Origin of the sequence: Roseateles flavus, assembly GCF_039872765.1 — a bacterium.
GTDB lineage: Bacteria > Pseudomonadota > Gammaproteobacteria > Burkholderiales > Burkholderiaceae_C > Roseateles_B > Roseateles_B flavus.
The window spans coordinates 56,170-111,023 of the sequence record NZ_JBDPZC010000006.1 but is presented as its reverse complement, the minus strand read 5'-3'; the positions used below and the strand labels follow the sequence as shown (position 1 = coordinate 111,023).

Genomic DNA, 54,854 nt, shown 5'->3' with positions numbered 1-54,854 from the left:
GCCCACGAAGCTGATGGACAGGGCCCAGGCGCTGTACTTGAAGAGGTTGACCGGCCACTTGTTGCGGTGCGTGGCGCGGCGCGTGAGGCGTTCGCGCAGGGCATAGACCACGGTCACGGCCAGCAGCAGCACGATGAAGGCGGCGATGCCAGGGGCACGCGCCTTCCAGACGCGGCGCCAGGGCGCCTCGTCCTCCTCGACCTCGGGCCGGCCGCCCTGCATCAGCTCGGCGGGCAGCCAGTACCTGGCTTCGAAGTTGGCGAAGCTGCGCTGGCCCGTGGCACGGTCCACGCGGTTGCCCAGGAAGGCCAGCTTCCAGGGATAGGCCGCCGAGAAGCTCGGCGCGCGGATGATGAAGATGGCCGACTCGGTGTAGCCCGGCGCTCCCGCAGCTTCGAGGCCGTAGAGGTTGAGGTAGTCCAGGTCGCGGAAGGTGAAGGACTCGGCGCCCTGGCGCACCTGCACGCGGTCGTAGATGCCGCCTCGCACGAAGCCCGAGCCTTTGAAGGACTCGGCACCGGCGGTGCGGATGATGAAGAAGGCCTGCTCATGGGCCTTCAGGCGGCTGCGCAGGTTCTCGTAGCCGGTCGTGCCCAGCAGGCTGCGGCCGAGATCGGGATGGTTCAGGTCACCGAACCACAGCTCGATGAAGGGTTCGGAAGCGCGATCCAGGCCGACCTGCTCCGGCCGCACCTGCAGGCGCTGCACGGCGCCCAGCTTGATCAGCTGCTCCCAGCTGTACCTGGTGCCGGCCTCGATGGCCTTCAGCGGCTCGCGGTGCACCGGCGAGATCAGCCCCACCTGGCGCGCCACGGCACTGCTGGAGAGCTGCATCACCTGGTTCTGTGCGATCACGGTCACGGTGGCGCCGGAGATGGCGTCCACGCCCAGCACCTGCTCATCGGGGCGCGAGGGGCCGACCTCGATCTTGTCCCGCACCGACTTGCCCACGTACTGGTGGTTGAAGTTGACCAGGGCGGCTTCGGGGATGCCCAGCAGCAGGATGGGCTCGGAATGCTTGAGCACCTTGACGCCCACATAGCGGCCTTCGCGGTCCATGCCGATCAGCGTGACCACGGGCTTGCCGGAGTAGGCGGGGGTGTCGGTGATGTCGGTGGACAGCATCACATAGCCCAGCAGCGGACCATGCGCTTCGCCGTTGTGAGCCGGGCCATAGGCCTCGACATAGGGCGGCTGCCCCTTGCGCGGCGAGAAGCTCACCGCGCCCGGGAACACCGCGGCACAGTCCAGCTTTGCGCACAACTCCGGCGCCGTGGCCAGGTCATCCGGCAAGTGGGCCTCATAGGCCTGATGCGTGCCGCGCTCCTGCGCCCTGGCCGCAGACGCTTGATCTGCCGCAAGCGCCAGACGCGCGAATCCGCCAAGAAAAAGCGCGGCCCACAAGGCCGCGATGAAACGAAGAACTACCGACATCTTCTCTTTCCCAACCTGTCGAATGGTCTCGAGTCACCCGACAAGCACTCCCATCGAAAACGTGTCCGGACCAGCCAGCCCATCCCAACCGAGCCCGAGCGCCAAAGCGCGCCCGGCGCAGCCGTGGCGCCCCCAACGGAACCCGAGGATCCGGCTCTGCCGGTCCTACGGGTTCGCCCCTTGAGGGGCCGGCGAAGCCGGTAGGGGTGGTCGTTATTCCACAATCATGCGAGTCCGCATTTCCAAGTGCAGCGCATGGCAGAAGTGCGTGCAGTAGCACCAGAACACGCCCGGCTTGTCCGCCACAAAGGTCACCGACGCGGTCTCCAGCGGGTTCACGATGAAGTTCACGTTGTACTTGGGGATCGCGAAGCCGTGCGTCAGATCCTCCACCTTGTCCAGGTTGGTCAGGATCAGCGTGACCTCGTCACCCTTCTTCAGCTTGAACTCGCGCATGCTGAAGGCCGGAGCCTGCGAGGTCAGGCGCACGGTGACCTTCTTGCCATTGCGCTCGACGCCCGACTCCTTCGGGTCCTTCACCGCCAGCGGGAAGTCTTCGAGCGCGTAGACCTGCTTGGGCTTGACCAGCTCGCGCTTGAAGATGATGAAGTCATGGGGCTCGCCACGCACCGGGTGGTCGGCCATCAGGACCATCTTGTCGCCCGAGATGTCGATCATCTGCTCGTTCTCGGGGTGCAGCGGGCCCACCGGCAGGAAGCGGTCCTTGGAGAACTTGCAGCCCACGGCCAGGTACTTGCCGTCAGCAGCGCGGGTCTCGGACTGGCTGGCGTTCAGGTGGCCCGGCTGATACTGCACGTCCAGGCGGTCGACCACGTACTTGGCGCTCTTGTCACCACCGTGGAACTTGATGGCGGCGTCCACGTTCCACTTCACGACCTGGCTGTCCAGGAAGAGGGTGGTGTAGGCGTTGCCGCGGCCGTCGAAGGCAGTGTGCAAGGGGCCCAGGCCCAGCTCGACCTCGGCCACGATGGCCTTGTCCGCGCTTTCCAGCTTGCCGTCGAAGTAGTCCAGCACCTTGGCCAGCTCGATCACGGTGGCGGTGGGCGAGAGCTTGCCAGCGCAGATGAAGTACTTCGCGTCGGGGCTGGCGTTCACGCCGTGCGGGTTCTTGGGCACGCTCACGTAGGCGGTCAGTGCGGTCTTGGGGTCCTTGTTGGACTCGCGGGTGCCGTCGACGACCGGCACCTTGGAGTCGCCATAGGTCTTGAACTTGCCGGCCTTGACCGCGGCCTCGATGCGGGCCACGTTGAAGAAGAGGCAGGCGTCGCGCTCGGCGGACATCATGTCCTCGTACTTCGCCCCCATCTCGGTGTTGTACTGGTTGGTGGCGGCCAGCTTGCCGTCATAGGACGTGGCCACCAGGTCGCAGTTGCCGTCGATCAGCACCTGCCAGCGGACCTCCATGGTCTCGGCGTCCACGCAGCTGAAGAGCGAGCGGTACTTGCTGCTGTCCTCGGTGCCGGTATTGGGCAGGGGGATGGCGAACTCGCCGCCGCAGAAGACGCGGGTGGTGTAGTTGATCTTCGGATCGACCGGGTCGGCCTTGTCCGGGAAGATGCCGTGGAAGCCCTGCACATTGGGCAGCTCGGTGATCTTGTCGCAGACGAAGTAGTCCAGGCGGATGCGGGCGATGCGGCTGTTGATCTTGTCGTTGACCCAGGCGTAGCGGCCGTCGTAGTTGCCGTCCTTGTAGGAGGCGTGGACGTGATGGGTGTCGGCCACCGTGTAGCGCAGGCTGCCGTCGGCCTTGGTGCCCATCACCTTCTTGGATTCATTGGTGATGCCCCAGCCCACCAGGGCGTCAGGGTTGAAGCAGGGGATGCGCAGGATCTCGCGGCCCGAAGGCAGGCCCAGCACGCGGACGTCACCGGTGTGGCCGCCGCTCCAGAGGCCGTAGTAGCTGTCCAGCTCACCGGGCTTCAGGTGCGAGGCATTGCCACCGCCGTGAGCGGTCGCCGCGGGGGCACTGCCTGCGGCTGCGGGGGCGCCTTCGCTCTTCTTCTCGGCGCATGCGGCGACGCCCAGCGTCAGGCCGGCCAGCGCCGCGGAGTTCATGAATCGGCGACGTCCCAGGCCGCTGGATTCCTCGTTCGTCAACTTCTTTTCGTCCTTCATGGGGTGACCTCTGGTGAATGAAACGCAGGCTTCGGGACGCGGCGCCGCAGCGCTGGGGGAGGACGTCCTCGATTGGCCTGCATCGTCTGGAAAGCCAGGGTTCCCCTCCTTGATCCAGTTCAAGGTTTGAAACTTTTCTGAAAAATATAGCTTTAACGGAAACGGCGCTCTTGTGCGGCCGCTCCGAGATGCACAGAATCCGCCCTGTCCGGCCCCTGCATCGCAGCAGCGGCCATTGCGGAGAGCACACATGACTCAGATTTCCAGCGGCCGTCAGGCCACCCGTACGCTGATCAGCACCCTGATCGTCCTGGCCGCGGCCAGCCTCGCCGCCTGCGGCAAGCAGGACGCCCCGTCCACCTCCTCCAGCACCGCGGCCCCTGCGGCCAGCACGGCGGCTCCGGCCCCTGCGGCCGCGCCTGCCGCGGAGAACACCGTTGGCAAGTCAGTCTTCGGCAAGACCTGCTCCATGTGCCATGCCGCTGGCGTGGCCGGCGCGCCCAAGCCCGGAGACAAGGCCGACTGGGGCCCGCGCATCGCCCAGGGCAAGGACGTGCTCTACAAGCACGCCCTCGAGGGCTTCACCGGCGCCAAGGGCATGATGCCCGCCCGCGGCGGTGGCGCTTCGCTGACCGACGACGAGGTCAAAGCCGCCGTCGACTTCATGGCCGACCAGTCGCGCTGAGTGAGCCCGAGCCGGAGGGACACATGATGCAAAGGCGTCAATGCCTGCGCCGCCTGGGGCAGCTGGCGGGCGGCCTTCAGTTGATGGCCTGGAGCGCCGTCGCGCTGCCGTCTCATGCGCGCGGCGCGGCCACGGCGTGGCAGGAGAGCCGGGTGCTGATGGGCACCCGGGTCGATCTCACAGTGAGCGCCGTGCCCGAGGCTCTGGCCCGCGTGGCCATGGCCAGGGCCTGGGACCGCATGAGCGCGCTCGCAGCGATGATGAGCCGCTTCGAGGCGGGCAATCCCCTGGACCGGCTCGCCAACGCGGCGGGGCAGGGTCAGGTCTTGCCTCTTCCCGGCGAGCTGATGGCCGTGCTGCATGCCGCGCTTCAGCGCGCCCAGGACAGCGGCGGCCGCTATGACCCGACCGTGGGCAGCTACCAGGGCTGGGACTTCCGCCCCGGCATGGAGCACCGCCCCGGCGAAGGCGAGCTGCAGGCCCAGCGCCCGCTGAGCGGCTGGCGTCACCTGACGCTGGACCTGCGCCGGCAGCGGGCCTCGCTGGACCGCGCCGGCGTGCGCCTGGACCTCGGCGGCGCGGCCAAGCTGCCCATCCTCGAGGCCGGCCTTGCCGTGCTGCGCGAGAAGGGCGTCGCCAACGCCTTGCTCAACGGCGGAGGGGACATCCTCACCCTGGGCCAGGCCGAGGCCGGTCGCCCCTGGCACGTGGCCCTGCGCGACCCACGCGAGCCCACGCGCTGGCTGGGCGTGCTCGACATGCCCGCCAGCGGCGCCGTGCTGGCCGCCTCGGGGGACTACGAGCGCTGCTTCGAGCGCCAGGGGCGACGCTTCCACCACATCCTGGATCCGCGCAGCGGCGAACCCAGCCAGGGCCTGCATGGCCTCGCGCTGCTGGGCCGCAGCGTGGCCGAGCTCAACGCCTGGGGGCCAGCCATGATGGTGGCCGGACCGGCCCAGGCGCGCCGCTGGGCGCAGGGCCTGCAGGGCGTCGAGCTGATGCTGGCCGGGCCCGGCGAGGGGCAGGGCTCGCAGCAGCTCTGGACCAGTGCCGGACTTGCCCGGCAGCTGCAGCGCGCCTGAAGGCCGGGGAGCCCCCCGGCCTCAGTGCACCCAGGGCTCCCAGGGCCAGGGCATCGGCCCCGAGGCCTGCGCCGTCCACTGGCGGCGGTAGGCCGAGGGCGCCATGCCCACCACGCGCCGGAACTGGCGGCTGAACTGGGCCTGGTCGTAGAAGCCGCAGCCCAAGGCCACGTCCATCAGAGACTCCTCGTCCTGGCGCAGCAAGGCGCAGGCGGCCCGCACGCGGTGGCGCACGATGAACTCCTGCGGGCTCATGCCGAACACCCGCCGCACCAGGGCCGAAAAGCGCGCCTGGCTCAGGCCCGCCATGTCGGCCAGCTGGGCCACGCTGTGGCGGCGCTCGCAGGTCTTGGTCATGGCGTCGACGGCCTCGACCAGGGTCGCGTCGCTCGCATCGCGGCGCAGGCCGGGCACGTCCTTGGAGAGGCACAGGATGCCATGCAGCTGCCCGCTGGCCGAGCACAGCGGGTACTTGTGCGTCACGCACCAGCCTGAGCCGCCGCCCGGCAGCAGGATGGGATCCAGCTGGTAGAGCAGGGGACTGCGCCGGCTCAGTACCCATTCGTCCTGGGCCAGGTAGCGGCGGGACAGGGCATCCGGCCACAGTTCCGTGACGGTACGACCGCGCAGGCTTGCATCCTGCGGCAGGCCCAGGCGCTGCAGCAGGGAGGCATTGAACGAGACATAGCGTCCCGCCCGGTCCTTGACCACGAAAAGAAAGCCGGCCAGGCCTTCGAACAGCATCGCGGTCTGCGCAGCGCCGAACAGCAGGGCCTGCTCTGTGGCGGCGTCGACGCGCGCCTCTTCGCCCCGGGGCAGGCCGGGTCCTTCGCACCAGGGCCGCCCTGGCGCGGGATGATCCACGCCCGGCGGCTCGACTTCGGGCCGGTCGACTTCGGCTCGCGTGGGCGGCCGGCACGGGGCACGCATGCTTTCCTGCATGTTGGGCTCCTTCCTTGCACTCTCTCCGTGCCGGATGTTGACGCAGCGCCCCGCCTCGCGGGGGCGCCTGGCGCCTGGTCTCAGGGCATGTCCGCATGCGGGTATCCCTGATTGCCGGGCGCCAGGGGGCGTCACTTGGGGAAGGTGTAACTCAGCGTGAACGCACCGCTGCCTGCATAGGACTTCACCTGGGCGTAGTAGTAGCCCGCCGTGCCGTTGTAACTGATGGATTCAACGGAGGTGCTGCCCTCGCTCTTGGCCGCCACGGCCCAGGCGCTGCCATTCCATTTGTAGAGATAGAGGTCGAAGTCCGTGCCCGCGGGGCCGCTCAGCTTGAGCGTGAAGGTGCCGCCTGCCGTACTCTGGTAGTAGCCGTTGCCGCCGCTGGGGTAGCTTGCGGAGGCACTGGTGCCGCTGAGCGTGCCGTTGACGGTCACCGAGCCGTTGCCATTGCCCGAGCCGCCCGTGTAGTTGTTGAAGACCTGCCCGGCGCGCGCCTCGTTGACGGCATGCCAAGGCTGGCCCAGGGCCCGCATGCGCGAGTTTTCCGTGGGGCGGTACAGGCCGCTGGTGCAGTACTTGGCGCCTGCGAACAGGCCCACCGTGCCATTGGCATAGCTGCCCGGCTGGGTGGGCACCGGCGTGCCGCTGCTGATGAAGGAGGCCCACTTGGCCGCGCTGCGCGTGCTGGCCCGCGTGGCATTGGCTTCGCTGGGTTCGGTGCTGGCATCGCAGGTGCCGTAGTCGTATTCGTCCGCCAGCTTGAAGGCGGTGTGGCCGATCTCGTGCAGGGCAATCTCGATGGACTGCGGGTGCATGGTCATGGTGCCGATATTGCCGCCGGCGCCGCCATAGGTCGTGCTGTTGGCTACCACGATGATGACGTCGCGCGCGTCCGCCGTCGTGACGGTGCCGACGGCGGTGAAGACCTTGCTCTCGTCGGCACAGACCAGGCGGTCGATGCCGTAGCAGCCGATCACCGTGCCCAGGGCCGTGTTGCGGGTGACCCCGCCCTCGCTCACGCCGGACTGCGGGCTGACGATGTCCACACGGCGGATGTTGATCGAGTTCTTGTAGCTCGCGAACAGCGGATCAGCCAGGATGCCGGAGCTGATCTTCTGGGCGTCGGACACCCACTTGCTCTGGTCCGCGCTGGCATAGCCGTCGCCGATCAGCACGATGTCCATGCGCTGGCCGCTGGCGCCGCTGTTCCACAGCACGGTGCTGCCGGTGGGCGTGGCCAGGCTGCTGACGAGGCCGCGCTGGCTGGCGTCCAGGGCGCTTCGCGCGGCCAGCTGGTCCAGCTCGGTCCGCGCCAGGCGCTTGAGGGGCGTCGCGCCGGCCAGCGCATTGCGCGCGGCCAACTGGCTGCTGTGCTCGACGATGTCCACGCTCTGGACCTGGGCCGACCAGGGCAGGCGCAGCTCCACGCTGCCGTCGCGCTGCAGGGCGCGGGCCTGCTGGATCTGGCCGGTGGCCGGGTTGAACACCTCGGCCCACTGGCGGCTGGGGTGCGCGATGCTGCGGCGGAAGAGCTCCTGGCCCCTGGCATCGCGGGCGATGAGAAGCAGGTCGCCGTCGCGCGCCTCGCCGGGCTGGGCCTGGCTGGCGAAGCTGCCTTTCTCGGCATGACTGATCTGCAGGCCCGCCGCAGGGTTCAGCGGGTCGTGGCGCAGGCGCAGCAGCAGGTCCTCGGCCTGCGCGGTCGATGCCAGCGCGAAGGGAAGGGCCAGGAACAGGGGAAGCGGCGACCGCAGGCGTCGACGCAGCGCAGGGGATGTCTTCATGGGACTGTCTCGCAGGTGTGTTGTGAAGTGGTCCGGCCTCCCTCTCGAGGCAGGCGGCGCGGCATCGTGGCCGCCGTGCGATCTTGTCGGGGCCCCGGCGCCTCGCCTTGTACGGATTCAGGCCGGTGCCCCCAATCGCGACAAAGCGTTGTGCGCGGGCGGCAGGGGATTGCCCGGGGATGCCACCGGCCACTTTGGCTCCCTGTTGCGCCCCGTTGCGCCCTACATGTGCCAGGCGTATGACAGCCGTCACCATCTCGCCGGCTTCTGCTTGCATCTATTGCCAGTTTCTCAGGGGCTGCAAATGAGGCTCAATCGCATCCACTCGCTGCCCTGGGGCGGCGGATCAGAAGGAGATGAGACATGACCGTTGATGTGGCGCCTGCCGCGCCCGGCTTTGTGAGTGAGCTGCTGACGCCTGGGCAGCTCAAGCGCCTGATTCCTCGCAGTGCGGCCTCCGCCACCACGGTGCAGCAGGCCCGCAGGAACGTCCGCAGCATCCTGCAGGGCCGCAGCGACCGCCTGCTGGTGGTGATCGGCCCCTGCTCCATCCATGACTGCATGGCCGCCCGCCACTACGCGCGCCGCCTGCTGCAGATGCGTGAGCAATGGGGCCAGGAGCTGGAGATCGTCATGCGGGCCTACCTGGAGAAGCCCCGCACCACCCTGGGCTGGACCGGCCTGCTCAATGATCCCTTCCTGGATGGCAGCGGCCTGATCTCCCATGGCCTGGAAATCGGCCGAAGCCTGCTGGAGGAGCTCAATGCCATGGGCGTGCCCGTGGCCCACGAGATCGTGGCGCCGGCCACCATGAGCTACCTGGACGACCTGCTGTCCTGGGTGGCCGTCGGCGCGCGCACCTCGGCGTCGCCGGTGCACCGCCAGCTGGCCTCGGGGCTGGACATGCCGGTGGGCTTCAAGAACGGGGTCGAAGGCCAGGTGCAGGTGGCCGTGGATGCCATCCAGTCGGCGCGCCACCCGCACAGCTACGTGGCGGTGCGGCCGCAGGGCACCCTGGGGGTCTACAGCAGCCTGGGCAATCAGGACGCCCATCTCGTCATGCGCGGCGGCCGGCAGCCCAACTACGACGAGGACAGCCTGGCCGCCGCGGCCGCACTGCTGCGCAAGGCGGGACTGCACGAGGCCCTGGTGGTCGACGCCAGCCATGGCAACAGCCAGAAGGACCATCACCGTCAGTCCATGGTGTGCGCGGACCTGGCCGGGCAGATCAGCGGAGGCAATCGCAGCATTGTCGGTGTGATGGTGGAGAGCAACCTGCGCTCGGGGCGCCAGGATCTGCTGGCCGGCCGGACGCCCGATCCGGAGCTGAGCATCACGGACGCCTGCATCGGCTGGGACGAGAGCGCCGAGGTCCTGCGCCTGCTCGCCGAAGCCGTGCGTGCGCGGCGCAGCCGGAGCCTCCAGCCGGCGCCTGAAGTGGCCTGCTGATCCGCTGCGCAGCGCTGCACCGTCCCGTCGCGCTCCCATCACGTTTTCCGCGCTCGCCGCGCCGCCTCGCGGTGCGCTGGCCGCCGCCGCATTCCAGGAGAAGCACCTCATGAACGCCCAGACAGACCACCTGCTGCCGCACGTCGCCACCGGCCCGCGCGCCAGGCAAGACCTGACCCCATCGAACGCCGATACGCGGCGGGATCCCGACCCCGCCACCCAGCTGACCCACAAGCTCGCCAGCCTGCGTCAGGCCGCGTCCGCGCTGCATGCGCAGGGCGGCTTCCCGGACCGCGCGCGCCAGCTGCTGCTGCTGTGCGAACAGCTGCAGCAGCACAGGGAGTCCCTGATGCAGGCGGGCTGGCTCGCCGGCTACGCGCCCTGGGACCAGCACCTGGACTTTGATGCCGGCCTGGCCGCGGTCCGGCAGCTGGCGCAGGAGGTCGCCAAGGAATGGTGCGACGCGCCCCTGGCCGCTGATGGCGAGCCGCTGGCGCTCGACAAGGACGGCCGCCGCTGGGCCGCCCAGGTCCTGACGCGCGCCGAGGGCGTGGAGGTGCTCGTGCTGGGCCTGCATCGCCCCTGCGCGCACCTGCTGCTGGGCTTTGCCCGCGCCTGGCTGGCCGGCCGGGCCTGCCTGGTGCTGTGCCCCGAGGAGCACCCGCTGCTGGAGGCCCTGATGCTGGCCCTGCGCCGCGGCCTGCCCCATGGCGGCGCGGTGCTTCGAAGCATGGTGGGGGTGGACCTCGGCCTGGCCCTGGGGCAGCTGCAGCCCGCGGACCAGCTGCAGGTCTGGAGCACGCCCGGCAGCGCCGAGATGCGCTGGGAGCACCTGCCCGGCTGCGCCGCGGAACGGCTGTTGCAGCTGGCGGCGCCGGGACTGGCGGTGGTGGATGCGTCCGTCGAGCCCGGCAGCCCGCCGTGGGATCGCCTGGTGGACCTCGTTGCGCTGGGCATCCAGGCTCTGCAGGGCCTGCACGAGCATGCCGTGCGCACGGTGTGGCTGCCGCGCGAACGGCTGGCGGTCTTCCAGGAGGCCGTGCAGCAGCGCTGGCGTGCCTGGCAGGGCAGCCGCCCGGCCCGGCACTGGCAGAGCGGGGCGGACGCCGTGCAGCGCCTGCGGGCCCAGGCCTGGCTGCAGGACGCCCTGGCGCAGGGCGCACGGGACCTCGCCAGCGATCCACAGGGCCCCGCCATCGTGCAGCTGCCGCAGCCGGCGGGCGGGGAGGGGCCCGGCATTGCCCCACCGCCGCTGGGCCCGGTGCTGGCCCTGTGGGCCTATGACGATGTCGACGCGCTGGACGCCGCCCTGCAGGCGCCGCGCTGTGACGGCCGCGGCGGGCTGGCCGTGCTGGCCAGCGCTGATGCCGCCCACCGCCGCGCCTGGAGCGAGCCCCTGGCCCGCCACCATCGCTTCCTGCACCTGCTCGACGGCCCGTCCGCCCCGCCCGCACAAGCCCCCCAGGCCGCGGACCCCGAGCAGACGTTGCGTGGCGCCTGGGAGCTGCTGGCTGCGCTGGACCGCGCCACCGTGCGCACCACGCTGAAGACGCTGCTGCGGTCCTGCACCGTGCTGGCCGAGCCTGCGCCCCTGGGCGAATGCCTGCAGCAATACCTGCCCGGCGCGGCGCGTCAGGACGTCGAGGTCCATCCCTTTCGGCGCTGCTTCGAGGACCTGGCCGTGGGGGACTCCCTGCTGACGCACCGGCGCACCGTGACCGAGGCCGACATCGCGGCCTTCGGGGGCGTCTCGGGCGACTACTTCTACATGCACTTCGACGCCGAGGCCGCCGCCGCCTCGCCCTTCGGCCGGCGCATCGCCCATGGCTATTTCGTGCTGTCAGCGGCGGCGGGCCTCTTCGTCTGGCCCGGGGAGGGGCCGGTGCTGGCCAACTACGGTCTGGACCGGCTGCGCTTCATCCAGCCCGTGGGCATCGGCGACACCATCCAGGCGCGCCTCACCTGCAAGCGCAAGCAGGACAAGCCGCAGGGCGGCACCCGGTGCGGCCAGGGCGTGGTGGTGTGGGACGTGCAGGTCACCAATCAGCACGGCGCCACGGTGCTGAGCTACGACATCCTCACCCTGGTGGCCAGGCGGCCGCGCGAGGCGCAGGCCTGATCCGGGTGCCGCCCCTCAGCGGCTCGGCGAACGCTGGGCGAAGTAATGGGCGGGCGAGTCACCAAAGCAGCGGCGGAACATGGCGATGAAGTTGCTGGGCGTGGCGTAGCCCAGCGCGTCGGCCACGTTGGCGACGCTGTCGCCGCGCGCCAGGCGCTCCAGCGCGTGGGTGAGCCGCGCCTGCTGCCGCCACTGTGCGAAGCTGACCTGCGTCTCGGCCATGAAGAGCCGGCCCAGGGTGCTGGGCGATAGGCCCGCCCACTGCGCCCAGTCGTCCATGGTGCGCTTGTCCTCGGGCTGCTCCAGGATGGCATTGGCAATGCGCAGCAGCCGCCGGTCCTCGGGCATGGGCAGATGCAGGGGCTCGTGCGGGGCCTGGCGCATCTCGTCCAGCAGCACGGCCAGCATGCGCTCCTGTTCGGGGTTCAGCCGCTCCTGCTGCGTCCAGGACACCGCGCGGCGCACCAGGGCCCGCATCAGCTCGCTGATGCCGAACACGCAGGGCGTGGTCGGCAGGGACTGACAGGCCGAGGGCGCGATCACCACGCTCCAGCCGCTCATGGCGCCGCTGATGCTGACCTTGTGCGCCATGCCCGGCGGAATCCAGCCGGCCCGGTGCGGCGGCAGCAGCCAGGAGCCATGCGGCGTGCGCACATGCACCAGGCCGTTCTCCACGCAGAAGGCCTGGCCGCGCAGATGGCTGTGCCAGTCGATCTCGCGGGTGCCCAGGCGGTATTCGGTCCCGGCATCGTCCTCGCCCCAGATGGCAATCAGCGGCGGGCCGTCCGCCCGTTCGCTGAGGTCGGGGGAAGGCTCGGGGCTGATCGGCGGGGCGGTGTTGGGCATGACTGGAAATCATTATTTTTAGATCGAACAACGCTATCACGCTTTTGACACCCCGCCCAAGAATTCAGGTCAGGGAGAGGCAACACCATGAATCGCCACACGCAAACATTCGCATCCGCCGGCCGCCTGGCCGGGGCCACGGCCCAGGGCGCCATGCCCCGCCAAGGCCGGCCGACCGATCGCCTGACCGGCCTGGTCCTGCTCGCCACGGCCCTGGGCGGCTGTGCCACCCCACCTCCGCCGGGCCAGGCCGCCAGCCTTCTGGAGGCCCAGGCGCTCCAGGTGCCTGCCGCCGGCGCTGCGGCCCCGGCCGCCACCCACCCCTGGCCGCGCCAGGACTGGTGGCTGGCGCTGGCCGATCCCCAGCTCAATGCGCTGATCGACGACGCGCTGGCCCATGGCCTGGATCCAGCCGTGGCTGATGCTCGGCTGCGCCAGGCCCATGCCCTGGCCGGCGTGGAGCAGTCAAGCCTGGCGCCTCAGGTCTCGGCCAGCCTGGGCTGGCAGGGAGAACGCCAGTCCTCTCGAGCCGTGGCCCCCGAGCAGGGCGGCGGGCGCTTCAGCCGCCAGTGGCAGGCTGGCCTGCAGCTGGAATGGACGCCCGACCTCTGGGGCGGCCGCCGCGCCGCCTGGACCGCCGCGCTGGGGACGCTTCGCGCGGCCGAGGTCTCGGCGCAGGACGCCCGCATGCAGCTGAGCGTGGCCGTCGCCCAGGCCTACATGCAGCTGGCCTATGCCCATGTGCAGGGCGACATCGCCCAGGCCGAGCAGGAGCGCGTGGCCGAGGTCCAGCGCCTCACCCGCCAGCGTGTCGGCAGCGGCCTGGGCACCCAGGCCCAGCTGCGCCAGACCGACAGCGACATGGCCAGCGCCGCACGGCAGCGTCTGATGGCCGAGCGCCTGGTGAGCATGGCTCAGAGCACGCTGTCGGTCCTGCTCGGGCAGGGGCCTGCGCGAGGGGCGGCGATCACACGCCCGGCCTGGCCCTCCGACGCCCCCTTGCTGGCGCCGGCCTGGCTGCCCCTGGACCTGCTGAGCCGTCGCCCCGACATCGTGGCCGCGCGCTGGCAGGTGGAGTCGGCCCGGCTGCATGTCGAGTCCGCCCGCACGGCCTTCATGCCCAACCTGAACCTGGCCGCGCTGGTGGGGGTGGCCGCCACGCCCTGGAATGAGCTGCTGCGCAGCGGCGCCGGCATGGCCCAGCTCTCGCCGGCCCTGAACCTGCCCCTCTTCGATGGCGGTCGCCGCCGGGCCAGCCTGGCGCTGCAGGAGGCGCAGTACGAGGAGGCCGTCGCTCTCTACAACCAGACCCTGGTGCGCGCCGTCAACGAGGTCGCGGACCAGGTGCAGGCCCAGCGCTCGCTGGCCGAGCAGCTGGAGCAGCAGCAGCGCGCCCGCGACGCCGCCAGCGAGGCCTGGCAGCTGGCCGAGCAGCGCTACCGGGCGGGCGTGGGCAGCTATCTGGATGTCCTGTCGGTGCGCCAGCAGCTGCTGCTCGCCGAGCAAGGCCTGGCGGCCCTGCAGGCCCAGCGCATCCAGGACGGCCTGCAGCTGGTGAAGGCCCTGGGCGGCGGCTTCCAGGCGGAAGTCGAGCCCCGGCTCTAGCAGCCCGACGGCCCGAGGGCCATGAATCACGACGCAGAGGAAGCAATCATGAGTACAGACAAGAACGTGCAGGGCGCCGCCCCTGCTGGCGCGGCATCCGTCCCTCCGGCGGAACCGGGCGGCCCGGCCTCCAGGCAACGCAGGACGCTGCTGCTGCGGGCCCTGCTGCTGGGCGCCGGTGTCGGCGCGGCGGTCTGGGGCTTCTGGTACCAGCAGGAAGGGCGCTGGCAGGAGGAAACCGACAACGCCTACGTGCAGGGCAATCTGGTCCAGATCACGCCGCAGACCGCGGGCACGGTCGTGGCCATTGCCGCGGACGTGGGCGAGCCGGTGCGCCTGGGCCAGACCTTGGTCTCGCTGGACCGGACGAACAGCGACGTGGCCCTGTCCTCCGCCATGGCGGACCTGTCCAGCGTCATGCGCAAGGTGAAGGGGCTCTACACCCAGGAGCGCGGCCTGCGCAGCACCATCCAGGCCGCCGAGGCCGATGTGCAGTCCCGCCGCGTCACGCTGGACAAGGCCCGTGCCGACTACCAGCGCCGCAAGGAGCTGGCCCGCTCCGGCGCCATTTCCGACGAGGAGCTGGCCCATGCCCGCGACACCCTGTCGGCCGCACAGAGCGCGCTGGCGGCCTCGCAGAGCACCGTGGCCTCGCTGGAGCAGCAGTACCAGGGGAGCAAGGCCCTGGTGGACGGCACGGTGGTGGTGTCCCATCCGGAGGTCCAGAAGGCCGCCGCGACGCTGCGCTCCGCCTACCTGGACCAGATGCGCACCGCGCTGATCGCGCCCGTGGCCGGCCATGTGGCGCAGCGCACGGTGCAGCTGGGTCAGCATGTGGCGCCGGGCAGCGCGCTGATGTCGGTGCTGCCCCTGGACCAGGTCTGGGTGGAGGCCAACTTCACCGAGACGCAGCTGGCCCACATCCGCATCGGGCAGGCCGTGGAACTGCGTGCGGATGCCTATGGCGACGCCGTGAGCTACACCGGCCGCGTCGCCAGCCTGGGCCTGGGCACGGGCAGCGCCTTCTCGCCGCTGCCGGTGCAGAACGCGACGGGCAACTGGATCAAGATCGTGCAGCGGCTGCCGGTGCGCATCGAGCTGACGGACCCGAAGCAGCTGATCAGCCATCCCCTGCGCCTGGGCCTGTCCATGCGGGCCACGGTGGATGTGCATGACGTCAGCGGCCCCCTGCTGGTGGCTCAGCCCCGCAGCCGGCCCGGCCTCAGCACCGACGTCTATCGCAAGCAGGTCGACGCCGTGGATGGCCTGATCGAGCGCATCGTCCGTGGCGGACGGCCCGCGGCCCTGCCTGCGGTGCTGGGAGACGGTCGATGAGTGCGGCTGCCGGAACGGTCGCGCTGCCGGGCGCTGGCAGTGGCGCGCCCGCGGCAGCACCGCCGGCGCCGGCGGGCGCCGAGTTCGTGCCGCCCAGCGTGCCCATGGCCACCGTCGGCCTCGCGCTGGCGGTGTTCATGCAGGTGCTGGACGGGACCATCGCCAATGTGTCGCTGCCCACCATCGCTGGCAATCTGGGTGTCAGCACCAACCAGAGTGCCTGGGTGATCACCACCTTCTCGGTCTGCAATGCCATCGCGCTGCCGCTGACCGGCTTCCTGGTGAAGCGGGTAGGGCAGGTGCGCCTGTTCATCTGGTCGACCCTGCTCTTCACCCTGGCCTCGCTGCTGTGCGGCTTGGCCCAGAGCCTGGGCGCGCTGGTGCTGTTCCGCGCCCTGCAGGGGGCGGTCGCCGGGCCGATGATCCCGACGACGCAGGCCCTGATGCTGTCCATCTACCCGCCACACCGGCGGGGATTCGCGCTGTCCATGATTGCCATGGTGACGGTGGTGGCGCCCATCGCGGGGCCCCTGCTGGGCGGCTGGATCACCGACAGCTACTCCTGGCAATGGACCTTCCTGATCAACGTCCCCATCGGCCTCTTCGCGGCGGCCACCGTGTCCTCGCAGATGCGGGGCAAGCCCGAGAAGACCGAGTCCGTGCGGGTCGACCACATCGGCCTGGCCACCCTGGTGCTGGGCGTGGGCGCGCTGCAGGTGGTGCTGGACAAGGGCAATGACGAGGACTGGTTCCAGTCACCCTTCATCGTCATCATGAGCCTGATCGCCGCGCTGAGCCTGGCGGTGTTCGTGATCTGGGAGCTGCATGAGCGCAATCCCATCGTGAACCTGCGCCTCTTCGCCAACCGCAATTTCGCGGCGGGCACGGTGACCCTGGTGCTGGCCTACTCCGCCTTCTTCGCGGTCAATGTGATCGTGCCGCAGTGGCTGCAGCGCACCATGGGCTACACCGCCATCTGGGCGGGCCTGGCGGCCGCGCCCATGGGCATCCTCCCGGTGCTGATGACGCCCTTCATGGGCAAGTACGCCCCGCGCTTCAACATGCGCTGGATGGTGTGCAGCGCCTTCGCCATCCTCGGCGCGGCGTCCTTCATCCGCGCGGGCTTCTTCCTGGGCGTGGACTTCACGCACGTGGCCGCGGTGCAGTTGCTGCAGGGGCTGGGCCTGGCGCTGTTCATCATGCCGATCAATGCCATCCTGCTGTCTGACCTCAAGCCGCAGGAGATCGCCGCGGCCTCGGGGCTCTCGACCTTCAGCCGCACCCTGGGCGCAAGCTTTGCCGTGTCCCTCACGTCCCTGGTCTGGGAACGGCGCGCCGTGCTGCACCACGCCCACCTCGTGGAAGGGCTGCCCCCCGGCACGCTGGGTCCCGCCGCCGCGCCGCTGGCGCCCGGTGACACCGCCTTCGCCTTCCGCCTGAATCACTACCTGGACCAGCTGGCCTACCAGATGTCCTTCAACGACGTGGCCTACGCCCTGGGCTGGGTCTTCATGCTGGCCATCGCCGTCGTGTGGCTGGCCAAGCCCCCGTTCACGCCCAAGGCACCGCCGGGCAAGCGCTGAGCCGCTCGCCGCCCCCCTCACCACTCTCATGAAAGGAGAAGCCATGGACGCTGCCATCGAAGCCGCCCAAGTGTTCGAAATGGACGGATTCCCCGTCGTCACCTTCCGCAACGACGCCATCCGGCCCGGCTACGCCGCGCGCTGGGCCCGCGAGATGGAGGCCCTGGTGGCCCGGGCCCAGGCCTTCGTGCTGCTCTTCCTGCCCGAGCGGCCCGAGGAGACGCTGGAGGACCGCAAGCAGCGCGCGCTGTGGCTGAAGTCGAACAAGGACGCGCTGTCCGAGCACTGCCGCGCCCTCATCACGGTCGAGCCGGACCCGCAGGAGCGGGCCGCGGCCGCCAAGGAGGCGCAGGCCATGCAGAAGGCCTTCGGCCTGCTGCTGGTGAGCGTCGCCAGCGAGTCCGAGGCCCGGGACCTGGCCCAGTCCCTGCTGGCGGCCTGAACCCACGCATCAACCCCCATCAAGGAATCTGACGTGAATCCCTCAAGCAAGAAAGCTCCGGCCCTGCGCCGATCCTGGCTCTTCCTCGCCGGTGCCGACCGGCAGGCCCTGCTCGAAGGCGTCCATAGCGGCGCCGACGTGCTGGTGCAGGAGCTGGAGACCTTCACCCCGCCGGCGCGGCGCCCCGAGGCCCGCCAGCTCAGCGGCGAGGTGCTGAACGCCTGGCGCGAGGCCGGCATTCTGACCTCCGTCCGCGTCAACCCGCTGGAGAACGGCGGCATGGAGGACCTGGAGGCCGTCATGCGCCACCGGCCGGACATCATCATGATGTCCTTCATCTCCACGCCCATGCAGGTCGTGGCCCTGGATCAGGCGGTGAGCCACTACGAGCGCGAGTACGGCATCCCCACGGGCTCCACCGAGCTGGTGCCCAATATCGAGAGCACGCAGGGCCTGATCAACACCATGGCCATCGCCAAGTGCAGTGCCCGCATCAGCGCCTTGCTGGTTGCCACGGAGGACATGGTGGCCGACATGGGCGCCCGCCGCACCCGCGCCGGCCATGAGCTGGACTATGTGCGTTCGCGCTTTCTCGTGGAGTGCGCGGCTGTGGGCATGCCGTCCATCGACTGTCCCTACAGCTACTCCGACAACGAAGGCGCCGAGCTGGACATGCAGCGCTGCCGCGACCTCGGCTTCCGTTCGAAGGCCATCGTCAACGCGCAGTTCGTGCCGGTGGTGAACCGCTGGCTGACACCGACCGCCGCAGAGCTGTCCCTGGCTCGCCGCGTGATCCAGGCCTTCGACGAAGCCCGCAGCCGGTCCGGCGGCAAGCGCGTGCCGGCGGCCGTGGTCGACGGCTTCCTGGCCGAGATCCCCGATTACCTCGCCGCCCAGCGCCTGATCGCGCGGGCCATCCAGTTCGGCATGGAGTGAAGACCCAATGGAATCCCTGATCCAACGATTCAAGGCGCTGCCGGTGCTGACCGGCCAGCTGTCCGACTTCGACACCTCGGCGGTGCCCGCCACGCCCCAGGCCCTGTTCATGCAGTGGCTCGACGACGCCCTGGAACGGGGCGTCAGCGAGCCGCAGGTCACCACGCTGTCCACGGTCGACCCCGACGGCGCGCCCGATGCCCGCTCGGTGATGCTGCTCGACGTGGGCGAGGAGGGCTGGCATTTCGCCGCCAACGCCGCCAGCCCCAAGGGCCGCCAGATGGCGCGCCAGCCCCAGGCCGCCATGACCTTCTACTGGCCGGGGACCGCTCGCCAGGTCCGCCTGCGCGGCGAGGTGATCGCGCTGCCCCGGGAAGCCGGGCTGGCCGACTTCCGCAGCCGGCCGGAGAAGTCCCGCGCCGCCATCCTCGCTGCGCGCCAGAGCGAGGTGCTGGACCAGTCCGCCGACCTGGACCGCGCGCTGGCCCAGCAGCTGGAGCGCCTGCAGCAGGATCCCGAGCTGGCCTCTGAGCACTGGACCATGTATGCGCTGAAGCCGCTGGACGTGGAGTTCTGGCAGTCCAATGGCCAGCGCCGCTTCACCCGCCTGCGCTACCGCCGCCAGGGCCAGCAATGGACCCGGCAGCTGCTGTGGCCATGAGCAGCGACAGCCTCCTGGACGAGGCCCTGCAGGCCGGCGGCGACGTCCCCGCGCTGGGCACGGGCACCCGCCTCGTCCATGCGGGGCGGGATCCCATGCGCTACCACGGCTTCGTCAACACGCCCGTGTTCCGTGCCTCCACCGTCCTCAGCCCCACGGTCCGCGATCTGCTGGGCCGCACCCAGCCCTACATCTACGGCCGGCGCGGCACCCCCACCTCCGAGGCCCTGGAGCGCGCCCTGTGCGAGCTCGAGGGCGGGGCAGGGGTGGTGCTGTGTCCTTCGGGCCTGTCGGCCTGCACCCTCGCCCTGATGGCCTGCCTGGAGCCGGGCGATCACGTGCTGGTCACGGATGCGGTCTACGGCCCCGTGCGCCATGCATGCGACGGCCTGCTGCGGCGCCTGGGCGTCGAAGTGAGCTACTTCCCGCCCGGCACCGGTGCCGAGCTGGGCGGCTGGGTGAAGGAGAACACCCGAGCGATCTACCTGGAGTCGCCAGGCTCGCACAGCATGGAGGTGCAGGACGTCCCTGCGCTGGTGGCCATGGCGCGGCAGCATGGCCTGCGCGTCATCGCCGACTGCAGCTGGGCCACGCCCTTGTTTTTCAAGGCCCATGCGGCGGGCGTGGACCTGGTCATCCAGGCCGGCACCAAGTACCTGCTGGGGCACTCGGACGGCATGCTGGGCACGGTGTCCGCATCCCCGCGCGCCTGGCCGGCGCTCAAGGCTCTGCACGGCGACCTGGGCCTGTGCGCGGGACCCGACGAGATCTTCCTCGCCCTGCGCGGCCTGCGCTCGATGCAGGTGCGCCTGCGGCAGCACGAGCAGGGTGCGCTCGCCGTCGCGCGCTGGCTTCAGCAGCAGGAGGAGGTGGCGCGTGTGCTGCACCCGGCGCTGGAGGGCAGCCCCGGCCATGCGCTGTGGAAGCGGGACTTCACCGGTTCCTCGGGCCTGTTCACCGTGGTCCTGAAGCCGGTGCCCTTCGCAGCGGTGGAGGCCTTTCTGGACGGGCTGAAGTGCTTCGGCCTGGGCTACTCCTGGGGCGGCTACGAGAGCCTGGCCCTGCCGCTGGATGCCTCGGAAGGGCGCCTGCGCGCCCTGTGCGAGCCGGGCTGCCAGTGCGTGCGCCTGCACGTCGGGCTGGAGGAGCCGCAGGACCTCATCGCCGACCTGCGCGCCGGGCTGGACCGCATGCAGGCCGTGGACATGGATTCTTTGTTGTAGATCACTCGTGAATGAGGAGGCAGTCATGTTGACCGTTTGGGGACGGCGCAGTTCCTTCAATGTGCAGAAGGTGATGTGGCTGATCGGCGAGCTGGGCCTCGCCCATCGCCATGTGCCGCTGGGCGGCGATTTCGGCGGCTGCGAGACAGCCGCGTTCGAGCGGCTCAATCCGCACCAGCGCATCCCGGTGATCGAGCTGGACGGCGAGGTGGTGTGGGAGTCCCACGCCATCCTTCGCTACCTGGCCGCGCGCCGAGGGGGCGAGGCGTTCTGGCCTGAGGATGCCTACCGGCGCTCCCTCAGCGAGCGCTGGATGGACTGGAGCCAGAGCACGCTGGAGCCGGACCTGATGCTGGGCCTGTTCTGGGCCCTGGTGCGCACGCCGGAGCAGTCCCGCGACTGGCCCCTGATCCGGACCAAGCTGGCCCTCAGCGCGCAGCACCTGCAGCGCCTGGACGGCATCCTGGCGCATCAGCCCTTTCTGAGCGGCGGACAGTTCGGTCTGGGCGACATCCCGGCCGGCGCCACGCTGTACCGCTATTTCTCGATGGACATCGCCCGGCCCGCGCTGCCCCATGTGGCGGCCTGGTACGAGCGCCTGTGCGAGCGGCCGGCCTACCGCGAGCACGTGATGGTGTCCTTCGAGGAGCTGAGGGGCCGGCCGGACCGCAGCGCCCTGGTCCTCAACGTGGAGCTGCCATGAAGCGCCCCGTGCTCCTGGTGCTGCACCGGCCGCAGTCCTCGCCCGGGCGGGTGGGGCGGCTGCTGGTGCAGAAGGGCTATGCCCTGGACCTGAGGCGCCCGCCTCTCGGCGAGCCACTGCCATCCTCGCTGGAGGACCACAGCGGTGCCGTGGTGTTCGGAGGGCCCATGAGCGCCAACGACACGGATCCCTGGATGCGGGAGGAGACGGACTGGATCGGCGTCCCCCTGCGCGAGCGCAAGCCCTTCCTGGGCATCTGCCTCGGTGCCCAGCTGCTCGCCCGTCACCTCGGGGCGCCGATACAGCCCCGAGGTGACGGGCAGGTCGAAATCGGCTACTGGCCGATACGGCCCACTGCGCTGGGCCGCTCGCTGGGGCCGTGGCCGGAACGGGTCTACCACTGGCATCGGGAAGGCTTCGGCCTGGCCGCCGGCATGGAGCAGCTGGCGGTGGGCGAGGTCTTCGAGAACCAGGCCGTGCGCTTTGGCTCGGCGGCCTATGGACTGCAGTTCCATCCCGAGGTCAGCTTCCAGACCATGAACCGCTGGGCGCAGTCCGCGCTGCACAAGCTGTCGGCGCCGGGCGCCCAGCAGCTGTCGCAGCAGCGCATGCAGGGCAGTCGCCACGACCGGGCAGGGATGGCCTGGCTCAGCGGCTTCCTGGATCGCTGGCTGGCCCCCCAGCCCTGAGCCGGGGGCAGACTTGGCAGCGCCGGCTTGTCACCTGATTGTGGGATGAGTCTGAACCGGCCGCCGACGCCTGGCCTGAGGCTATGCAATAAAATGCATACAAGCTCGCATTTGCAAGTCACTCCGTGACCGGCATCTGGCGGCGAAGGCCCGGAGCCCCGCTCCCGGGCAGCCGGCAACAGGGTCCCCGAGACGCTTGAGGCCTGCTCGTGTCCATCACACGAGCGGCCGCCTGACATTCCCTGATGCCCTGACATCTTGCCCCCAGCGAAAACGCGATGCCCAACCCGCAAGCAGGTCCGCGAAAGATCCCGAGCCAGGCCCGGTCCCGCCGCATGGTGGATGCCATCCTGGAGGCCGCTGCCGGCGTGCTGGCGGAACGCGGCTATGCCGGCACCAGCACCAATCTCGTGGCTGAGCGTGCCGGCGTGAGCGTGGGTTCGGTCTACCAGTACTTCCCCAACAAGGACTCCCTGGTCGCTGCGCTGCACGAACGCCATGCCGGCCAGATGTACCAGGTCATCGAGGCGGTGCTGGGAACGGGCCAGCGTGGCAATCTGCGCAGCCAGGTGGAAGCCATGGTGCGGGCGTTGATGGCCGCCCACATGGTCGAGCCGCGTCTGCACCGGGTGCTGGAGCAGGAGCTGCCCTTCTTCGAAGTGCCCAAGCCCAACGACAGCCCCTCCGACAAGGGCATTTTCTCCAGGGTCCAGCAACTCCTGGAGCAGCACCGTGCCGACATCGTGCCTCAGGACCTCCAGCTGGCGGCCTGGGTGATCCAGCGCATCATCGAATCCATGGTGCATGCGGCCGTCATCGAGCCGCCGCTGGGCTTCTCGATGCCCGAGATCGAGCGCGCCATCGTAGACGCCGTGCTGGGCTATCTGGGCGTGCGCTGACGCCAGGCAGGCGCCGCCGCTGAGGAGGTCCCGGCAGCGGGCATGCGGATTGCCGCCTTCGCTGCTCCCCGCCACAGCTCCTGGAGCCCCCCATGCCCGCCAGCGCTCACAACGCCCAGCTGTACAACGCCTGCATCACTGCCTGCCACGTCTGCGCCGATGCCTGCGACCACTGTGCCGCAGCCGGCCTTCGCGAACCCGAGCTCCCCATGCTGGCGCGCTGCATCACGCTGGACATGGATTGCGCCGCCCTCTGCCGCCTCTGTGCCGGCTTCATGGCACGTGACAGCGAGTTCAGCGCCTCGCTCTGCCGCTGCTGTGTCGAGGTGTGCGATGCCTGCGCGGCGACCTGCGCCGTCCATGCCCACGCGCACTGCCAGCACTGCGCCGAGGCCTGCCGCCGCTGCGCCCGCGCCTGCCGGCAGATGAGCACCTGAGGCGGCCGCGCCGCGAGGACTCGACGGCCCGAACTCAGAACAGCATGCCCAGCACGGCCGCCTTCAACGCGGCCTGCGTCTTGTTGGTGGAGTTGAGCTTCAGGGTGGCCTTGGCCACATGGAAGTTGATGGTGCGCTTGGTCAGCCCCAGGATGAGCGCGATCTCCGAGGAGGTCTTGCCATCGGCCGTCCATTTCAGGATGGTTCGCTCGCGTTCGCTCAGCTGGGAATCCGGGCGGTGGAACAGCTGCGGCAGGCGGCGTTTCAGCAGCCCGGCGTGCAGGTCATGGCAGAAGGCCTGCAGGCTGGCCGATTTCTGGGCGTACTCGTCCAGCGACACAGCCTCCTTCGCACGGGCCAGGGTCATGGCGCCGATGATGCCGTGCTCCGTCCGCACGGGCAGCGTGCAGCCATGGCGCATGCCATGGCGCAGGGCCGTCAGCCAGAAGGGGGCGGGCGCTTGCTGGCTGCTGGAGTCCCACAGCCAGGGATTGCTGTGCGACTGGGCATGCCGGATCCAGGGGTCGACCTCGGCAAAGTTCTGGCTCGAGTAGGCGGCCATCCAGCCCTCGGGACAGTTGCCCGCCTGAATGACGGTGGGGCGGGTCATGGGCGGGTAGACGTGCGCCAGGTACAGGCAGTGGTCAAAGCCCTGCCGGCCAGCAAAGGCCGCCATGGCCTGCTCGCATTCCGAATCCTCAAAGCCGGCCGCGCAATGCGGCAGCCCTGCCGTGAACTGAATGATTCCTTGCATGTGTGACTCCCATGTTCGTCGAGCAGCCATGCTCAATAAATAACTAAGTGCTCGCGTTTTATGCATTCTCTGGGGACAACCCGGAGTCGGCGTAACAATATGTGACCACCTTCATGATCAGGCGCTTCAATTTGCCCAAATGACCATCATCTACTGGCGCCCGTGTGAATTTCGTTTGGTTACATTTGCAGAAAATGAAGGCGGAAGGTAGGCCTCGAGACCCGCAGATCTGCCATTCAAGATCTGCTTTCACGCTTGATTACGCGAGTAGAAAATCAATTGAATGCCCTGGTGGCACCCCTTGACCGCGGCCGGCTCGGATCGGCCGGGCGTCCACGGGGACGGCCAGCCGCCATGAGGGGGGTGGCTCGTAACACCGCGGGCGCGGCATGCCGCGTGGGAGTGATGTGAGGCGTCCAGCCGTGCCGAGGCGATGCCGGGCCGGCCAAGCTCCCCCAGCGCACGGGTCTGGGGTCCCTCTCGCGTGACCGGCGGGTTGGAAGGGCAGGCCGCCTGAGGACCGTTTGAAGGCCGTTTGAAGGTCTTTTGAAGGTCTTTTGAAGGCCGCTGACCGGCCCGGTTGCAGCTCCTAGGCCGCTGAGCGGCCCGGCTGCCCCAGTCGAGCCGCTCTGAAGCGGCCCAGCAGCCGCAGCTCCCTGCACTGCGTGGCAGCGTCCTGCAGGGCCTGGCGGACGTCCTCGCTGTCCGCCGGGGCGCACAGCGTGAAATGGAATCGATAGTGCCAGCCGTCCTGGCGCGCCGGCCTTGCGCACCAGTGCCCGATGGCGATGTCGCGGCGCGCCAGGGGCCTCAGCAGGTCCGCCAGGCTGCCCGTCCGCTCCGTCAGCACCACGGCCACCATCAGGCGGTCGTCCAGGGCGTCAGCCGGGTGCTCGGGGGGCGCGATGAGCCCGAAACGGACGCAGGCAGGCGCCGCCGGCCCGCCGCCGGTCTCGTGCAGCAGTTCACCCACGACCTTGACACCGCCAGCGAACAGGAGGTCATGGCTGCGGTTGACCATGCCCTCCTGGCTGCTCTCCAGGGGCACCAGCCCCAGATCGCAATCGCCCTGGGCGACGGCGGCATGGACGGCATCCAGGCTGCCAAGGGCTCGGCGATCCGCCGGCGCACCGAAGTGCCGGTCCAGGGCCGCCCCGCCTTCCCAGGCCTCGGTGTGGGCGATGCACTGCCCGGCCAGGGCGTGAGGGCGTGCGCGCCAGGCGGGACCGTCCATGACACTCAGGCGGTGGAAACCAGCCCGGAAGCCGGCGTTCGAGTGCTGGCTGCAGCCTGCGCCGGCCGCGACATCTGGTTGAAGATGTTCTTGCGATGCATCTCCTCCGTACCTCCGACGCTGGCAAAGCCCAGGGCATCGCGCATCAGGAGGGCCACGGGGCCTTCCTGGTAGCCACGGCTGCCATGGAGGCGGACCAGATCCAGCGCGCTGCGGATCAGGTCCTCGGAGCCCACCAGCTTGGCCACGGAGCAGGCCAGCAGGGCGTCCGGCTCCTCGTTGATGAGCTTGCTGACCGCGGCCAGGGCCGTCCAGCGGCTGCGCTCCATGCCGATGCGGATGTCCGTCAGCCGGCGCTGGACGTACTGGTGCTCGACGATGGGCTCTCTGAAGCTCTCGCGGCCGCGGGCGTACTGCAGGGCATCCTCGAGAAAGGGGCTCACCAGGTGGGCGGCCACCAGGCCGTAGTAGGCCCGGCCCAGGGAGATGATGTCCACCAACTGCCGCAGCCCGCGCCGAGCGTCGCCCAACACCTGCGCATGCGGGACGAAGACGTCATGGAAGGCCAGGCTGCCGGTGGGCAGGTCCGTATTGCCCAGCTTGCGGTCGCCCGGGCCGATCACGAGGCCGGGCGCTTCCTGGTCGAGGAAGACCAGGGCCACTGACTCCGGTGCATCGGCATGCCGACAGACGATCAGCGAGAAAGCGGCCATCGGCGCATGCGCGATGTTGTACTTGCTCCCGTTCAGCCGATAGCCGCCCGGGCAGGGGGTGAGGGTGCTGGCGATGCTGCGGACATCGGTGCCCGTGCCCGGTTCGGCGATGCCCGTCGCGCAGAGCTCGCCGCGGGCCAGCATGGGCAGGTAGCGGTCCTTCTGGGCCTCGCTGCCATGGCGCTGCAGCCCCCGCACCATGCCCGCCTGGGCGATGGCCGACAGCAGCAGGGCCGGGCAGCGCACCGTCTGCGCCAGGCCCTCCAGCGCCGCGGTGAAGTCCCACCAGGCGGAGGCATGGCCCTCGCGCTGCCCCAGGAGCTCCCAGAGACCGGCTTCGCGCAGGCGATGCCAGCGCGCGGCGTCGAAGTCCTGGCGCGGGCCCATGCCGGCGATCTCCTGGCCCAGCGCCTGGAAGCGTCGCTGCAAGCCCGCTTGAGTTTCGGACCAGTGCATCATCATGTTGGATCTCCTGCCGCTGCTCTCAGACGCTGCCCTGGAAGTCCAGGATGCGGGCCTTGAAGTCCTCGGTGACGGGCGTGGTCTTGTTGCTCTCGTAGTCGAACATCACGTGCTTGGAGTAGCCGCGGGCGACCACGGTGTCCTGCCCGTCCTGACGGTGCATGATGTGCTCGATCTCGAAGCTCTTGGTGCCGAAGCCGCTGACACGGCTGCGCACGATGAGGCTGTCGCCGAACATGGCGGGCTGCACATACTCGCAGGCCGTCTTGACCATGATGTGCGGCAGCTTCTCGTGCTTGGGCACCGAGAGCACCTTGAACATGAATTCGAGGTAGGCGTGCTGCAGATAGTCGTAGTAGACAGGGCTGCTGACATGACCCATTGAATCCGTGTCCCGGTACTTGACTTGGATGGGCGTTTCAAAGTTCTTGCTCATGGGGGTTCCTGATGAAGTGGGGAATGGCCGACCGCGATGGCGACGGCGCGCTCGGCTGCCGGCGCCCCGAGCGCAGGGGCTCGTCGGACCTGCGGCAGTGTTGCGGGCTCGAGAGGGGATGACTACTGTCACCAATCACAGTTCGCCCTGCGATGGCGCGATACGTGGGCGCTCCAGCCGGCGGCGGCCGGCCAGGGGCGCTCAGTGCTCACCGGTCAGGCGGGCCGGGTCCAGCAGCGCCTGCAATGTGTCCGGATCGATCTCGGTGCACTCGAGGGCCACCTCGAGAATGGGGCGCTTCTCGCGCCAGGCCTTCTTCGCGATCTCCGCAGCCCGCTCGTAGCCGATCAGCGGATTGAGCGCCGTCACCAGCACCGGATTGCGCGCCAGCGCCTCGCGCAGCCGGTCCTCGTTCACCCGGAAGCTCGCGATCGCCCTGTCCGCCAGCAGTGGCAGCACGGCGGTCAGCAGGGTGATGCTCTCCAGCAGGTTGCGGGCGACCAGGGGCTGCATCACATTGAGCTCGAAGTTGCCGGACTGGCCGGCCAGCGTGATCACGGCATCGTTGCCCATCACCTGGGTGCACACCATGAGGGCCGCCTCCGGGATCACCGGGTTGACCTTGCCCGGCATGATGGACGAGCCCGGCTGCAGCGCCTCCAGCTCAATCTCGGCCAAGCCCGCAAGAGGCCCGGAGTTCATCCAGCGCAGGTCGTTGGCGATCTTGGACAGCACCACCGCCACCAGCTTGAGCGCGCCCGACATCGCCACGGCGGCGTCCTGGCTGCCCATCAGCGCAAAGCGGTTGGGCCCCGGTGCGAAGGCGACGCCGGTGCGCTCGCTCAGCACCTCGCAGCAGCGCCCCGCGAAGGCCGGATGGGCATTGACGCCCGTGCCCACGGCCGTGCCACCCAGGGCCAGGCGCTGCATCAACGGCAGGGCCGCCTGGACCTGCTCGCGGGCCCCCTGCACCTGCGCAGCCCAGCCTCCCAGCACCTGGCTGAGGCGCACCGGCAGGGCGTCCATCAGATGAGTGCGGCCGGTCTTGACGTGGGCATGCACGGTGTCCGCCTTGCGATGCAGCACCTGCACCAGGTGATCCATCGCGGGCAGCAGGCGCTGTGAGACCGCCAGCGCCGCGGCCACATGCAGGGCGCTGGGCACCACGTCATTGCTGCTCTGCCCGGCGTTCACCTGGTCATTGGGATGCACCGGCGCGCCGTGGATCCTGCTCGCCAGGGTGGCCAGCACCTCGTTGGCATTCATGTGGCTGCTGGTCCCGGAGCCGGTCTGGAAGACGTCGACGGGAAAGTGCTTCATCAGCGCCGCGTCCTCCAGCTTCAGCAGCGCCTCGCTGGCCTGTGCGATGGCCTGCGCGGCGGCGGCGTCGAGCTGCTGGAGCTCGCCATTGGCCGATGCCGCAGCCCCCTTGATGAGCAGCAGGGCACGGATGAAGCCGGGCGGCAGAGGCTGCCCGCTGATGGGAAAGTTCAGCACGGCGCGCTGGGTCTGGGCGCCGAACCAGGCGTCGGCGGGCACTTCCACGGTGCCCATGGAATCGTGCTCGACACGCAGGCCGGGCGTTGGAGGGCGGTGTTCACTCATGGCGCAGGCTCCCGTCAGCAGAAGGGCAAGGGCGGCTCCCGGTCACTATGGACCTGCGGGCGCGCATTTGCATCAAGAGGTTCTTACTGGCACACCTGACAAAAAGGCTCTTGATTTGATTGTGGGTAAACCCTGATTCGTGGGCATAATCAAAGCCTTCAATGCAAGGTCCAGGCTATCCGCTGGCGGCCTTGCTGGCCACAAGCCCGAGCGACATCGGGAGAGTCCGCGCGCCACCCCGCGCGGCGCCGAAGGAGCAACCGCCCCGGAAACTCTCAGGCAAAGGGACCGATGTCGTGGACGAACTCTGCAGAGTTGCCGGTTGCATGACGTCTGCCGGCGCGCCGAAGGAGCAAGCCCGCCCCATCCTGGGCGGGAGGAATCTCTCAGGCATCAGCGACAGAGGGGGCGACGACCGCCGAGGTCCGGCGGCGTCACCGTGTCGCTGACGTCCCCAGGAGAGATCCCATGAACCACCCCGCCATCCGCCTCGGCGCAGTCGCCGCGGCCTGTGTTTCCCTGTCTGCCCAGGCGGCAGAACCGCTGCTCGTCAAGATCGGCCATGTGGCTGCGCTGAGCGGCCCGGCCGCCCACCTCGGGCATGACAACGAGAACGGCGTCCGCATGGCCGTGGAAGAGCTGAACGCCAAGGGCCTGCAGATCGGTGGCCGTCCGGCACGCTTCGAGCTGGTGGCTGAGGACGATGCGGGTGACCCGAAGCAGGGCACCCAGGCCGCGCAGAAGCTGGTGGATCTCAAGGTGAACGGCGTCGTCGGCCACCTGAACTCCGGCACCGCCATCCCGGCCGCCCGCATCTATGCCGAAGCCGGCATCCCGCAGATTGCGCCCTCGGTGACCAATCCCAAGTACACCCGCCAGGGCTTCAAGACCAGCTTCCGCATGGTGGCGGACGACGCCCAGCTGGGCGGCACGCTGGGCCGCTATGCGGTGCAGACGCTGAAGGCCCGGACGGTGGCCGTCATCGACGACCGCACCGCCTACGGCCAGGGCGTTGCCAGCGAGTTCGAGAAGGCCGCCAAGGCGGCCGGCGCCACCGTCGTCAAGCGCGAGTTCACCAATGACAAGGCCACCGACTTCACCGGCATCCTCACCGGCATCAAGGCGGCCAGGCCGGACGTGGTGTTCTACGGCGGCATGGATGCCGTCGGCGGGCCCATGCTGCGCCAGATGAAGCAGCTGGGCATTCAGTCCAAGTTCCTCGGCGGTGACGGCGTCTGCACCGCGGAGCTGCCCAAGCTGGCCTCGGGCCAGATGCTGGACGGGCAGGTCGTCTGCGCCATCGCGGGCGGCATCGACGGCACGCTGCGCCCCGGCTTCGACAAGTTCAAGGCCGACTTCAAGAAGAAGTTCGGCACCGAGGTCCAGATCTACTCGCCCTACACCTACGACGCCACCAAGGCCCTGGCCGAAGCCATGGTCAAGGCCGGTTCCGCCGAGCCCGCCCGCTACCTGCCCGTGCTGCAGAAGCTCAGCATGCAGGGCGTCACCGGCACCGTCGCCTTCGACGACAAGGGCGACATCAGGAACGGTGCCCTGACCCTCTACACCTTCAAGGGCGGCCAGCGCGAGGAACTGGGCGTGGTGCGCTGAGGTGGGCAGGCCGCTGCGTGAGAGGCCAGGCCGCTGCGTGCGGGGCCGCCCAAGGTGGGCGGCCTTCAGCCTTGGCGAAGCTACGCCACCACTTTCCTTGCCCTGGATCAGCGCTTTGACGGACCGCGCTTGCGAGGGCTCCATGACGGCTCCAACATGAACGCCACGTGCAGAAGAGCGTGTGGAGGCGCGAGTCATGGGCACCATTTCACGAGCACTGTTTCTGGAGTCCCGGATCGGCGAGCTGGTCGAGCTGCCGCGATGCGGCACCGCCCTCGAGCTGCCCTGGGTCTATGACGGGGTCGCCGAGGACATCTGTGCCATGGCGAAGTCCGGCAAGGTGGAGGTCATCGAACGTCAGGTGCAGCAGGTCCAGGGTGAGCCCTTGATCACGCGCCTGGCCTTTCGCCGCTTGATGTGAGGGGCCCCGGCCGGCAGACGGCCCTGGCAAGCCCCGCCCTCATCCCGACAGCGCGACGCCCGGCGTCAGGCCCGTCCAGCGCTTGAACGAGCGCCGGAAGCTGCTGCGGTCGTGAAAGCCCAGCTCGCTGGCGATCGAGTCGCTGCTGCGACCTTGCAGCAGCAGGAGGTAGAGCGCCACATGGCTTCGGGCCTGGTCCAGCTGGGCCTGGTAGTGGGTGCCGTGCAGCGCCAGCCGCCGCTTCAGCGTCGCCGGGCTGACGCCGAAAGCCTGGGCCGCCTGCTCCAGGGGCGTGGCCTCCCGGTACCGGGGCAGCAACCAGTCATAGAGAGCGGCGAGGAGTCCGCGCCCCGCGGCGGCGGGATCGGCGTTCTGCTCCAGGGCCCGCTGGGCCAGGTTCGGCTTCACGGCACGGGGCCAGGGCCGGGACAGCAGGGCCGCGGGCAGGCGCATGGCATCGAACTGGCAGCCGAAGCTGAGCTCGGCCCCGAGGAAGACGACATGCTGGGACAGGTCCCGCGGCCGCGTCCGGTTGAAGCAGAAGCGCCAGGGCAGCGCAGCTCCACTCTGCCACTGGCACAGGGACTTCAGTGCGCTCATGTGCATGTCGACCACGAAGGCACGCTGGGCCGCGGGGATGCCGCAGGACTCAGTCCACAGCAGCAGCGCTTCGTCGCCATGAAGCAGCAGGCGCGGCGTCAGCAAGGGCGAGAGACGGCCGGCGTACCGGCACAGCAGCTCCAGCGCCTCCCCCAGCGTGGCGGCCTGCAGCAGGGCGTGGCTGGCCAGCCCCGCATGGCCGGGCAGGCTCAGCTGGCCCAGCACGAAGGGCGTGTCGGCCGCTGGCAGCCGGTGCTGCAGGGCGGCCAGCAAGGCCAGCAATTGACGGGGACTGATGAGAGCGCTGCGCACCAGACCGGCATGGTTCAGCAGGTCCTCGGGCGCCACGGCTCGGGTGCGGGCCAGTTCCAGCACGCAGGCCGCCTGCTGCTCCCAGGGCAGGCAGGGGCTGGCCAGATCGAAGACCGGCGACCCGGGCGGCGCGCACAGTGCCGGGCTCAGCGTGGGGCTCATGCCAGCCTCCGGGCCAGGGCCAGCAACTGCTCATCGGCCGGCACTTGCGGCTGTACCAGGGACCAGGCGCAGCGCGCCGCCAACTGCAGGCGCAGGCCTGCCCGCGTGTGGTGGCCCAGATGGTTCAGGGCGGCCTGCAGGTGCTGGGCCTGCCGCTGGGCGGCGTCCGCTTGCGCGCCGGGCAGCAGCACGCAGAAGCGGTCGGCTGCGTAGCGGCACAGCAAGGCGTCGGGCGGGAGGCTCAGCAGCAGGAGATGGCTGAGGGCCTGAAGCAGGCGGTCGGCCTCCGCCAGACCCTGCTCGCGGACCACGGTCTGGAAATCTTCGAAGCCCAGCATCAGCAGGGCTGCCGGGCGCTGCATGCGCTGCTCCAGCCCGACCTGCGCTGTCATGTAGCCGGCATCGCCCAGCTGCGTGACGCCCTCCATGCTGCGATGGTCCCTGAAGATGCGCTCCCGGCGCAGCAGCTGCTCCGTCAGGACACGATGCTCCTGGCGCCAGTGATGCAGGCCCATCGTCACCAGCAGCATGCCCAGAGGCACCAGGGTGGACTCCAGCCAGTTGTCCCAGAGCACCGACTTGGGCAGCAGCATGAATTCGTCCAGCGCATCCACCCATTCGCCCAGCAGCATGGCCGCCAGCCCGAGGCACAGGAGGTCGGTGACGCGGCCTGCCGGCCGGCTGGCGCGCAGCTGCATCAGCCACACGCCTGCCATGAGCACCATGCCGCCTTCGCCCACGATGTCCATCCAGTTCCAGCGCGCCAGGGGCTTGGCGATGGCCTGATCCTGGAAGCAGTACAGCACCAGCGCCATGGCCAGCAGGACGAGACGGCCGAAGCCGGCCAGGCCCAGGACGGGGGCGAGTGTCGGCACCTCCAGGGAGGCGAGCAGGCGGCGCGCGGAGCTGATGTTCATGGGGGCGTGATGCTAGGAAGGGTTTGTGACAGTTCCCGCGGAAGCTGAGGGAGGGGGGACCTATCGGCTCACGGGCGGGGCGGCCCTGCGCTCATCGGTCGATGTCACGCGACTGCCATCGGGCTTCGGGACAGTGCGCCCCCATTGCCCGCCGGGCGCCCATTCAGTCGAGATCCCATGAAACCTTCCCCTCGCTCCCACTGCCGCCTCAGCGCCCTGAGCCTCGGCCTGGCCGCCGCCTTCGGTGCGCAGGCCCAGGCCAGTGCCACGCTGGATGCCGTCACCATCACCGGCCAGGCCGCGAGCCTGCGCAAGGCACTGGCCGCCCAGGAAAAGGCCAACCATGTGCTCAGCGTCATCAGCGCCGATGACATCGGGGCCCTGCCGGACAAGAACGCTGCGGAGGCACTCGCGCGCATGCCGGGGGTCTCGCTGCAGCGCGACCAGGGGGAAGGTCGCTACGTGGTGATCCGCGGGCTGGGGCCGGACCTGAACTCGGTCTCCATCAACGGCTCCCTGGTGCCCTCGCCCGAGGCCGGTCGCCGCGGCGTGGCCCTGGACACACTGCCGGCCGGCATGGTGCGCTCCCTGGAGGTCAGCAAGACGCTGACACCGGACCAGGACGCCGATTCCATGGGCGGCAGCATCGCCGTCAAGACCTTGTCCGCCTTCGACCTGCCGCAATCCATCCTGAACGTCGGCCTCGGCGTCACGCGCGACCAGCTGACGGCGCGGGGCGACGCCAATGCCCACCTGCTGTGGGCCCGCCGCTTCGGCGAGTCTCGGCACCTTGGGGTGGCGCTGGGCCTGAGCACCGAGAAACGCCGCTTCGGGTCCGACGACGTCGAGACCGGTGGCGCCTGGACCGATGGCCGCCTGAGCGGCGTCGAGCTGCGGGACTACCTGCCCGTGCGCGAGCGTCGGGCCCTCTCGGCCAATCTGGACTACCGTCCCCGCGATGGGGAGAGCTACCAGCTGCGCGCCTTCATCAGCCGGTTCAGCGACGATGAAGTCCGCGACCGCCTCACCATCGGCAGCGTCGCGAACAGCGCGGCAACGCCGGGCGGCCTGTTCGCCGAGGGTCAGGTCGTGACAGCGCGGGCCGAGCGCCGGCTGCGACAGCGCAAGTACACACAGGGCATCGACTCGCTGAACGTCGGCACCGAACAGCTGCTGGCGGACTGGACGCTGCAGGCCTCGGCCGGCCTGGGCCGGGCCAGCGAGGACACGCCGGAGTCGATCAACGACGCGCGCTTCCGCCAGAACAATGTGGCCGGCCTCTCCTTCACCGACAGCCAGCGGCCGCTGCTGCAGGGTCCCGCGGCGCTCTACAACACGGCAGCCTATGCGCTGAACGGCATCACGCTGCAGGCGCGCTGGAGCGAGGACAGGGAAGCCCACGCCAGGCTCGACCTGGAGCGGCGCCTCTTGCTGGCGGGGCGCCCGACGGCCCTCAAGTTCGGCGTCAAGAAGAGCAACCGAGACAAGCGCAACGACACGGAGCAGTGGGCCTACACCAGTAGCAGCGCCGCGAGCCCGAACTACTGGGGCGCGGGCGCCAGCACCCTGGCGGCCTTTGCCTCCGAGCAGGAGCTGGACTTCCCCTACGGCCGCATGGGCGTGGCCATCGACCCGCAGCGCGTCCGTGCCCGCATTGCCGAGCTGCCCCGCGATCCGGCCCGGCTGGTGCGCGAGTCGGCGCTGAACGACTACCGCATGGGTGAGGACATCAGCGCCGGCTACCTGCAGCTCAGCCACGAGTTCAATGACCGCCTCCAGCTGCTGGCCGGGCTGCGCCGCGAGCAGACCCGTTTCGAGGCGCAGGGCCAGCAGGTCAACGCCGCCAATGCCCTCAGTGAGCGCAGCAGCGAGCGCCGCTACGGTCATTGGCTGCCCGGCCTGCACGCCCGCTATGAGCTGGATGCCAGGACCTCGGTGCGTGGCGCCTGGTGGAACTCCGTGGTCCGTGCCAACTTCAGCCAGCTGGCGCCGGGCATCAGCCTGGCCAGCACGACGGAAGCCAGCATCGGCAACCCGGACCTGAACCCGCTGCGCTCCCGCAACCTGGACCTCGGCATCGAACGGATCCTGGGCCGCGAGGGCGTGCTGTCGGCCTATGTGTTCGACAAGGCGATCCGCGACTTCACCTACACCACCAACCTCGCAGGCAGCGGCGCCTGGGCCGCGTACACGACGGCCACCAGCTTCGCCAACGGGGACTCGGCCCGCGTGCGCGGCATCGAGCTGGCCTACAGCCAGCCCCTGCGCATGCTGCCGGGCGCGCTGTCAGGCCTGATCGTGGGGGTCAATGCCACCTTCACGGACTCGAAGGCCGAGGTGGCCCGATTCGACAGAAAGACGGGTGCGCTGCAGGCCCGCAGCATCCGGCTGCCGGGGCAGTCCAATGCCGTGGTCAACGTGATGCTGGGCTACGAGGCGGGGCCGATCAGCGCTCGACTGGCGCTGAATCAGAAGTCCAATTACCTGCTGGAGCTGGGGGCGGACATCCTGAACGCGGCCCAGGATCGCTACGTCGATCGCCAGCGGCAGCTGGACGTCTCCGCCGCCTGGCAGTTCGACCGCCGCTGGTCGGTCGTCGTGGAAGCGCTCAACCTCAACCGCGAGCGCTACTACGTCTTCCAGGGCAGCCAGCCCTTCAACGTGCAGAACGAGAGCTACGGTCGCACCTTCAAGCTGTCGGTCAAGGCCACGCTGTTCTGATGCCAGGGTCGATGATGATGATGATGATGATGACGATGATCCGAACCGCTCTGGCTGCAGCGCTGCTGGCCGCGTCCACCGCCGGGGCGCTGGCGGCCGACAGGGCGCTGACCCTGGACAAGAACGGGCTCCATCTGCTGGACGCCCAGGGCCGTGAGCTGGACCGCCATGCCGTGCGTGCCAAGCGCTGGGACCAGCGAGGCGAGGGCAGCGAACGCGTGGCCGTCCTCCTGGATGCCGACCGCAGCCGCCCCCTGCTGGCACGCGTGCGCGGCGACAGGCTGGCGGTCCACGATCTACCGGCGCCTGACTTCGAGGTCGAGGCCCTGTGCCTGCACCGCGACCCGCAGGGCCTGCTGCACCTGTTCCTGCTCGGCAATGACGGCCTGAGTGAGCAATGGCTGCTGGGCGAGCGGTCGGCGCGGCCCTTGCGCCGGCTGGCCACGGCGCCGCATCCGCAGGGATGTGCTGTGGATGACGAGCGCGGTCTGCTGCAGTTCGGCGAAGCCGGCGTCGGCCAGTGGTTCGTGGCCACCGAACCGGAAGGCCGGCCGCGGCGCTGGCTGAACGAGCCGGCACCCACGGCCCGTCCGGCATGGCCGGTGCTACAGCCCACGGCACAGACGGACCCGGTGGGCCAGCAAGGGGATGCGGCCGATGACCCGGCGATCTGGGTCCATCCGCAGGACGGACGGCGCAGCGCGGTGCTGGGCACGAACAAGAAGCAGGGCCTGCTGGTCTACGGGCTTGACGGCCGCCAGCGGCAGCTGTTGCCGGTGGGACGCATCAACAATGTCGACCTGCGGCAGGGCATCCGCACCGGCGGTCGAGCCTGGGACCTCGCGGTGGCCACCCAGCGTGACGAGCAGTCGCTGGTGTTGTTCGGCATCGATGGCCGCGGCCATGTGGCCGAGCTCGCGCGCCTGCCCACCGACCTGGCCGACATCTACGGCCTCTGCGTGGGCCGCACGCCGGACGGCCAGCTCGACGCCTTTCCCAACGACAAGGACGGTCGTGTCCAGCAGTACCGGATCGAACGGCATGAGGGGAAATGGCGCGCCCGCCTGCTGCGGCAGTTCAAGCTTGACAGCCAGCCCGAGGGTTGCGTGGTGGACGAGCGTGCGCAGCGGCTCTTCGTGGGGGAGGAGAAGCGCGGCATCTGGGCCCTGGATGCCACGGCCGACGCCCCGGCCCAGCCGCAGCTGGTCATGCCGGTCGGCCGGGAGCTGGTGGCGGATGTCGAGGGCCTGGCCCTCTATCAGGGGCGCCGTGGCGGGCCCAGCTATCTTGTCGTCTCCTCCCAGGGCAGCGACAGCTACCTGGTGCTGGATGCCCGCCCCCCGTTCCAGTTGCGTGGCGGCTTCCGCATCGGCATCAACGAGCAGCGGGGCATCGATGGTGCATCCGAGACCGACGGCCTGGAGGTGAGCTCAGCCGACTTCGGCGGCCTCTATTCGCAGGGGCTGCTGGTGGTGCAGGACGGCCACAAGCGCCTGCCTGACGGTCGCCAGAACTTCAAGCTGCTGCCGTGGAGCGAGGTCGCGCGGGCCTTGCGCTTGCCCTGACCCGCCTGACCGGCATTTACGCACCGCCCGGCGGGCCCGGCGCGAAGTGCGGGCTCAAGGCCACCGTCTCACCCACGATGAAGAGGCCCGGCCGGCCCGCGTGGGCCGGGGCCTGCTGCATCAGCCGGTGCAGCGGGGCCGCCAGCACCTGCTGGCTGCTGCGCGTGCCGTCGATCACGGCCGCGGCCGGGGTGGCGGGGTCCAGTCCGTGCCAGATCAGCGCCTGGGCTATGGACGTCAGGCGTGCCAGGCCCATGTAGAACACGCGGGTCTGGTGCGGCCGGGCCAGGCTGGACCAGTCCAGGCCGGGGCTGCCCTCGGCCAGGTGGCCGGGCAGGAAGACGCAGGCCTGCGCCACGTCGCGGTGGGTGAGGGGAATGCCCGCCGCCGCGGCACAGCCGTTGGCCGCGCTGATGCCTGGCACGATCTCGAAGGCCAGGCCGGCCTCGGCCAAGGCCTGGGCCTCCTCGCCGCCACGGCCGAAGACATGGGGATCTCCGCCCTTGAGCCGCAGCACGCGCCGCCCGCGCCGGGCCTCGCGGATCAGCACCTCATGGATCTGTGCCTGGCTCATCACATGGTGGCCGGAGGCCTTGCCCACGTAGATGCGCTCGGCCGTCGCCGGCAGCAGCGCCAGCACCTCGGCAGCGATCAGGCGGTCATGCACCGCCACCTCGGCGCGCTGGATGCGGTCCAGCGCACGCAGGGTGAGCAGATCAGCCGGCCCGGGGCCTGCCCCCACGATGGAGACCAGGCCTGCGTGCAGGTCCTCGCGCTCAGCAGCCATGGCCCTCTTCCGCGCAGGCCGGGGCAGAGGCCTCGCACAGCTCCACGCTGGGTCCGCGGTGGAACACCAGCTCGTCCACCGGCCGGCCACCCAGGAGGTGCTCCTCGATGATGCGGTCCATATTCTCGGGCGTGACCTGGCAGTACCAGATGCCCTCGGGCTGCACGCAGACGATGGGGCCGCCCTTGCAGGCCGCGAAGCAGCTCACGCGGCTGCGCTTGACCCGCAAGTCGCCGGCGTTGAGGCCGGCGGCCTTGAACTTGTCGCCCAGGCTGTCGAACAGTGCCTGCGACTGGCCGTCCTCGCTGCAGCGAGAGCCCGTGCAGATCAGGAGGTGACGGCGGTAGGGCGCGATGCTGGGCTTCTCGAGCGTGCTGCTCATGGCTGGGTCTCCAGGTTCGAGGGCATGGCCTGGCCCGATGCGGCGTCCCGCAGGGCCGCCAGGATGTAGTCCGCGGGCAGGCGGTAGCGTAGCGCCAGCGCCTGCGCCGTCGCACCGGCCGCGTGCTCCTGGGCCAGGGTCTGCAGCCAGCCCTCCAGGCCGCTGGAGAGCGAGCGGCCGGCGCGTTCGCCCTCGCGGGTGATGCCGCCTTCGTCCAGCTCGTATTTGTTGGCGTAGCCGCGCGGCGTCACCATCAGCCCATGGCGCATGAAGGTGTGGCTGTTGCCGATCAGCACGGTGCTGAGCATGCCGATGTCGGCCTCGCCCATGTCGGCCAGGGTGCACAGCTCGATGTGCTGACGGCGGCGGTAGGCGCTTTTGACGATGGCCACCGGGGTGCCCGGCCGGCGATGGCGCAGGAACAGCCGCTGGGCCTCGACGATCTGGCGGGTGCGGCGGCCGCTCTTGGGGTTGTAGAGCGCGGTCACGAAGTCCGACGCAGCGGCGGCCTCCAGGCGGCGGGCGATGGCGGGCCAGGGCGTGAGCAGATCGCTGAGGGAGATGGCGCAGAAGTCATGAGTCAGCGGCGCGCCCACCAGCGCGGCGCAGGCATTGAGGGCCGAGGCGCCGGGCACGATCTCGACCTCCACCGGGTCTTCCGGCGTCCAGCCGGCCTGGAACAGCACCTCGTAGGTCGGCCCGGCCATGCCGTAGACGCCGGCGTCCCCGCTGGAGATCAGCGCCACGGTCTTGCCCTGGCGCGCGGCCTCCAGGGCGCTGACGGCGCGGTCCAGCTCCTCGGTCATGCCCTTTCGCACCACTTCCTTGCCTTCCAGCAGTGGCGCCACCAGCTTGATGTAGGTGACGTAGCCCACTACCACATCGGCCTCGGCGATGGCCTCGCGGGCCCGCTGTGTCATGTGGGCCTCGCTGCCGGGGCCGATGCCCACCAGGGTGATCTTGCCGCTGCGGCGGCCGGGGGGCGTTTCGTTCTCAATCATGGGACATCCTTGCGATGGAGACCGTGGCGTTGCGCCCATCGGTCCCCTGGTGTTTGAGCTTCTCGACCAGCAGGGCGCTGGCCGTGGCCCTGGCGGCCAGCAGGGCTGCGGCCTCGCTGACCGAGGGCGTGCCCGTGTGGCGGCGCACGGTTTCGGAAGGGTGGGGCACGGGCACGCGAGCCAGCTCCTGAGGCGCATAGAAGTGCAAGCGCCAGCCCTGTGCGTCTGCCAGCGCCAGCAGGCCTGCCTCGTCACCCTTCAGCGTGATGCTGGCGGCCGCGGCCACGTCCTGCCAGCCCGCTCCGCAGCGGGCCAGGGCCAGTGCCACCGCCTGGTGCAGGGTGGCCTGTGAGGTGCCGCGGTCGCAGCCCAGCCCGAGCGCGATCTTCATGTGGCCTCCTGCGGGGGACGGTAGACCACCAGCCGCTCCCCCAGCGCTTGCCAGTGCTCGGTGCTGACAGGCGCATGGGTGATCCACAGCAGCGCCTGGAAGCGCGCCGTGTCCACCGCATCGAAGCGGTCAAAGCAATGAATGTTGGGCGGCAGCGGGGTCGGCCGCGTCCACCAGTGCGGGCTGCCGGCCTCCTGGACCAGGGCCACCGGCTCACCGTTGACCACGGCGGCCGAGACACGGGTGATGTTGATCTTGGGCGCCTCCACCCGCCAGCCCAGCTCGCGCCCGAGGATGTCCACGGGAATGGTCTGGCCGACGTCCGAGGCGGTGGTCAGCACGGGCTGCGCATCCAGCAGCAGGGCCAGCTGCTCGGCCATGGCATTGGCACCGCCCACATGGCCGGACAGCACGGGGATGACGAATTGCGCGGCATCGTCGACCACCAGCACGCCCGGGTCCTCGTCCTTGCTGCGCAGGTGCGGAGCGATCAGGCGCACCACCGCCCCCAGCGACACGAAGAAGACGATCTGGTCATAGGCCGCGAACAGGCCGGCGATCTCGTCCCTGAACGCGCCGTCATAGCAATGCCGGGCGTTGGGCAGGCCGTCCAGTGCCTCGGCGAATTTGACAGCCACGCACAGCTCGGCATGGGGCAGGGCGCGCGCCAGCCGAGCCGCCAGGCCCGCGCCGTGGCGGGTGATGGCGACCAGGGCCACGCGCGATGGCATCAGCTCAGGAGGGGCAGGATTCATCGAGGGTCCGGGGAGGAGTCAGGGGATGGGCAGGGGCCGCGAGCGGCTTCTTCAGACAGCCACGCAGGCGTTCGCCGCGCTGGCGCAGGGGGCTGCTCACCAGCATCAGCGAGAGGTAGCTGAGCTTGCTGCCGCGCAGGGCCAGCAGCTGCTCGCCGCGGAAGATGCGCTCGTCCGGCGCGCCGCAGCGTTCGATGAGGCAGGCCCGGTCCAGCAGGCCGCGCGCCAGCAGCCAATCCAGCAGCGCGTCAATCAGGGGCTTGACCTTCAGCAGCACCAGCGTGTCGAACTCCGGCAGCAGGCGGTCCAGGGCGCCGACGCCATAGGCGGCGGGCACGATGGCCACGGTGTCGTCCTGCTCGGCCAGGGGCTGGGCCAGGGTCGCGCAGGCAGCGGTAAAGGCGTTCACACCGGCCGTCACCTCGATGGCCACGGTGGGATCGAGGGCCCGCAGCGTGCGCGCCAGATGCCCGAAGGTGGCGTAGGTGCTGGCATCGCCCTCCACCAGGAAAAGCACGTCCCGGCCGGCCTGCAGCTGGGGCAGCACCCAGTCCGCGGCACGCTGCCAGCTGCGCGCCAGCTTCTCGGCGTCATAGCTCATCGGAAAGAGCAGGGCCTGATGCAGGGCGGGCGTCGGTAGGCCGGCACGCAGGACGATGTCCAGCGCATAGCTGGCACTCTTGCCGCTGCGCACCGGATAGACCCAGACCGCGTCCCGCCGCTGCAGCAGCGCCCAGGCCTGGCGGGTGATCAGGCCGGGATCGCCAGGTCCCAGGCTCACGCCATGCAGCGTGCCGCGGGGGCTCACGAGCTCAGGCGTCATGGCGGCGCTCCTCCTTGGCCATGGGGGCCTGGGCGGAGACGATCCACACCGGGTTCTCGGCGGCCATGCGGTGCATGTGGAGGATGGGCTTGCTGCGCGCCGCCTGCAGCTGCAGCACGTCCCAGTCCACGCCCAGCGAGGCCAGGGTCTGCGTGGCGGTGGCGAGGTTCTCGAGGGTCACGAAGTTCATCACCAGCCAGCCGCCAGGGCGCAGCCGGGCCATCACGAGACGGATCAGGCCGTCCAGCTCACCGCCTGAGCCACCGATGAAGACGGCATCCGGATCCGGCCAGGCATCCAGCGGCTCCGGTGCCTTGCCCAGCAGCAGGGTGTGATTGCTCAAGCCGGCCGCACGCTGGTTCAGCCGGGCAATGGCCAGGTCCTGCTCGTTCTTCTCGATGGCCCAGACGTGGCCGCGCGGGCACAGACGTGCGGCTTCGAGTCCCACGGACCCGCTGCCCGCGCCGATGTCCCAGACCCGGCTGTCGGCCCGCAGCTGCAGGCGCGCCAGGGAGACCGCGCGCACCTCCTGCTTGGTAATCAGGCCCTTCTCGGGATGACGCTGGGCGTAGTGGGCATCCGGCAGCCCGAAAAGTGTGGGCCATGGCCGGGGCCGCACCCGCCACAGCAGCAGCACATTGGGGTCGGCGAAGCGGCGGTCGGCGGCCTCGCCCGGCTGCAGGTCCGCGTGGATGCGCTCCTGCGGCGTGCACAGGCATTCGGCCACGGACAGCTGGAAGTCCTCGCCCATGCCTTCGGCCAGCAGCAGCCGGGCGACACGGTCCGGCGTGTTGGCGGGGCTCGTCAGCACCAGCAGGCGGTCGTGCTCGCGCAGGGCCTGGGCCAGGGCATGGAGCCCGTGATCGGGCGGAGCGCCGGGCTGCCACTCGCCAGCATCCTGGGCATGGATGGACAGAATGCGCGCGTCCTGCCAGGCCAGGCCCAGGCGGGCGCAGGCCAGCTGCAGGGTCGAGACATTGGGCAGCACCTCGATGGCCGAGAGACACAGGCGCGCAGCCAGATAGCCTGCGATGCCATGGCACAAGGGATCGCCGGTGGCCAGCAGGACCACGGGCAGCTGGGCCTCGCGGGCCTCGCGTATCCATTCGGGCACCTGGGTCAGCGGCCCCTGCAGGGCGTGGCAGCGGGCCTCGGGGGCGATCTCGTCGGCGAACAGGGCCAGGGTGCGCGGCGCCCCGATGACGACGCGGGCGCGGCGCAGATGGGCCAGCGCCAGCGCTCCGAGGCTGGCGGCGCCGTCGTCCAGGACGCCGATGACGCGGCAGGGTTGGGGGTCAGACAGGTGCATGGGTCGAACAGGCCTCGGCAATCTTCTGGCCGTCGAAATCGCAGACCAGCACGCGCAGCCGGAAGCGGCTGCCATAGCGCTCCGGGGCGCACAGGGTGCTGATCACCTTGCGCGCCAGGGCGTCGTGAAATTCATTGAGCAGACCCAGGGCCTGCATGCGCTCGGCGGCAAAGCGCGCGGTGATATTGGCCGCGATGGCGGCGCATTCGTCGGCCGGCGCGCCGATGCTGGCGGCCAGCTCGGCCAGCAGGCCGGTGTCCACCTCGGCGCGATTGGCGTGGGTGATGGTCTCGCCCTGGGCGATCTTGGTGAGCTTGCCCACCATGCCTCCGATGACGACTTCGCGCAGCCCTTCTTCAACCGCGGTGTCCAGGGCATAGCGCAGGAAGTCGCCCATCTGCACGAAGCAGGCCTGCGGCAGGCCCGCGCACTCGCGCATGGCGAACTGCTCGGTGCGGCCGCCGGTGGTCAGCACGACCACGCTGTGCCCGCTGCACTTGCCGACGGTGGCGGCCACCTGCACCCCCTGGACCACGCTGGCGCGGTAGGCCGCGGTGGAATAGGGCTTGACGATGCCCGTGGTGCCCAGGATGGAAATGCCGCCCAGGATGCCCAGGCGGGCGTTGAGCGTCTTGCGCGCCATCTCCACGCCCTGGGGCACGGAGATGGTGACCTCCAAGCCGGCATCGTCCAGCAGCGGCGCCCCGGCTTCGCGGACGTTCTCCTCGATGTTGCGCCGCGGCACCGGGTTGATGGCCGGCCCGCCGACCTCCAGGCCCAGGCCCGCCATGGTGACGGTGCCAACGCCGGTACCGCCACGCAGCAGCACTTCACCCGGACGGTCCCGCAGCAGGCGCACGTCGGCGGTGAGCCGGGCCTTGTCCGTGCAGTCCGGGTCGTCCCCGGCGTCCTTGACGACCACGGCATGGGCGGCCTCGGCGTCGCAGCGGCCGTCGATCACCTCGAAGCAGATCAGCTGGCCCTTGGGCAGGCGTGCCTCCACGCGCGCCGGGACGCTGCCCCGCACCAGCCCCAGCACCGCAGCCCTGGCCGCCGCGGCCGAGCAGGCCCCGGTGGTGAAGCCAGTGCGCGTGCCGCGCTGGCTCGTCTTGTCCATCATGGATGGCTCCGGGGCGCCTGCTGGCGCGTCTCCGCCAGGGCCAGCAGGGCATGCAGCGCCGCCACAACGAGGGTGGAACCGCCCTTGCGCCCGCGGATGGCGATCCACGGCACGCGCTGCTCCTGAGCCAGCAGGGCCTTGGACTCGGCCGCCGAGACAAAGCCCACCGGCATGCCTACCACCAGGGCCGGCCGCACACCTTGCTCCTGTATCAGGCGCAGCAGCTCCAGCAGGGCCGTGGGCGCATTGCCGATGCCCACGATGGCTCCCTCCAGCAGCCCCTGCCGGTGGGCCTTGCGCATGGCCTGCACGGCGCGGGTGCTGTCTTGTTCGCGTGCGGCCTGGATCACATCGGCATCGCTGATGAACTGGTGGCAGCGCATGCCGAAGTGCGCCAGGCGCGGCGCGGAGAGGCCGGAGCAGATCATCTCCACGTCGGCCACCACCGGCGTGCCGCCGCGCAGCATGGCGGCGACCCCAGCCTCGACCGCCTGCGGGTGGAACTCGGTCAGGCCGTTGAACTCGAAGTCGGCATTGGCATGGATCATCCGGCGCACGACGGGCCATTGCCCGGGCTCGTAGGCGTGAGGGCCGACCTCGGCATCGATGATGGCGAAGCTGTCGTGCTCGATGGCCTGCCCGGCACGGGTCAGCTGCTCGGTGACCGTGTTGAGGCTGCTCATGCGGGCTCCGCGGCGGGCTCATGTCCATGCGCGTGCCCATGCACATGCACAGGGGCCTGCGCCGCCGCCGGGCCGTGCGTGTGCTCGTGCGAATGACCATGGCCCAGTTCGTGGGCGATCTCGCGGTACTTGCAGCCATCGCAGGACAGGCGGCTGTCGGGCAGGCCCGCCAGCAGATCCGCCACCCGCTGCTCCAGCAGCTGGAAAATTTCCGGCTCGAAGCCGAAGTGGGTGCCGCATTCGAAGCGCAGCTGCGGATACTGCCCGCGCAGGTGCGCCACCTGGCGCTGGATGCGCTGCATCAGGGTGCCGGTGTAGAGGTAGTAGGGCAGCACCACGATCTGGCGCAGGCCGATCAGGGCCTGACGCTGCACCACACGCTCCAAGCGGGGCCAGGTGATGCCGGTGAAGGCCAGCTCCACCAGCTCATGCTCGCCGGACTCCTGCAGCCAGCGCGCCATCTTGGCCATCTCGCCATTGGCGGCTCGATCCGAGGAGCCGCGACCCAACAGGATCACGCCGGTGCCACGCGGGTCCGGCATGTCCAGCGCCGCCATGGCCTGCTTCAGACGCCGCTGCAAGATCTTCAGGATGGGGTCGCAGGCCGTGAGGTGGGGGGCGTAGAGAAAGTCCACGCCTGGAGCATGGGCCCGCGCGTGCTCGATGGCCTCGGGGATCTCCATCTTCACGTGCCCGGCGGCATTGAGGATCAGTGGCAGGACCAGCACGCGCCGCGCGCCAGCCGCCGCCTGCAGCAGGCCGTCGTGCAGGGACGGAGGCGCGAACTCGATGAAGCAGACCTCAATGCGCCAGCCCGGCTGCCGGGCCTGCCATTGGCGGACAAAGGCGTGGATCTCGGCATTGCCGGCGGGCTCGCGCGAGCCATGGCCCACGAGCAGGAGGGTGGTGTCGTTCATGCGGACTCCGTGGGCACGCTGGCGCGCCGGTAGCGATGGGTGAAGCTGGGGTCGTACAGCTTGGAACGTGCCAGGTCTGGCCACTGACGCGCGCCCAGGGTGGGGCTGGCGATCACCATGGCCTGGCTGACGATGCCGGCCTCGCGGCACAGGGACTTGATCGTTGCCACCGTGCCGCGCAGGACCCGCTGATGCCCCGGCCAACTGGCCTTGTGGACCACCAGCATGGGCGCGTCCGAGGGCCAGCCGGCCTCCTGCAGCGCGGCTTCGACCTTGTGCAGCAGGGTGATGGAAAGAAAGATGCACAGCGTGCTTCGATGGCGGGCCAGCTCCACCAGGCTCTCGCCCGCCGGCATGGGCGTGCGGCCCTCCACGCGCGTGAAGATCACCGTCTGGGTGACCTCGGGCAGGGTCAGGCTTTCCACAGCCGCGGCCGCCGACGCCATGGCCGAGGACACCCCTGGCACCACCTCGATGGCCACGCCAGCGGCATCCAGGGGCTGCACCAGTTCGATCAGGGCCCCGTACAGCGCGGGATCGCCCGTCTGCAGGCGCACGACGGTGGCGTGCTGCCGGGACTGCTCGATCAGCCACTCCGACATCTGCTCCAGCGTCATGTCCTTGGAGTCACGCAGGACGCAACCCGCCGGGGCCCAGCGCGTGGCGGCCTCGTCGACCAGGGACCCGGCATAGAGGATGGCGCCGGCGCGGGCGATGAGATCCCGGCCGCGCACGGTGATCAGGTCCGGCGAGCCTGGTCCGGCGCCGACGAAGAACACCGCGCCCGGCATCTGCTGTGGCGCGCGGTTCATGCGCCGGCGCTGATGCGTTCATCGCAGCACAGGCGCACCAGGGCATCCCGGCGCCGTGCCAGGGCCTGTGCGCCGCGTACCAGCAGCCCGCTCAGCAGCGGCTCGGCCAGCGCCACCGTGACGTAGGACGCGGCAAACATCGCCCAATCCTGCAACGCCGTGCTGGTCTGCCCGTTGGCCAGCCAAAAGCCCACCATCAGGGTGACCCCCGCGTAGTAAGTGGCATCGAGCTGCAGGAGGAAGCGGCGGCTCAGGGGCCGGTCGCGGCGTCCCAGCAACTGATGGGTGAGCAGCAGCGGCACCATCAGCGAAAGGGCGTTGACCGCCAGATGGACCAGGTCCAGCGGCTCGAACAGCAGCCCCTGCACCAGCAGACCCAGGCCGAAGCCGAACAGGGTGGGCACCAGGCCGCACAGCAGATAGATGGGCATGGCCCCCACGAAATGCAGCTCGGACGGCCCGACCTTCAGGTGGACGAGCTGCATGCAGGCGGTGAAAAAGAGTGCTGCAAGCACGCTGCGCAGCACCAGGACCGGCTGGCGAAGCAGGGCAGGGGCGTGGTGCGCCAGCAGCAGGGCGGCGGCGCCATTGGCGAAGAGCAGCTTGGCGGGCGCCAGCAGGCCGGGTTCGATATGCATGGGGACTTCCAATCGGGTGTGTGAAGGCGCGGGCGCACGGCAGCAGCGCCGCAGCCCGTTCGAGATGAAGACGGATTCAGGCCTGCGCTGACCCGAAAAGGTCAGCACATGGCCAGTTGGCTCAGCAGCCAGCGCCTGGGGTCAGGGGGAACGAAGCATGACAAACCCTCCGGCCTGCACGCCCCGTGCAGGATTGAAGCCAGGAATCGCCGAGTGAGGGAGGAGGAGGGGTGTGGCACGATCCGGCGGCAAGCCGGGCGCGCAAACAGCCCGAGCCGCCCACCGCAGCATCAGCACCAAAACACTGCGGGCCGGTCTCCGGGCTTGCAAGTCCGGAGTATCGAACTCCGGCAGGCCGCTCCTTCCCGGACCGGAGTCCAGTGGATTCAAGCGCAGCCCTGACCTTGCTTACCGTTGCGGGGGCAGCGTTGGCATTGCGGGCTCCTGGGCGGAGCGCCGCGCACCAACTTCCCGTTTCACCAGGCCGGTCCGGACGGACCACCTGGCACCTTCAGTGTGCGGCCGCAGTATACGTGCGCTGGCCGCCTTCCACGGCCTAGCGCAGCCGGCGGGCCGCTCGTCATCGCATGAAGCGGGCGATGGGCGCCCGGGCGATGTCATGAACACGACTGTTGTTGAGGCGAGGCAAGGCCAGGGGGATCTGAAGGCGAGGAACTGGCTGAGTCGGCCCTGCTGGCCGTGGCCGTGCGCTACGGCGCCATCTTCCAGATACGCTTCTGACTGTCAATGAGCCAGACAGCGTCGGTCTCTGACACGGAAATCCCCAGAAGGTTCGTGACACCGGACGGCAATACCTTTGTTTCCCAAGTTCCGTTATTCCAAGCCGGACTGCCTAACGTGTATTTGGCCAGTTGATCCTGGCCATTGCCTTGCGAGGTGACGACCCAAACGGTGTTCTTGCCAGCCGCCAGGAGGCGCACGCCACTGGGCGCGGCCGCGCCACCAGCGATCAGGCAAAGCCCTCGAGAAACGCAGCCATAAGCCGCTCGCAGAGTTTCGATCCACAAAACAGGGCGTTGAGCCGCTCCAGCAGCTCCAGCGGGGACCGACATTGCACTGCTTGTTGCTCCATACGACGTCCAGCCTGGTGATGATCCACACCCTCCCAAACTTTGATAAACAGTATTGGAGGCATCACCTTTCTTGGTGGCAAAAAAGCTGGAACCCCGCCCGCTCGCCACGTTGATCGGACCAAAATCGCACGAGGGCGATAGGGTGGCGTTGTAAGTGGGGAGCGCCGGACCGACGGGGCTGAAGTTCTGGGCCACCGACCAGTACTTTCCGTCAGCATCGACGACGCCCCATCTCAATCCATCGTAGGAGGTGATTGAAACCGCATTCGGTGTGGGCCAGCCCGGCGTTGGGGTGAGCCGATCCCAGGAACCGGCTGCGCCCGAGACGTAAAAGGCGCCGTCGGTCCCGACAAGCACGGCGCCTTTGTCTCCCGCCGCGGCGATTGCTTTGGCAGCCCCCGGCATCTGTTGCCACTGTTGCGCATAGGCCTGTGAAACAGGCAGCAGCATGGCCACCGCAGACACGGCTGTGACTTTGACTCTGCTGAGAAGGGAAGTCATGTCATTCCTTCACGTAGGGGCTTGAACTGCCTGTCCGTTGAATAAGTGGCCGTCGTCAGGGGAGATAAAAGCGGCTCTCCATGACATGCGGTTCAAATATATAAACTGCCAGACCAGATATCAGCCAGTTCTGCTCGGCGATAACGGCGGCGTGATATCTGACAATCTCTACAGTACGGCAGGAATCATCGAATGAAGATTCCCGTCATGCAGCCAGGCCACGGTGCTCGCGAACAGTACAAGGGAATGCAGCGGGTTTGAAAGGACGCCTCGAATTCGCGAGCGCTTACATCTTACGAACGTAGTCACGATATCTACAGCCGCTATCCCTATCTGATACTGCGTTGAGTGCCTGGCTGCAGTTGCCCTGCCAGATTCGAATCATGAGAGGTGCCCGGCCTCGATGGCGGGGCCGCGTTGCCAGGCCGGGGCGTCCGGCGTGCGAAGGAAATCGAGGGTCAGGCTGTGCGTCAACTGCCGACCATCGCATCCGCCCAGTCGAGCACCAGCGCCTCGATCTGCGCGCGGTCCAGGGCGGGCTCCAGCTCCTCTGCCTCGGCATAGGTGCCCGTGGGCAGGGCCTGAAGGCCCTGCTCGGCATCAGTCCAGGTGAAGCGCGCCGTGCAGGCAGGGCAGCCCAGGTGATGTCCGGCGCGCGCGCTGCGCGTGCGAACCAGCGTCGGGCCGCAGACCGGGCAGTGCTGCAGCGGGATGCCATCATCGCTGTGACCGACGATGCCATCGAAGGCGCCATCCCGCCCCATGCGCAGGAACGTGGTCCCCAGCGCCAGATCGAACTGCTTCCCCAGCTCGGACTCGATGATGTCCAGGGCCTTGGCGATGGGCATGCCGGCGCGGTACGGCCGTGTGCTCGTCATGGCATCGAACGCGTCGCAAAGGCCTACCAGCCGGGCGTCGCGGGGAATCTCCTCGCCGGCGAGTCCCATGGGATAGCCCCGGCCGTTGGGCATTTCGTGGTGATGGTGGATCACACCGACGACCAGTTCCGCCATCGGATGGCCCGACAGCATGCGTGCCCCCACACGCGGATGCGTCTTGATGACGGCGAATTCCTCGTCGGTCAGCCGCCCCGGCTTGCGCAGGATGGCATCGGGAATCCCCACCTTGCCCAGGTCGTGCAGAAAGCCGGCCATCGCGATGCGGCTGGCTTCGCGCGGCGTGCTGCCCGATTCCAGTGCCAGTGCATGGGCCATGCGCGCCACGCGCCAGAGGTGCCCACCGGTGTAGGGGTCGCGTGCCTCGACCATCCAGGCCGAGACCAGCAGGCTGGCCAGCAAGGCCTGACGCTGGGTCGCCAGCTCCTGGCGCAGGCCCTGTACTTCATCACTCAGTGCTTGCGGTTCAGAAGTCGTCATGTCGTGTCTTGTGATGTCAGTGGGCCGGCTCGGGCCCGCAAGAAAGCTCATCTCGAGCTCGGAAGGGACGTTTCAAAGGCCCAGTTCACTGAGGCCCGGATGCTCGGCCGGGCGGGGCCCCTGCGGCCAGTGGAACAGACGTTCGTGCGCCTGGATGGGCTTGTCGTTGATGCTGGCATGGCGCACCGCCATGTAGCCGTCGGCGTCGAATTCCCAGTTCTCATTGCCATAGGAGCGGAACCAGTTGCCGGCGTCGTCATGCCACTCGTAGGCGAAGCGCACGGCGATCCGGTGGCCATCGTGCGCCCACAGTTCCTTGATGAGCCGATAGTCCAGTTCGCGGGCCCACTTGCGTTCGAGCAGTTGCCGGATCTGCTCGCGGCCGCGCGGGAACTCGCTGCGGTTGCGCCAGCGGCTGTCCGGCGTGTAGGCCAGGGCCACGCGCTGCGGATCGCGCGTGTTCCATGCATCTTCGGCCATGCGGACCTTCTGCGTGGCGGCCTCCCGGGTGAAGGGCGGCAAAGGAGGGCGTGGGGTTTCGAGGGGCGTGTTCATGAGGGCAGCACGTTGACGTTGGCGAGACAGGAGCGGCCGAGCCGCCCCCAGAACTTCAGGCGGTCTGCCGAGCGGCGACCAGCGGGAAGTCGACGTCGGTCTGCGCCACGTTGTTGACATAGTTGGTCAGCACGTTGAGCGCCACGTTCAACACGATCTCCACGACGGCCGACTCGTCGAAGTCAGCGGCGCGCAAGGCAGCCAGGTCGGCATCCGACACCCGGCCGCGCGACTCGGCCACGCGACGGGCGAAGTGCAGGGCGGCGGCGGTGCGGGCATCGTCCGAGCGGCCGTCGCGGGCAGCATCGATCTCACGGGCGCCGATCTTGGCGACATGCGTGGCCAGGTAGCTGTGTGCCGACAGGCAGTAATCGCAGCCATTGAACTCGGCAGTGGTCAATGCGATGCGCTCGCGCAGCTGCACGCTCAGCTTGCCCTTGGCCAGCGCGCCATTCAGCGACAGGTAGCCTTCCAGGCCCGCCGGGCTTTGGCCCAGCAGCTTCATCAGATTGGGCAGGACGCCCAGCTGCTTTTCGACGGCGGCCAGCAGGGGCTTGGCGGCTTCGAGGGATTGGTCGACGGTGGGGATGCTGAGACGGGACATGGTCAAGACTCCGTGATGCTGTGGGGTGAATCGGCTTGGCATTCGCTGCTTGTTCGGCGAATGACTGAACTGTCGTTGAATCGGTCGGCGAATAGAATCACCGCAAATAGCAATGCACCGTTACGCACGGAGGAACAGTTGGACAAACTGCATCTCATCAATGTCTTTGTGGCGGTCGTCGATGCCAGCGGATTCGCCGGAGCGGCGCGCAAGCTGGGCATCTCGCCGCCGGCCGTCACCCGGGCCATCAGCGAGCTGGAGGCGCACCTGGGTGCCCGCCTGCTGACCCGCACCACGCGGGTCGTGCGGGTGACCGAGGCCGGCGCACGCTATGTGGAGGACTGCCGTCGCATCCTGGCCGAGCTGGCTGAAGCAGACGAGTCGGTCAGCGGCCTGCATGGCGCGCCGCGCGGTCGGCTGACCGTCACCGCGCCCGTGCTTTTCGGGGCCTTGCATGTGACGCCGGTCATGACCGAGTACCTGCAGCGTTATCCCGAGGTCACTGCCTCCTGCTGGTTCCTGGACCGGGTGGTGAATCTGACCGATGAAGGGGTGGACGTGGCCGTGCGCATCGGCGAGCTGCCGGACTCGTCGCTGCAGGCCGTGCGCGTCGGGAGCGTGCGCCGCGTCATCTGCGGCGCGCCGGCCTATCTGGCCGCGCATGGCGAGCCCCGGCAGCCCGAGGACTTGCTCGGCCACACCCTGATCTCGGCCAATGCCGTCACGCCGACGCCGGAGTGGCGCTTCAAGGTGGAGGGGGAGGTGAGGGCGGTGAGGCTCGCACCGCGCATGCAGACCACCACCAATGATTCGGCCATTGCGGCCGCGGTGGGCGGCTTCGGACTGACGCGACTGATGTCCTACCAGGTCGACGGCCTGGTACGAAGCGGTGCACTGCAGCGGGTGTTGGAGCCGTTCGAGCTGGCGGCCCTCCCGGTGCATCTGGTGCACCGGGAGGGCCGCCACGCCTCGCACAAGGCGCGGGCGGTCAGCGATCTGGCCGTGGAGCGGCTGCGCGAGCGGCTGGCGCCGCTCGGTGGATGAAGGAGCTGGCGGCTCAGGCCGTCTTGCTGACGATCAGGTTGCAGACTTGCTCGTGGATATCCTGCAAGTCCTGCGGCGCCTGCGAGAAGTTCATCTTCTGGTCCATGCGTACGCGCGCATCGGCCAGGGCCGCCTTGCTCGGGCGGTCCCATTGCGGGCCCAGCAGTCCCTTCATGATGACGGTGGCATGGTGCTCGGCCTGCTCATCGCTGAGCGGCTTGCCCAGCAGCGCGGCGCCGCGCTTGAGCGTCTCGCCGTGAATGGTGACGAAGCAGCCGAGCATCGCGTCGCGTGCCTCGACCGGGGTGATGGCTGCGTCGGAACGGGCCTTGGCGAGCATGTGCTTGATGTGCATGGGGGGACTCCTGGGCTTGAGGCGGGACGAGTTCACCCGGCCCGGCGGCCTCGCGCCGGGTCAGGCTTGAATGTGATGGGCCAGGTCGGCTAGGGCTGCTTTGCCGATGCGCTTCGCAGCCGGGCCAGCTCGCGCCGTGCCTGCTCGAGTTCGGCGCGCAAGGGCTGCAGGGCCTGCTCAATCTCGGCTTCGGTGAAGCGCGGCGTGATGTGTTGCGGGCAGTTCCAGTCGTAGGCTTCGACCGTGATGACGAAGGCGCGCTCGACCTCGGCCCGGTACTGCGGCAGCTTGAGCCTGGCCAGCAGTGCGGGATCCTCGGCTTCATTCACCAGCCGCACGCGGCCCAGGATCTTCAGACGACGCTGGTTCGCGTAGTCCATCAGCAGGAGTGACACGCGGTCGTTGCCCTCCAGGTTGCCGACGCTGATGTACTGCAGGTTGCCGCGGAAGTCGGCATAGGCCAGCGTCTTGGCGTCCAGCACCTTCAGAAAGCCGGCCGGGCCGCCCCGGAACTGCACATAGGGCCAGCCGGTTTCGCTTACGGTGGCCTGGTAGAAGCCGTCACGCTCGTGGATGAACTCGGCTTCGCGCTCGGTCAGAGCGTCACGGCGGTCCTCGGCCTGGTCCAGTCGGGCATAGGACGTTCGGCTGCCCATGCGGCGCTGCATGGCACGCACGGTGGGCGTGAAAGCAATGTCTGAATAGGCTCGGCTCATGATTCGGTCCGGTGTCGTTGACGTTGCTGCCATCGATGCAGCGAGTGGCCGAACTATGGTCGAGTGCGCCCGAAACCAGAATGGCCGCTGGGCCGAATGCACTGTTTCGTCGAGTGGAACAACGCCGATCGCCAGGGGCTGCCGCGCGCGTCAGCCGAGCAGTGCTGCCGCTCGCGGCTCCAGGGCAGGGCAGGACTTCAGCCATTGCCAAGCGAAATGACGGCTGCACCTGCAGGATTCTGCACAGCGGCCTGCACAAGCTTTCGATGGCGCCGAGCGAGGGCCGTGCGTAAGGTCGTGCGCTCATCCACAAGGAAATGGCATGCACGACTTTGAGCTCATCAGCAACATTCTTTGCCCCTACACCCAGCGGGCAGCGATCCAGCTCGCAGAGAAGGGACTGGAACCCAGGCGCACCTACATCGACCTCGTCGACAAGCCAGACTGGTCGAAAGCGGAGGTGCGGCTCATGGCGGCCATTGTCGCTGCGCACGTTCGGAAGCCGGCGGCACGACGCCGGCAGAGTGTTCCGTCCTCGACATGCCAAGGGCGGATTGGGGGGCGTTGCTTGGCGGACAGAGTCCGGCGACAGAAGTTGGCTTAACGCCCAAGTGCTGGCCCTCGTGGGGCATAGGAACGTGCTTACAGCACTTTGCGTCGCGAGACTGCGGCAACAAAGTGTTGACTGACCTACTCTGCGACACAAATGTGTGGTCACGCCAAAGAGCCTGGTCCTACTGACCTTTCTACATTAGTGCTCGCTCCATCAAGACGGCCCGTCCTCTTTCCCCCAGGATCCGCGTGCGGGCAAATCACTTGTTCAAGAGTTCTCCTCGTTTCAAGGTCACGAGAGAACTGACTTTTCAACACGGCCACAGGAAACGTCTCAGGTCGCGCTGTCCCTACGCTTGAGAAAGACTCTCGCTACATTCAGCTACGCGAACTCGAGGGTCTGCCGGGATACGGGTCAAAATCCTACATAAGCGATTTGCATCTAATTCTTGATTGCCAAATGCGTTTGGAGAATTAACGAAGACAGCGAGGGCCCGATCAAATGCAATGCCTTGCAGCTGTGGTCCCGTTACCGGTGCAGAAATCATGCTCTGCGTGGCAGGTGCCATGACCCTTGCCGAGCACAGCGCGTGCGGGAGTCAGCAACTCGAGTATTCGCTTCAGCCAGGTGCCGCCTTAGACCGGGCAAGCGCATGGTCCGCCAGCGCCTTCTCAAACTTGGCCTTCATCGAATCCTGCGGCTTGTCGATGTAGCGCAGTGCTGAACTGAGGTCTCGCCAGCCCACATGCTCCATTAGATCCTTGATGTCCCAGCCATTGGCACTGGCCCACCCGGCGAAGCCACGGCGCAACGAGTGACTGGAGTAGCTCTGGGCCTCCGCCACGCCAGCCTCAGCCAGGATTTTCCTCAGCAACGGCAGCACCGACTGGCTCATCATGTGATCGCTGGAGACGTTGCCCCAGCGGTCAATTGCCGGAAAGACCGGCCCAGACGTGAGCCCACTGATTTCAAGCCAGTCAAGGTACGCGTCTACAGGGCAAAGGCAAGACAACGCTGGGCAGTGGAAGGCTCGGTCGTCATCCTCATCGGTGGTCTTGGTACGACCGGGCCGGCAGGTCAACCCCTTGCCTCTCTCGGCAACAACCTCTTCGATGCGCATGTTGGCCAGCTCGTCAGCTCTGAATGCGCGCCAGAACCCCAGCAGGAGCAAGGCGCGGTCGCGGCAGCGCCTCAACACATCCGCTCGTCTTCCCTGTTCGAGCGCAGCTTCCTGGTCCTTCGTGAGCCATGCGATGACATCTGCAAGGACATCCAGTTGCAGTGGGCGGGCGCGGCGCTGGGCGGTCGCATGTTTTGCCCGAATGCCTCGTAGGACCTTGTGCACCAGGGGTGACCGAGTTGGGTCAGCGAACCCATGGTCAGCGTGCCATCTTGCCAAAGCCGCGAGATGCAGGCGGAGTGTGCTGACTCGGTAGATCGTCGCATGTTCGACGAGATAGCGCGCCACGGTGTCGACCGTTGCAGGCAAAAGACCGTGCCATTCGATCTCGAAATGGCGAATCGCAGAGGCGTAGGCCTTGACCGTGTTCTCACGGTCAGCCGCCTGGATGTAGTGCTGAAGTTCAGCGGTCATGGGGCGCCTACTGAATGGCCATGGCGGGTGATGGGAGCTTTGGCTACTTCTTCCAAGACGGGCATTTGCCATTCTTGTCTCGCGGCCCGCCCGGCCCACCGCGGGAGCCGCATTCAGAGCTACCTCCACGCCCAGAAGCTCCTTTGCTGTGACCGGCGCCGCGGCGTCCAGTGCGGCCGCCTCGAGCTTGAGCCTCCAAGGCAATCGCCCAACCTGTAGCCACCAAGCCCAGCACGAAGCCTCTGCGTGACGTATTTTCCATGCGCACCTCCTATGCCTGCATGGGGCAGCAGCCTAACAGCCCTTCATGGACAGTTCGCACGTGCGCTGGACTGATC

Annotated in this window: 51 protein-coding genes and 2 riboswitches (1 of these 53 running past the window's edge); of the genes, 20 read left to right on the top strand and 31 right to left on the bottom strand. The window is 69.0% G+C overall.

Going from position 1 to position 54,854, the window contains the following annotated elements; translation table 11 throughout:
- Both ABDJ40_RS13825 and nosZ read right to left on the bottom strand, forming a co-directional pair.
- Window positions 1-1,434 carry the 5' portion of a 4Fe-4S binding protein gene (locus ABDJ40_RS13825; protein WP_347610620.1) on the bottom strand. 1,230 nt of this gene lie to the left of the window's left edge, so 1,434 of the gene's 2,664 nt are visible here — the first part of the coding sequence; it begins with the start codon at window positions 1,432-1,434; its stop codon lies beyond the left edge, outside the window.
- Window positions 1,435-1,647: 213 nt separating this feature from the next.
- Window positions 1,648-3,570 (bottom strand): TAT-dependent nitrous-oxide reductase, encoded by a 1,923-nt coding sequence (nosZ, locus tag ABDJ40_RS13820; protein ID WP_347610618.1) that lies wholly within the window; start codon window positions 3,568-3,570, stop codon window positions 1,648-1,650.
- A gap of 250 nt (window positions 3,571-3,820) precedes the next feature.
- Here nosZ and ABDJ40_RS13815 point away from each other — a divergent pair, with 250 nt between their 5' ends.
- On the top strand, window positions 3,821-4,255 hold the full coding sequence (locus ABDJ40_RS13815) for a c-type cytochrome (RefSeq protein WP_347610616.1): 435 nt from the start codon (window positions 3,821-3,823) through the stop codon (window positions 4,253-4,255).
- Between the two features lie 23 nt (window positions 4,256-4,278).
- Window positions 4,279-5,337, top strand: a complete 1,059-nt coding sequence (locus ABDJ40_RS13810) for an FAD:protein FMN transferase (RefSeq protein WP_347610614.1) — start codon at window positions 4,279-4,281, stop codon at window positions 5,335-5,337.
- Between the two features lie 21 nt (window positions 5,338-5,358).
- Here the strand turns inward: ABDJ40_RS13810 and ABDJ40_RS13805 are convergent, their stop codons facing one another.
- Window positions 5,359-6,279: an AraC family transcriptional regulator gene (locus tag ABDJ40_RS13805; protein WP_347610612.1), complete on the bottom strand. Its 921-nt coding sequence runs from the start codon at window positions 6,277-6,279 to the stop codon at window positions 5,359-5,361.
- 131 nt (window positions 6,280-6,410) lie between these two features.
- The gene (locus ABDJ40_RS13800) at window positions 6,411-8,066 is read right to left on the bottom strand and encodes a M64 family metallopeptidase (RefSeq protein WP_347610611.1); all 1,656 of its coding nucleotides are present in this window, start codon (window positions 8,064-8,066) and stop codon (window positions 6,411-6,413) included.
- Window positions 8,067-8,429: 363 nt separating this feature from the next.
- Here ABDJ40_RS13800 and ABDJ40_RS13795 point away from each other — a divergent pair, with 363 nt between their 5' ends.
- Both ABDJ40_RS13795 and ABDJ40_RS13790 read left to right on the top strand, forming a co-directional pair.
- Window positions 8,430-9,515: a 3-deoxy-7-phosphoheptulonate synthase gene (locus tag ABDJ40_RS13795; RefSeq protein WP_347610609.1), complete on the top strand. Its 1,086-nt coding sequence runs from the start codon at window positions 8,430-8,432 to the stop codon at window positions 9,513-9,515.
- A 109-nt stretch (window positions 9,516-9,624) separates the two neighbouring features.
- Entirely contained in the window at window positions 9,625-11,634 is a 2,010-nt protein-coding gene (locus tag ABDJ40_RS13790; protein WP_347610607.1) for a MaoC/PaaZ C-terminal domain-containing protein, read from the top strand.
- 15 nt (window positions 11,635-11,649) lie between these two features.
- On the opposite strand, the gene ABDJ40_RS13785 is transcribed toward ABDJ40_RS13790, so the two are convergent.
- Window positions 11,650-12,480, bottom strand: coding sequence for an AraC family transcriptional regulator (locus ABDJ40_RS13785; RefSeq protein WP_347610605.1), 831 nt, complete (start codon window positions 12,478-12,480; stop codon window positions 11,650-11,652).
- 87 nt (window positions 12,481-12,567) lie between these two features.
- Here ABDJ40_RS13785 and ABDJ40_RS13780 point away from each other — a divergent pair, with 87 nt between their 5' ends.
- From ABDJ40_RS13780 to ABDJ40_RS13730, 11 genes are all read left to right on the top strand, one after another.
- A complete protein-coding gene (locus ABDJ40_RS13780; protein WP_347610603.1) occupies window positions 12,568-14,085 on the top strand; it encodes an efflux transporter outer membrane subunit in 1,518 nt (505 codons plus the stop codon).
- Window positions 14,086-14,133: 48 nt separating this feature from the next.
- Window positions 14,134-15,420 carry an efflux RND transporter periplasmic adaptor subunit gene (locus ABDJ40_RS13775; RefSeq protein ID WP_347610601.1) on the top strand — a complete coding sequence of 429 codons (1,287 nt, stop codon included), beginning with the start codon at window positions 14,134-14,136 and terminating at the stop codon, window positions 15,418-15,420.
- Window positions 15,417-17,003: a DHA2 family efflux MFS transporter permease subunit gene (locus ABDJ40_RS13770; RefSeq protein WP_347610599.1), complete on the top strand. Its 1,587-nt coding sequence runs from the start codon at window positions 15,417-15,419 to the stop codon at window positions 17,001-17,003. Before ABDJ40_RS13775 ends, ABDJ40_RS13770 begins: the two co-directional genes overlap by 4 nt.
- Window positions 17,004-17,046: 43 nt before the next feature.
- On the top strand, window positions 17,047-17,445 hold the full coding sequence (locus ABDJ40_RS13765) for a hypothetical protein (RefSeq protein ID WP_347610597.1): 399 nt from the start codon (window positions 17,047-17,049) through the stop codon (window positions 17,443-17,445).
- Window positions 17,446-17,478: 33 nt separating this feature from the next.
- Window positions 17,479-18,381 carry an HpcH/HpaI aldolase/citrate lyase family protein gene (locus tag ABDJ40_RS13760; protein ID WP_347610595.1) on the top strand — a complete coding sequence of 301 codons (903 nt, stop codon included), beginning with the start codon at window positions 17,479-17,481 and terminating at the stop codon, window positions 18,379-18,381.
- Between the two features lie 7 nt (window positions 18,382-18,388).
- The gene (locus ABDJ40_RS13755; RefSeq protein WP_347610593.1) at window positions 18,389-19,042 is read left to right on the top strand and encodes a pyridoxine/pyridoxamine 5'-phosphate oxidase; all 654 of its coding nucleotides are present in this window, start codon (window positions 18,389-18,391) and stop codon (window positions 19,040-19,042) included.
- Window positions 19,039-20,265: a cystathionine beta-lyase gene (gene metC / locus ABDJ40_RS13750; RefSeq protein WP_347610591.1), complete on the top strand. Its 1,227-nt coding sequence runs from the start codon at window positions 19,039-19,041 to the stop codon at window positions 20,263-20,265. Before ABDJ40_RS13755 ends, metC begins: the two co-directional genes overlap by 4 nt.
- A 25-nt stretch (window positions 20,266-20,290) precedes the next feature.
- The gene (locus ABDJ40_RS13745) at window positions 20,291-20,968 is read left to right on the top strand and encodes a glutathione S-transferase family protein (RefSeq protein WP_347610589.1); all 678 of its coding nucleotides are present in this window, start codon (window positions 20,291-20,293) and stop codon (window positions 20,966-20,968) included.
- On the top strand, window positions 20,965-21,657 hold the full coding sequence (locus ABDJ40_RS13740; protein ID WP_347610587.1) for a glutamine amidotransferase: 693 nt from the start codon (window positions 20,965-20,967) through the stop codon (window positions 21,655-21,657). Before ABDJ40_RS13745 ends, ABDJ40_RS13740 begins: the two co-directional genes overlap by 4 nt.
- 278 nt (window positions 21,658-21,935) lie before the next feature.
- Window positions 21,936-22,556, top strand: coding sequence for a TetR/AcrR family transcriptional regulator (locus ABDJ40_RS13735; RefSeq protein WP_347610585.1), 621 nt, complete (start codon window positions 21,936-21,938; stop codon window positions 22,554-22,556).
- A gap of 92 nt (window positions 22,557-22,648) precedes the next feature.
- On the top strand, window positions 22,649-22,993 hold the full coding sequence (locus ABDJ40_RS13730; protein WP_347610583.1) for a four-helix bundle copper-binding protein: 345 nt from the start codon (window positions 22,649-22,651) through the stop codon (window positions 22,991-22,993).
- A gap of 34 nt (window positions 22,994-23,027) precedes the next feature.
- Here ABDJ40_RS13730 and ABDJ40_RS13725 read toward each other — a convergent pair whose 3' ends face one another.
- The 5 genes from ABDJ40_RS13725 to ABDJ40_RS13705 form a co-directional block, all read right to left on the bottom strand.
- The gene (locus ABDJ40_RS13725; protein WP_347610581.1) at window positions 23,028-23,747 is read right to left on the bottom strand and encodes an autoinducer binding domain-containing protein; all 720 of its coding nucleotides are present in this window, start codon (window positions 23,745-23,747) and stop codon (window positions 23,028-23,030) included.
- Between the two features lie 589 nt (window positions 23,748-24,336).
- Window positions 24,337-24,981, bottom strand: a complete 645-nt coding sequence (locus ABDJ40_RS13720) for a prephenate dehydratase domain-containing protein (protein WP_347610579.1) — start codon at window positions 24,979-24,981, stop codon at window positions 24,337-24,339.
- 5 nt (window positions 24,982-24,986) lie between these two features.
- On the bottom strand, window positions 24,987-26,156 hold the full coding sequence (locus ABDJ40_RS13715; RefSeq protein WP_347610577.1) for an acyl-CoA dehydrogenase family protein: 1,170 nt from the start codon (window positions 26,154-26,156) through the stop codon (window positions 24,987-24,989).
- 22 nt (window positions 26,157-26,178) lie between these two features.
- Window positions 26,179-26,592, bottom strand: a complete 414-nt coding sequence (locus tag ABDJ40_RS13710) for an acyl-CoA thioesterase (RefSeq protein ID WP_347610575.1) — start codon at window positions 26,590-26,592, stop codon at window positions 26,179-26,181.
- Between the two features lie 201 nt (window positions 26,593-26,793).
- Window positions 26,794-28,197 (bottom strand): class II fumarate hydratase, encoded by a 1,404-nt coding sequence (locus tag ABDJ40_RS13705; RefSeq protein ID WP_347610573.1) that lies wholly within the window; start codon window positions 28,195-28,197, stop codon window positions 26,794-26,796.
- A 207-nt stretch (window positions 28,198-28,404) separates the two neighbouring features.
- Window positions 28,405-28,498: riboswitch (glycine riboswitch) on the top strand.
- 167 nt (window positions 28,499-28,665) lie between these two features.
- Between ABDJ40_RS13705 and ABDJ40_RS13700 the strand changes: the two genes are divergently transcribed.
- Both ABDJ40_RS13700 and ABDJ40_RS13695 read left to right on the top strand, forming a co-directional pair.
- Complete coding sequence (locus ABDJ40_RS13700; protein WP_347610571.1) at window positions 28,666-29,808, top strand: branched-chain amino acid ABC transporter substrate-binding protein; 1,143 nt, start codon at window positions 28,666-28,668, stop codon at window positions 29,806-29,808.
- A 196-nt stretch (window positions 29,809-30,004) separates the two neighbouring features.
- Entirely contained in the window at window positions 30,005-30,229 is a 225-nt protein-coding gene (locus tag ABDJ40_RS13695) for a hypothetical protein (protein ID WP_347610569.1), read from the top strand.
- Between the two features lie 39 nt (window positions 30,230-30,268).
- Here ABDJ40_RS13695 and ABDJ40_RS13690 read toward each other — a convergent pair whose 3' ends face one another.
- Window positions 30,269-31,303, bottom strand: coding sequence for an AraC family transcriptional regulator (locus ABDJ40_RS13690; RefSeq protein WP_347610567.1), 1,035 nt, complete (start codon window positions 31,301-31,303; stop codon window positions 30,269-30,271).
- Window positions 31,300-32,220: a diguanylate cyclase domain-containing protein gene (locus ABDJ40_RS13685; protein ID WP_347610565.1), complete on the bottom strand. Its 921-nt coding sequence runs from the start codon at window positions 32,218-32,220 to the stop codon at window positions 31,300-31,302. Before ABDJ40_RS13685 ends, ABDJ40_RS13690 begins: the two co-directional genes overlap by 4 nt.
- Before the next feature lie 177 nt (window positions 32,221-32,397).
- Between ABDJ40_RS13685 and ABDJ40_RS13680 the strand changes: the two genes are divergently transcribed.
- Together ABDJ40_RS13680 and ABDJ40_RS13675 are read left to right on the top strand one after the other, a co-directional pair.
- Complete coding sequence (locus ABDJ40_RS13680; RefSeq protein WP_347610563.1) at window positions 32,398-34,941, top strand: TonB-dependent receptor; 2,544 nt, start codon at window positions 32,398-32,400, stop codon at window positions 34,939-34,941.
- A gap of 35 nt (window positions 34,942-34,976) precedes the next feature.
- Entirely contained in the window at window positions 34,977-36,506 is a 1,530-nt protein-coding gene (locus tag ABDJ40_RS13675; protein ID WP_347610561.1) for a phytase, read from the top strand.
- 16 nt (window positions 36,507-36,522) lie between these two features.
- Here ABDJ40_RS13675 and cobA read toward each other — a convergent pair whose 3' ends face one another.
- From cobA to ABDJ40_RS13595, 16 genes are all read right to left on the bottom strand, one after another.
- Entirely contained in the window at window positions 36,523-37,293 is a 771-nt protein-coding gene (gene cobA, locus ABDJ40_RS13670) for a uroporphyrinogen-III C-methyltransferase (protein WP_347610559.1), read from the bottom strand.
- Window positions 37,283-37,675 (bottom strand): (2Fe-2S) ferredoxin domain-containing protein, encoded by a 393-nt coding sequence (locus tag ABDJ40_RS13665; RefSeq protein WP_347610557.1) that lies wholly within the window; start codon window positions 37,673-37,675, stop codon window positions 37,283-37,285. The genes cobA and ABDJ40_RS13665 overlap by 11 nt, the downstream gene beginning before the upstream one ends.
- On the bottom strand, window positions 37,672-38,676 hold the full coding sequence (gene cobJ / locus ABDJ40_RS13660) for a precorrin-3B C(17)-methyltransferase (RefSeq protein WP_347610555.1): 1,005 nt from the start codon (window positions 38,674-38,676) through the stop codon (window positions 37,672-37,674). Before cobJ ends, ABDJ40_RS13665 begins: the two co-directional genes overlap by 4 nt.
- Entirely contained in the window at window positions 38,669-39,067 is a 399-nt protein-coding gene (locus ABDJ40_RS13655) for a cobalamin biosynthesis protein (RefSeq protein WP_347610553.1), read from the bottom strand. Before ABDJ40_RS13655 ends, cobJ begins: the two co-directional genes overlap by 8 nt.
- Window positions 39,064-39,822 (bottom strand): cobalamin biosynthesis central domain-containing protein, encoded by a 759-nt coding sequence (locus tag ABDJ40_RS13650; RefSeq protein ID WP_347610551.1) that lies wholly within the window; start codon window positions 39,820-39,822, stop codon window positions 39,064-39,066. Before ABDJ40_RS13650 ends, ABDJ40_RS13655 begins: the two co-directional genes overlap by 4 nt.
- Window positions 39,803-40,645, bottom strand: a complete 843-nt coding sequence (cobI, locus tag ABDJ40_RS13645; RefSeq protein WP_347610549.1) for a precorrin-2 C(20)-methyltransferase — start codon at window positions 40,643-40,645, stop codon at window positions 39,803-39,805. The genes ABDJ40_RS13650 and cobI overlap by 20 nt, the downstream gene beginning before the upstream one ends.
- On the bottom strand, window positions 40,635-41,954 hold the full coding sequence (gene cbiE, locus ABDJ40_RS13640; RefSeq protein WP_347610547.1) for a precorrin-6y C5,15-methyltransferase (decarboxylating) subunit CbiE: 1,320 nt from the start codon (window positions 41,952-41,954) through the stop codon (window positions 40,635-40,637). Before cbiE ends, cobI begins: the two co-directional genes overlap by 11 nt.
- Window positions 41,941-43,074: a cobalt-precorrin-5B (C(1))-methyltransferase gene (locus ABDJ40_RS13635; protein ID WP_347610545.1), complete on the bottom strand. Its 1,134-nt coding sequence runs from the start codon at window positions 43,072-43,074 to the stop codon at window positions 41,941-41,943. The genes cbiE and ABDJ40_RS13635 overlap by 14 nt, the downstream gene beginning before the upstream one ends.
- A complete protein-coding gene (locus ABDJ40_RS13630) occupies window positions 43,071-43,757 on the bottom strand; it encodes a precorrin-8X methylmutase (protein WP_347610543.1) in 687 nt (228 codons plus the stop codon). Before ABDJ40_RS13630 ends, ABDJ40_RS13635 begins: the two co-directional genes overlap by 4 nt.
- A complete protein-coding gene (locus tag ABDJ40_RS13625; RefSeq protein WP_347610541.1) occupies window positions 43,754-44,674 on the bottom strand; it encodes a sirohydrochlorin chelatase in 921 nt (306 codons plus the stop codon). Before ABDJ40_RS13625 ends, ABDJ40_RS13630 begins: the two co-directional genes overlap by 4 nt.
- Complete coding sequence (gene cobM, locus ABDJ40_RS13620) at window positions 44,671-45,486, bottom strand: precorrin-4 C(11)-methyltransferase (protein WP_347610539.1); 816 nt, start codon at window positions 45,484-45,486, stop codon at window positions 44,671-44,673. Before cobM ends, ABDJ40_RS13625 begins: the two co-directional genes overlap by 4 nt.
- Entirely contained in the window at window positions 45,483-46,124 is a 642-nt protein-coding gene (locus ABDJ40_RS13615) for an energy-coupling factor ABC transporter permease (protein WP_347610537.1), read from the bottom strand. Before ABDJ40_RS13615 ends, cobM begins: the two co-directional genes overlap by 4 nt.
- A 298-nt stretch (window positions 46,125-46,422) precedes the next feature.
- Window positions 46,423-46,644: riboswitch (cobalamin riboswitch) on the bottom strand.
- A 190-nt stretch (window positions 46,645-46,834) separates the two neighbouring features.
- Window positions 46,835-47,719, bottom strand: coding sequence for a hypothetical protein (locus ABDJ40_RS13610; protein ID WP_347610535.1), 885 nt, complete (start codon window positions 47,717-47,719; stop codon window positions 46,835-46,837).
- 470 nt (window positions 47,720-48,189) lie between these two features.
- Window positions 48,190-49,095, bottom strand: coding sequence for an HD-GYP domain-containing protein (locus ABDJ40_RS13605; protein ID WP_347610533.1), 906 nt, complete (start codon window positions 49,093-49,095; stop codon window positions 48,190-48,192).
- 72 nt (window positions 49,096-49,167) lie between these two features.
- Window positions 49,168-49,650 (bottom strand): nuclear transport factor 2 family protein, encoded by a 483-nt coding sequence (locus tag ABDJ40_RS13600; RefSeq protein WP_347610531.1) that lies wholly within the window; start codon window positions 49,648-49,650, stop codon window positions 49,168-49,170.
- Window positions 49,651-49,705: 55 nt separating this feature from the next.
- Window positions 49,706-50,254: a carboxymuconolactone decarboxylase family protein gene (locus ABDJ40_RS13595; protein ID WP_347610529.1), complete on the bottom strand. Its 549-nt coding sequence runs from the start codon at window positions 50,252-50,254 to the stop codon at window positions 49,706-49,708.
- A gap of 138 nt (window positions 50,255-50,392) precedes the next feature.
- Between ABDJ40_RS13595 and ABDJ40_RS13590 the strand changes: the two genes are divergently transcribed.
- Window positions 50,393-51,298 (top strand): LysR family transcriptional regulator, encoded by a 906-nt coding sequence (locus ABDJ40_RS13590; protein WP_347611071.1) that lies wholly within the window; start codon window positions 50,393-50,395, stop codon window positions 51,296-51,298.
- A 13-nt stretch (window positions 51,299-51,311) separates the two neighbouring features.
- Here the strand turns inward: ABDJ40_RS13590 and ABDJ40_RS13585 are convergent, their stop codons facing one another.
- The 3 genes from ABDJ40_RS13585 to ABDJ40_RS13575 all read right to left on the bottom strand — a co-directional run bounded on the left by ABDJ40_RS13585 (window position 51,312) and on the right by ABDJ40_RS13575 (window position 54,516).
- Window positions 51,312-51,653, bottom strand: coding sequence for a hypothetical protein (locus ABDJ40_RS13585; protein ID WP_347610527.1), 342 nt, complete (start codon window positions 51,651-51,653; stop codon window positions 51,312-51,314).
- Between the two features lie 89 nt (window positions 51,654-51,742).
- The gene (locus ABDJ40_RS13580) at window positions 51,743-52,369 is read right to left on the bottom strand and encodes a pyridoxamine 5'-phosphate oxidase family protein (protein ID WP_347610526.1); all 627 of its coding nucleotides are present in this window, start codon (window positions 52,367-52,369) and stop codon (window positions 51,743-51,745) included.
- Window positions 52,370-53,541: 1,172 nt separating this feature from the next.
- Window positions 53,542-54,516 (bottom strand): tyrosine-type recombinase/integrase, encoded by a 975-nt coding sequence (locus ABDJ40_RS13575; protein WP_347610524.1) that lies wholly within the window; start codon window positions 54,514-54,516, stop codon window positions 53,542-53,544.
- Window positions 54,517-54,854: the final 338 nt, after the last annotated feature.

What these genes read in the sequence shown, in the direction of transcription:
- nosZ (WP_347610618.1), bottom strand. Translation starts at nt 3,570, where the DNA reads ATGAAGGACGAAAAGAAGTTGACGAACGAGGAATCCAGCGGCCTGGGA.
- ABDJ40_RS13815 (WP_347610616.1), top strand. Translation starts at nt 3,821, where the DNA reads ATGACTCAGATTTCCAGCGGCCGTCAGGCCACCCGTACGCTGATCAGC.
- ABDJ40_RS13810 (WP_347610614.1), top strand. Translation starts at nt 4,279, where the DNA reads ATGATGCAAAGGCGTCAATGCCTGCGCCGCCTGGGGCAGCTGGCGGGC.
- ABDJ40_RS13805 (WP_347610612.1), bottom strand. Translation starts at nt 6,279, where the DNA reads ATGCAGGAAAGCATGCGTGCCCCGTGCCGGCCGCCCACGCGAGCCGAA.
- ABDJ40_RS13800 (WP_347610611.1), bottom strand. Translation starts at nt 8,066, where the DNA reads ATGAAGACATCCCCTGCGCTGCGTCGACGCCTGCGGTCGCCGCTTCCC.
- ABDJ40_RS13795 (WP_347610609.1), top strand. Translation starts at nt 8,430, where the DNA reads ATGACCGTTGATGTGGCGCCTGCCGCGCCCGGCTTTGTGAGTGAGCTG.
- ABDJ40_RS13790 (WP_347610607.1), top strand. Translation starts at nt 9,625, where the DNA reads ATGAACGCCCAGACAGACCACCTGCTGCCGCACGTCGCCACCGGCCCG.
- ABDJ40_RS13785 (WP_347610605.1), bottom strand. Translation starts at nt 12,480, where the DNA reads ATGCCCAACACCGCCCCGCCGATCAGCCCCGAGCCTTCCCCCGACCTC.
- ABDJ40_RS13780 (WP_347610603.1), top strand. Translation starts at nt 12,568, where the DNA reads ATGAATCGCCACACGCAAACATTCGCATCCGCCGGCCGCCTGGCCGGG.
- ABDJ40_RS13775 (WP_347610601.1), top strand. Translation starts at nt 14,134, where the DNA reads ATGAGTACAGACAAGAACGTGCAGGGCGCCGCCCCTGCTGGCGCGGCA.
- ABDJ40_RS13770 (WP_347610599.1), top strand. Translation starts at nt 15,417, where the DNA reads ATGAGTGCGGCTGCCGGAACGGTCGCGCTGCCGGGCGCTGGCAGTGGC.
- ABDJ40_RS13765 (WP_347610597.1), top strand. Translation starts at nt 17,047, where the DNA reads ATGGACGCTGCCATCGAAGCCGCCCAAGTGTTCGAAATGGACGGATTC.
- ABDJ40_RS13755 (WP_347610593.1), top strand. Translation starts at nt 18,389, where the DNA reads ATGGAATCCCTGATCCAACGATTCAAGGCGCTGCCGGTGCTGACCGGC.
- metC (WP_347610591.1), top strand. Translation starts at nt 19,039, where the DNA reads ATGAGCAGCGACAGCCTCCTGGACGAGGCCCTGCAGGCCGGCGGCGAC.
- ABDJ40_RS13745 (WP_347610589.1), top strand. Translation starts at nt 20,291, where the DNA reads ATGTTGACCGTTTGGGGACGGCGCAGTTCCTTCAATGTGCAGAAGGTG.
- ABDJ40_RS13740 (WP_347610587.1), top strand. Translation starts at nt 20,965, where the DNA reads ATGAAGCGCCCCGTGCTCCTGGTGCTGCACCGGCCGCAGTCCTCGCCC.
- ABDJ40_RS13735 (WP_347610585.1), top strand. Translation starts at nt 21,936, where the DNA reads ATGCCCAACCCGCAAGCAGGTCCGCGAAAGATCCCGAGCCAGGCCCGG.
- ABDJ40_RS13730 (WP_347610583.1), top strand. Translation starts at nt 22,649, where the DNA reads ATGCCCGCCAGCGCTCACAACGCCCAGCTGTACAACGCCTGCATCACT.
- ABDJ40_RS13725 (WP_347610581.1), bottom strand. Translation starts at nt 23,747, where the DNA reads ATGCAAGGAATCATTCAGTTCACGGCAGGGCTGCCGCATTGCGCGGCC.
- ABDJ40_RS13720 (WP_347610579.1), bottom strand. Translation starts at nt 24,981, where the DNA reads ATGGACGGTCCCGCCTGGCGCGCACGCCCTCACGCCCTGGCCGGGCAG.
- ABDJ40_RS13715 (WP_347610577.1), bottom strand. Translation starts at nt 26,156, where the DNA reads ATGATGATGCACTGGTCCGAAACTCAAGCGGGCTTGCAGCGACGCTTC.
- ABDJ40_RS13710 (WP_347610575.1), bottom strand. Translation starts at nt 26,592, where the DNA reads ATGAGCAAGAACTTTGAAACGCCCATCCAAGTCAAGTACCGGGACACG.
- ABDJ40_RS13705 (WP_347610573.1), bottom strand. Translation starts at nt 28,197, where the DNA reads ATGAGTGAACACCGCCCTCCAACGCCCGGCCTGCGTGTCGAGCACGAT.
- ABDJ40_RS13700 (WP_347610571.1), top strand. Translation starts at nt 28,666, where the DNA reads ATGAACCACCCCGCCATCCGCCTCGGCGCAGTCGCCGCGGCCTGTGTT.
- ABDJ40_RS13695 (WP_347610569.1), top strand. Translation starts at nt 30,005, where the DNA reads ATGGGCACCATTTCACGAGCACTGTTTCTGGAGTCCCGGATCGGCGAG.
- ABDJ40_RS13690 (WP_347610567.1), bottom strand. Translation starts at nt 31,303, where the DNA reads ATGAGCCCCACGCTGAGCCCGGCACTGTGCGCGCCGCCCGGGTCGCCG.
- ABDJ40_RS13685 (WP_347610565.1), bottom strand. Translation starts at nt 32,220, where the DNA reads ATGAACATCAGCTCCGCGCGCCGCCTGCTCGCCTCCCTGGAGGTGCCG.
- ABDJ40_RS13680 (WP_347610563.1), top strand. Translation starts at nt 32,398, where the DNA reads ATGAAACCTTCCCCTCGCTCCCACTGCCGCCTCAGCGCCCTGAGCCTC.
- ABDJ40_RS13675 (WP_347610561.1), top strand. Translation starts at nt 34,977, where the DNA reads ATGATCCGAACCGCTCTGGCTGCAGCGCTGCTGGCCGCGTCCACCGCC.
- cobA (WP_347610559.1), bottom strand. Translation starts at nt 37,293, where the DNA reads ATGGCTGCTGAGCGCGAGGACCTGCACGCAGGCCTGGTCTCCATCGTG.
- ABDJ40_RS13665 (WP_347610557.1), bottom strand. Translation starts at nt 37,675, where the DNA reads ATGAGCAGCACGCTCGAGAAGCCCAGCATCGCGCCCTACCGCCGTCAC.
- cobJ (WP_347610555.1), bottom strand. Translation starts at nt 38,676, where the DNA reads ATGATTGAGAACGAAACGCCCCCCGGCCGCCGCAGCGGCAAGATCACC.
- ABDJ40_RS13655 (WP_347610553.1), bottom strand. Translation starts at nt 39,067, where the DNA reads ATGAAGATCGCGCTCGGGCTGGGCTGCGACCGCGGCACCTCACAGGCC.
- ABDJ40_RS13650 (WP_347610551.1), bottom strand. Translation starts at nt 39,822, where the DNA reads ATGAATCCTGCCCCTCCTGAGCTGATGCCATCGCGCGTGGCCCTGGTC.
- cobI (WP_347610549.1), bottom strand. Translation starts at nt 40,645, where the DNA reads ATGACGCCTGAGCTCGTGAGCCCCCGCGGCACGCTGCATGGCGTGAGC.
- cbiE (WP_347610547.1), bottom strand. Translation starts at nt 41,954, where the DNA reads ATGCACCTGTCTGACCCCCAACCCTGCCGCGTCATCGGCGTCCTGGAC.
- ABDJ40_RS13635 (WP_347610545.1), bottom strand. Translation starts at nt 43,074, where the DNA reads ATGATGGACAAGACGAGCCAGCGCGGCACGCGCACTGGCTTCACCACC.
- ABDJ40_RS13630 (WP_347610543.1), bottom strand. Translation starts at nt 43,757, where the DNA reads ATGAGCAGCCTCAACACGGTCACCGAGCAGCTGACCCGTGCCGGGCAG.
- ABDJ40_RS13625 (WP_347610541.1), bottom strand. Translation starts at nt 44,674, where the DNA reads ATGAACGACACCACCCTCCTGCTCGTGGGCCATGGCTCGCGCGAGCCC.
- cobM (WP_347610539.1), bottom strand. Translation starts at nt 45,486, where the DNA reads ATGAACCGCGCGCCACAGCAGATGCCGGGCGCGGTGTTCTTCGTCGGC.
- ABDJ40_RS13615 (WP_347610537.1), bottom strand. Translation starts at nt 46,124, where the DNA reads ATGCATATCGAACCCGGCCTGCTGGCGCCCGCCAAGCTGCTCTTCGCC.
- ABDJ40_RS13610 (WP_347610535.1), bottom strand. Translation starts at nt 47,719, where the DNA reads ATGACTTCCCTTCTCAGCAGAGTCAAAGTCACAGCCGTGTCTGCGGTG.
- ABDJ40_RS13605 (WP_347610533.1), bottom strand. Translation starts at nt 49,095, where the DNA reads ATGACGACTTCTGAACCGCAAGCACTGAGTGATGAAGTACAGGGCCTG.
- ABDJ40_RS13600 (WP_347610531.1), bottom strand. Translation starts at nt 49,650, where the DNA reads ATGAACACGCCCCTCGAAACCCCACGCCCTCCTTTGCCGCCCTTCACC.
- ABDJ40_RS13595 (WP_347610529.1), bottom strand. Translation starts at nt 50,254, where the DNA reads ATGTCCCGTCTCAGCATCCCCACCGTCGACCAATCCCTCGAAGCCGCC.
- ABDJ40_RS13585 (WP_347610527.1), bottom strand. Translation starts at nt 51,653, where the DNA reads ATGCACATCAAGCACATGCTCGCCAAGGCCCGTTCCGACGCAGCCATC.
- ABDJ40_RS13580 (WP_347610526.1), bottom strand. Translation starts at nt 52,369, where the DNA reads ATGAGCCGAGCCTATTCAGACATTGCTTTCACGCCCACCGTGCGTGCC.
- ABDJ40_RS13575 (WP_347610524.1), bottom strand. Translation starts at nt 54,516, where the DNA reads ATGACCGCTGAACTTCAGCACTACATCCAGGCGGCTGACCGTGAGAAC.